Origin of the sequence: Devosia aurantiaca, from assembly GCF_011058215.1 — a bacterium.
Taxonomy (GTDB): domain Bacteria; phylum Pseudomonadota; class Alphaproteobacteria; order Rhizobiales; family Devosiaceae; genus Devosia; species Devosia aurantiaca.
In genome coordinates this window covers 396,093-453,763 of the sequence record NZ_JAALFG010000003.1, presented here as the reverse complement: position 1 = coordinate 453,763, position 57,671 = coordinate 396,093, and the positions used below count along the sequence as shown (strand labels likewise).

Genomic DNA, 57,671 nt, shown 5'->3' with positions numbered 1-57,671 from the left:
TGGCCTTGGCCAAGATGGCATAGGCCTCGCCGAACGGATTGATCCGGTCGATGAGGTCGATGTCGAGGTCCTTGACGCTCATCGCGAACCGGCGGACACCCTGGATGAAGGCGGTGTTGACGCTGTCCGTCGTGCTGGCGGCAGCACCGGTCAGAGCGGCCTTGCTCCCCTGGACGAAGTTGAGCGCAGCAATGGCGTGCTGTCGGATGGCCTCCTGATCCTCCTCGTCGCGCTCGGGGTACATGTCTTTGATGATCTTGCCCATGCGCGCGACTGTCAGCTCTTCGGGCACCATCTCGCTGTCGAACAGGCCGCGTTCCAAACTCCGCTTGTCCTGCACGAAGGTGGCGATGACCTCGTTGAGGTCCTCGCGGCATATGCGCTTGGCCTCTTCGCTCTTCGGCTCTGCCAAGCCCTTGACCTCAATCTGGATACGGCCGGTTGCTTCGTTGAAACCGATATTGGCCTTATCCAGGTCGTAGCCTCCCTCGCCATAGTCAAAACCAGGCGCAGCCTCGTTGTTGGGGTTCTTCGGCCTGAACTCGAAGCGTGGAGTCAGTACCTGCTCCATGAGAAGGCTGGCGGCGATGGCCTTGAGGGTGTCGTTGACCGCTTCGGTTACGGCCTCGCTGGTGGCGTCGGGTTCCGCAATTAGGTTGCTGAAGCGTGCGCGCGTTTTGCCTGGCGCATCGCGGGTGGCGCGGCCGATGATCTGGACGATCTCGGTGAGGCTGGATCGGTAACCGATCGTCAAAGCGTGCTCGCACCAGATCCAGTCAAAGCCCTCTTTGGCCATTCCCAGCGCGATGATGATGTCGACGTGGTCGCGGTTGTTCTTCTGCGCCGGGTCCTTGAGCGCCGAGGAGACGACATCCCGCTTGCCTGGATCGTCGGTGACGAGGTCGGCGATGCGCAGCAGTTTGCCCTCGGCAGTGCGCACGAGCTGGAATCCCGTCTTGTCGTCGACGCCCTCCCAGGCGCCCAGCGCGTCGATGATGTGCTCGACCTCGCGGATCTTGTCCTTGGTGCTCTCGCGCGAATTGACGCTTGGGATATGGATGATGGTCTTTTCGTTGGGGTTCAGCACCTTGAGGATGTCGTCGGCATAGGCGCCCGAATAGAAGAAATAGCCGATGTCGAGGTGCTTGAGATACTCATAGCCGTTGAGCTGCTCGTAATAGGTGTAGGTCACCGTCACGAACTTGTCCTCGTCGGTCGGCGCCATCACCGCCTCTGAATCGCCCCGGAAATAGGAGCCCGTCATCGCCACCAGGTGGACCTTCCCCGGGCGATGAAGGCGCCTAGATGGGCACCCAGCTTGTTGTCTGGGTTGGACGAGACGTGATGGAATTCGTCGACGGCGATTAGCCGGTCGTCGAAGGCCTCTATGCCGAAGCGGTCGACGGCGAACCGAAACGTGGCGTGGGTGCAAACCAGGACGCGGTCATCGCTGTCGAGGAAGGCGCGTACGGAATTGACCTTGCCGCCGTCCTCCCCGGAGCATTGCAGAGGTTCCACTTGGGCACCACGGCCCAGTCGGCCCAGAAGCCGTATTGGCTCAACGTTTCATCATTGAAGCTGGAGCCAATCGACTTTTCCGGCACGACGATGATGGCCTGCTTGAGGCCCTGGTTGTGGAGCTTGTCGAGCGCCACGAACATCAGTGCTCGGCTTTTACCCGAGGCTGGCGGCGATTTGATCAGCAAGTACTGCTCACCGCGATGGTCATAGGCGCGCTCCTGCATAGGACGCATGCCAAGCTCATTGGCCTTAGTCGAAGTGCCGTTGCGGGCATAGGAGACCGAAACGGAAGGAACGGCTTTGGTCTCGATGCTCATGCCTTGTCCTTGCTGAAATGGGCCTCGAAGGCGCGGACGCTGCCGTAGGTTTCGACCACGCGGGTTTGCACCTTGCGCATCATATCGCCGCCGCGTTCGGGCCAGCCGTGGTGTTCGAACATACTGGCATAGTCGCCGTTGAAATGGGACTTGGCGATCTCGGAAATGGCCTTGGCGTCGCCGCCGGGTTGGTACGTGCGATCAGCCATCTGCGCGAACCTTCCGAGTCTTGCCCTTGGGCTTGGCGGCGTCGTTGGCGACCATTTTTGTGTAGAGCTCGAACAGCTTTTCCAGCCGCTCGGTGTCGTTGCGGAAGCGGCGGCCGATATAGATGCGTTCCAGCACCTCGTCATTGCCCTCATGAGCGGCGCGCAGGTCGGCGGGCATGGTTTCGGGGTCATAGAGATCGGCAATGGTGGCAGGGAAATGCGCCTCGCGGGCGAGGAGGATGTCCTCGGCGCAGCGTGTGAGGTCGGCCTTGTTGCGCTCGGTGAGCGGTGGGACTGGGAAGGTGTTCCAGCCGAGGGTGTTGGAGTATCGATAATCAGTTTTAAGTTTGCCGCACACGGTCGCCACCCAGATCATATGAAGTTTAGATGCGATAAGAGACAGGTTCCAGAGAGGTGCGTTGTATAGGGAAAATGCAAGGTTTGAGACGATTGAGCCGGAGGGTAGAAAACCTACCGGCAAAAACTCCCTAGCTTCTGAAGAAACACTTGGAACGATAATCGAAGTTTCGTCACCTACCTGCCTCACTTCGCCAAATCGGTATGGCTTTGCTGCAAGTAGTTTCGTTGTGGGTCTGTTGGACGCTTCTCGTTGTGCTCGGACCTTGTCGAACTGGGAGTTGAGCCAGCCGTTCTGTTGGGCCTCCAGATATTCATTCTCGTTGACCCAAATGCAGCGGCGCTCATACCCGCGTATGAACTCTTGAGAACCGTAGAACGGCCGAAAAAGCCCGGGCTGCACACCATGCTCGCTAACCGTTCTTTTTGCTTCCGAGTAGGGCAAGAGTAAGTAGCCACCATCGTTTGGCATACTGCCAAAACTCATATTGGGTAGCCCGCTCCTCGGGTTCGGCTGGGCCTCAACTAGAACATTCGCGGCCGGAGCCAGGTAGGCGTTTATGTTGGTGGCTTCTCGAAGTACCGTGGAGCCGTCTTCAGCGATGGAATATAGGTACTTAATGCGGTTGGAGTGGGCCGCGATACCGACAATCACGACGGTGACACCAGCGTTGTGGCTCGCCAAGTTTGCCCACCTAAAGCTGGTGTAAGCGAATTGTATGTCGTGCCCAGTGCCGAAGATGAGAGACCATAGCGTTTCCACCTGCCTTCCTTGGCATATCGAATTGGTGGATACGAAAGCTGAAACTGAGTTGGAATGCGAGCCATAGTCGGCGGCCTTCATGAACCATCCCGCTACGTAGTCCAGTGATTTCCAATTCTGTGTGCGAAAGTCGAAAATCCCACGGAGTTCGTCTTTTTGCTCGTCCGTCTGCCATTGGGACCCCAAATATGGCGGGTTGCCGCAGATATACGTCTCCCCACCTTCGTTCTCGAAATCGATCTGCGTCTGATCGAGTGGTGTTTCGAACAGATCATCTGCCCGATGCTTTACGCCCGTCCCCGTTGGCGGGCAGACGCTCAACCAATCCAGCCGCAGCGCATTGCCTTGGACGATCCAGTTTTCCTGATCAAGCGGCAGGAAAGCCGCCAGCGCTTCCTTCTGGCCGCGGTAGACGACGTCGGCTTGGTATTCAGCGATGATCAGCGCCAGCCGGGCGATTTCGGCAGGGAAGTGCCTAAGTTCAATGCCGCGGAAATTGGTCAGCGGGATATCACTCCTACGGCCTGGCTCGCCGCGCCGCTTATTGATCTCCGCCTCGATGCCGCGCATTTCCTTATAGGCAATCACCAGAAAATTGCCGGAGCCGCAGGCCGGATCGAACACCCGGATGCGGGCCATTCGGTTGCGCAGGTTCAATAGCTTGCGGGCATTGTCGCCAGCCTCGTCCAGCTTTTCGCGCAAATCGTTGAGGAACAGCGGATTGAGCACTTTGAGGATATTGGGCACCGAGGTGTAGTGCATGCCCAGCGCACCGCGCTCCTCGTCGTCAGCCACGGCCTGGATCATCGAGCCGAAAATATCGGGATTGATCTTGGTCCAATCGAGGCTGCCGATATTGATGAGATAGGAGCGCGCGATGCGCGAGAAGCGCGGCGCATCTGTGCTGCCGGAAAACAGCCCGCCATTCACATAGGGGAAGACATCGGCCCAGGGCCGCAGGCCCGCGTCCCAGCGATACCTGCCGTCGGGCGCGCCATTGTGCTGGGTGGGCGTGTTCATCGCGGTGAAGATCGCGGAGATCACCTCATGGGTGTCGTTGCCATCGCGCTCGGTCATCTGTTCACCGTGGCGGTGAACAGGCGCTTGCCGTTGAAGATGTCGGTGTCTTCGGCAAAAAAGCAGAAGATCAGCCGGGCCATGAAGTGGTTCATATCCGGTCGCCGCGCCGCCGTACCCCAATCGGGGTTGTCCTTCAGCAGCTCAACATAGAGCCGGTTAAGGCGGCTAGTGGCGCGGATGTCGAACGTGCTTTCGCGCACCTGTTTGACGGTGGAAATGCCCGCCAGCGCCAGGAACGAACCGAAATGGTTTGGGAAATCGGAAAAGGCGCAGATCACCGGTGCCTCATCTGAGGTCAGATCCTCGGCATAAAGCTCGACCCCGTCGGTGGCGAGCACGAAGCGCGCCTTGAACCGCTTGGTCGCCGGACTGGCCTTCAGCGCCTCGAAGGCGGCCGCCACTGCACCGGGCTCGGCGACCTTGATGTGGATATGATTGGTCTGCAGCACCCCGCCCAGGTCGGACTTGTTAGACTCGCCCGAGCGCAGGCGCTTGATCGTGGTGTCCTTGTTGCCAAATGCGCGCAGAAAGGCGAACGGAAATTCCGCAGCGTTAAAAGACTGATCGGCCAGCTCGGATACGGCCTGTTCGATCTCGACCGCGTTCATGCTGCAAGAATCCTCAACTCACTATTGGGACACCGGACCATGGCCCGGCGCCAGAGGCAAACCGATACTCAAATGGCCGTGCCGCCCGATTGGACGAGATACCGAATCCGACTGATCACGGGAACCGCACCTTCACATAGTCCGTCACGGCATTGCCGGACAACTCGGCAGTCGCATTGGCGCCGCGTACGAAAAACCTATGTGCCACCCCATCCTTGATGAAGGCGGCTTTTGGGCCGGCCTCGCAATGAACCACCATCACCCTCTCGCCCTCCTGCTCATCGAAGTGGGGATGGATGTAGGGCAAGAACAGGTCTCCTATCCGGTCACGGATCAGGTTGACCAGATGCAGCGCCATCTTGTCTTCGCTGGCGAAGCCATCGGCACTGAGGCCAACGACCTTGCCGTCGTCAGCCACACCGATCATCAGCGTGCCGCCCTTGGCGTTAAGGAACCCTGCCAGTGTCTTGAGCACCGCCAGGTGCATTTTTTCGTCCACCTCGCCGGTGTGCAGATTGGTGCGCAAGGTGGACTTGTACTCGACGGTGTCGGTTTCGCCTGATGCCAGAAGTTCCTGGACTGACAGCTTTGCTGCTGCCTCTGGTTCCATATCGCCGCACAACTTCCGATAGGCGTCATGGACCAACTTGGCCATGAGGCTGCGCCGCTCGCGCAGGAAATCCTGGTACTCCATGTTCCACCACTCGGCTGGCAATGCATGCCAACGCATCATGTCGGTGCGGTCCTTTGGCGTCAGTGCCGCGTGCCATGTAGGCGCGTAGGTGGATGGCGGCTGGTCGCTGATCTTGCCGTTGTCTGGCCATTCTACTAGCGCGAAGTTGGCGATCTGGTTGACCTGGCGGAGATCCGTGATCCCAATCTTGGACAGATAGCCACGCGGGAACAGGTGGTGTTGCTCAAACGTGGCCTTCGTCCCTTTGACAGACGGGTCGATCATGTCCGAGATTTTGAGCGGGCTGAACAAGGCCCGAGCGCCCAGCAGGATCAGCGAGGCCTGATACGCAAAGCGCGATGGGCTGCGGGATGCCGACGTCGCCAGATCACTGGGCAGGGAAATGGACCAGTAGTCGCTCGTCAGCGTCGTTGCGCAAATTTCTCGGAGCTTGGCCAGATATGCCTTCCCGTCCGGAATGCCGCGCAATTGCGCCAGGTCAAAATCGAATTTGGTCTCCGGGCTGCTGGTGTAGCGGCCGGTCAAGGACGCCATGAAGAAGAACTCGGCAATGGCCTGTCGGAGCTCCTGTTTGTCGATCCCATGGTCGACCAATCCGATCAGGTAGAGGACATAGGCATAGATGATCGACGTTTCAGAGGATATCATCCCTTCGTGCCGGTAGCCGGCGAGATTGAGCGCGCTCAGAAAATGGTGCCAGTTTGAGAGGTTGAGCGAGCGAGCCTGGGCCTGTGTGAGCAGGTCGAACTGGGCGTCACGCTTGGTGATGTCAACCTCGCCTGTCACGGCATCCCTGCCGCGAAGGACGCTGTAAACGTTCTGCAGTCGCGCCCGCTTCAGGCCAAGCCCTACCGTCGCCCGCAGCAACTGGTCCGGCGATGGCTTGAGATAATGATTGAACCCCGATGGCGCCCCTGACCTGCCACGGCTGCTGACTGGGCAAAATCTTCAAGCTCGGCACGGCCTTTGTCCCAAAACACCGACATCAGCGTCATGATGAAATCGGACTGGTTGAGCTTCTTGCCCTCGCCATTAATGCGGACAAAGACCTCTGCGACCTCTTCCGGCTTGACGGACGCGTTGAGCGTTAGGGCGGTGAATGCATACGAGGTCAAAGCATGCAGGCGGCCTATGGCCTCTTGGGCTCGTTCTTTTTCGTCGTCGGTGAGGGCACGTACGTTAGACAGTTCGTTTACGTAGGCGCCCGCGATTTTGAAGAGGCTCGCTCCAGGTGCCCACAAGACTGAAATGTCGGGAATGTAGGCCTTGTCCTTCAAGATGGACGCATCAGTGACTTCGAAGGTTTCCACCAGCGGGTTGAACGCAATGCGAATGCGCTCTCTCTTGAAATCCGCACGCAGGACCTCTCGTCCCTTAACGACGGCAAAAAGCGATGTCAGTCGCTGCTGACCATCGACTATGGCCAGCGATGGCGCTGCGTGGTGGCTACCCTGCCCAATCGTCTTTGCGGTGCTGTCCGCCCCCGTTTCCCAGAAAAGCAGGTAGCCTGCAGGATAGCCGCGATAGAGGGAGTCGAAGAGGTTGCGGACGTTTTTGTTGGGCCAGACAAATGGCCGCTGAATATCAGGCAGACCAATCTTGCCGAGCGCAATGTCCTCAACCAGCGAAATAAGCGGATATGCGGTCGTCGTGAATATAGCCAAGAAACACCCCCTGAAGTGTTGGCACTATGCGCAGGATTCGGATTGGGGTCGAGACAGGCTCCGACAGATTCTCGAGGCCCAACTCGCGGACAGGTCGACAAATTTCGCCTGTTGACCGCTTACAATCTCGTGGAGGAAGCCGCCTGCTGCTTGCGCCTCCCAATCGTAAGGCAATACTAATTCACTGTTGGGTGGGGACATTATTTTGGATTCATTGGTTTCAATCGGGCTGTATGTCCGCGCACTTGTTCTCGGCGTTGCTGGATGGCTCCGGGAGGAATACGCCCCTGGCTTGGTTAGCCTAGCGTTGGTGGCTTTCCTCGCCCTAGCAGTAGGCCTGTTCCTCTTCAGGGTCGGCAGCAAAAGGCGGGCACTGGCCCGCCTTCGGGCGGAAGTGCGCAAATACAAGGACGGAGCCGAGCTGAGCCGAAACATTGCGGAGCTCGACAATCGGATCAAAAGCTTCGGGCGTCGAGGATCGGCAAAGAGCGTCGCTGAACACTGGACGGAGTTCAGGGAAACCTTGGTCGCTTACGAGACCGGGGAAAATGAATACGTCCTGCGCAATGCGGCACGGCCGTCAATCTTTTTCAACGTTGAGGACTTGGGATTTGGCGCCGGATTCTGGCGGATCGTCCCCGGGCTTTTTGTGACCGCGGGGCTCTTCCTTACCTTCCTCGGACTAGTCGCGGCGCTGCAGGGGCTGTCTGACATAAATGAGGAAAGCATGAGCCGGTTGATGAATGTGGCTTCGGCCAAATTCATCATGTCCCTTACCGGCCTGTTTTGCTCCATCATTTTCACGATTGTGCTGCGTGTCGGCATGTCTCGCCTGGAAGATACTGCCCACAGCGTCTCCAACAGCCTGGAGCAGCGGCTTTCGTTCATCAGCCTCGAGTCATTGGCGGTTGAGCAGCTCGCTGCGGTTCGAGAGCAACGGGAGCATTTCCGCGCCATCGGTATGGAACTGGTTGCTGAACTTGGGCGGCCCCTGCGAGAGGATATCCCACTCGCCATTTCTAACAGCATTTCAGCCGCTATGGCTCCGCTTCTTGACCAGGTTGGCAAGGCTGGTGCCGAAGGCGTGGGCAGCATGGTCCAGGACCTGTCTTCTCGATTTTCTGACGACGTCGGGAAAGCGCTTGGCCAAGCCAGCGAGAAACTCGCCCAGGCTGGCGAGCGGATCGGCGAGCTCTCGGAGCGAATGGACGCCAGCTCCGGCCGGATGGGCGGTGAGATGGATGCTGCCGTGGCCCGGGTCGCCCAGGCCGTTGACGATTTGCGGTCCACTATGACGGCAGCCGCCGACGCGACCGGAGGCGCCTTCAGCCAGGGCGCCGATCGCATGCTGTCGATCATGAACGAGACGCTTCAGGGCATCCGGGAAAATACCGGCGAGGGCGCACGAGCCATGAGCGCGGCCGCGGCGGACTTAAAACAGGCCGGCACCGCGTTTAAGGAACAGATGGAAGGCGCTTCGCTGAGTGGAAGCGCAGCTGCGCGCGAGCGGATCGAAGCCTCTGGATCGGAAATAGCCCGGCTGACGGGCGAGCTTACGTCAAAGGCGTCCGAACAATTGCTTGCGCCGCTGGGCGAAATCGCGCGTCAGATGGATGGGCTGGTCGGCCAAGTCGCCGGCGCTAGTTCCGATATGCGCATGCTCTCAGAAGGCGTGCGCTCAGGCGCTGAGGCATCGGTACAGGCCGCCTCCACTTTCCGCACGGCCAGCCAAGACTTGGTAACAGCGACTGCCCCGATACGTGCGACCAGCGAGCGGATCGAAGGCTCAATACGGCAGTTGGCGGACAGCACTCAAAATGTCGCTACGACTGTCTCGCGTTCAGCAGAGGCCACCGCAAGCAGCGCGCTCGATGCGCTTAACGCCGCCAAGCTGATCCTCAACACCGAGGCACGCGCAATCGAAGCTGGACTCGAGGGCGTTTCAGCGATGTTGGAGCGCCTGAGGGGTCAGGGCGAGCGCCTCGACGACATGGATAGCAAGCTCGGGCAGGCCTTCGAGATCTACACCACGCAGGTAGCGAGTGCTGTGGACTCCATGCGCGGCCATGTCAGTGAACTGCAGGGTCGCCTCAATCCGGCGCTTGATGTGATGCAAGCCATTGTTGATCAGGCAGAGCAGTTCGCCCCGCAGTCCAGGAAATCCTGATGCGTAGCGGCGCTCGGCGGCAACACCGCGAAGAGGAAGAAGAATCTGCTTTCGTGTCGATGACCGACATGACGGTGAGCTTCCTCTTTATCATCATGATTTTGCTGGCCTTCTTCGCAAGCCAGTTCAATCCTGAGGAGACCGTTCTCAAGTCAGAATATGATGAGAAACTAGCGACGATTGAATTGCAGAAAAGCTTCATCGCCCAGAAGGATCAAACAATCGCTGATCAGACCAGGCAGATCGAAGAATTGCTTAAGCGCGTCGCCGAGCTGGAGCTGCGGCTGGCGGAGGCGGAGAAAGTCGATCCTCTTGAGGTCTATATCGGCCAGACTGCCAGCGAACGTCGGAGCATTCTTGAGCGCTTGCGTGACCAACTGCTCCAAGAGTTTCCTGACCTCAATGTGGTCATCAGTGCGGAAAATGACGCCCTTCGCTTCCAGGGCGATGGCTTGTTCGCTAGTGGCTCATCGGCATTGCGTGATCAACGAACCGTTATGGTCGTCCAGCGCATTGCTGCTCGCCTGAACGAGATTTTGCCCTGCTACACGCTTGGCCCGCGGTCCGCCTGGGACACCGGCTGCAACCCCAATGGGGTGATTATCGAGGCGGTGCAAATCGAGGGCCATACCGACTCCACCGGTGCTGACATCTCCAATTTGAGGCTCTCCACGGAGCGCGCCAACACCACCTACGCGGAGATGGTGGGAAACCAGCCAGATCTGATTAGCCACCAAAACTATCGCGAACAACCTGTGCTTTCCGTCGCAGGATACGGCAAGATGCGACCGATCGCCGACAACGAGACACCCGGAGGGCGCTCCACCAACCGCCGCATTGATTTGCGTATAATCATGTTCACGCCAGGGAGTTCGGAAGAAATCGAGCGCATTCGTGAGGAGTTGCAGGCCGGCGTCGGATTGGAAAGCCCATGAGCCTGGCGCGGTTTTTGGCTAAGCCGGCAAGCTTTCACCCAATCGCGCTGGCGGCGATCAACAGGTTGGCCTCAACGACTGATAGAATCCTGGCACGTTGGCCAGATGTTGTGGTCGAGCCGCCAGAGCGAGACCGAGAGCGACTGGTTCAGGAGATGCGGGGGCGACTGGAGACGGGCGACTGGAGCGACACAAGGATGTCGCTGGTGACCACGGCTGCCGTCGCCCTGTTTGATCAGGATCGTCGCGACCGTCGCGACCTTGCCGCCCTGCGGAGATTTTACTGCGAGGAGATCGAAAGCAGCGATCGCCGAACGTTCCTCAACACCATGGTTGCCGTGTTTATCGGCAGCTATGAGCCTGGCGCGGCACATACCGCCGCTTTGGCCACTGCGCTTGACCGGTCGCGCTCCAAGATTGGTGCGCGGTGGGCCGCCCTTCTCGAGGGTGTTCCAGAACTCCTGGATGCCACTGCGGCGCCTTCGGCTCTGGCCGGTCGGATGGTAAAAATGGCTGTTCCATGGGACGATCTGCGACAGTTGGGGCTACGCAGCCCGCACGCTCCAGGGTTGATGGACCATGTTCACCTTGCCTTCATCGAGCAACTAGCACCGCAGTTGGACCAGCGTTCGGGTATGGAGCGGTTGATCGGGTGGCTGAAGCCCGAAGGCCAACAGGCTCGAGCGTCTGGCGCTGCCGAGGCGATCAGTGCGCTACTATCTCCATGGCAAAACCGCGCGGCCTCAAGCGACGATGAGCGCTTCCTGACCGAACGGCTGATATCCCTCTATGGTGATCCGCGCATTCGGAGCGAAAATGCAGCATGGTCAGGTGTGCCCCCACATCTGCGTGCCATTATCGACCGCTGGCTAACGGGCGAAAACATTCGCTTCTTCCTGGATGTGGTCTCCGCCGTCGAGGAAAGCCACATGTGGGCGCCGCGGGAGCGCTTCTGGCTTGGCCTCCACAACCAAAAACGTATCGATGCTGCCTGGGTCGCATTCAGCAAGGAGGGCGTCGCTTATGCTCGCCGAAAAGGCGCTGATAACCGCTTCTTACGCTTCGGTCGCCAAGAGGCCGGAGGATCTCGAGCAAACACGTCACTGCTCATCCTGAAGATTGGGAGCAAGATCGTGGTTGAGGGATCCCACAGCTACAAAGTTCATGTGTTCCGCGACGATCATCCCAAGGCGCCGAAGCTCTATGAAAGCTGGTACGACTGCGAGGACATCAGGCTACTCCCTGGCTCTTGGTCTGTTGCCCATAATGGCGATTGGCAAAGCCGCGTGTTGGAACATATCTAGGAAAACCGATGGCTTTTTCTCTGACCTACGATGCACATTTCGTCTCTCTTCATTTGGAAAGTGGTGGCGGGTTGTTGCAGCGGCTGATCGGACGCAAGCCGCAGGACCTGGACCAACTCCCGCCATCTGACCGCGAACTGATTTACGCTATTGCCGACCTTCGGGCGCTTGCCGATGAGGCGGGCGAGCCCCTGGAGATTGCTGGCCAACAGATTCGCATGTCGCACCGCCTCGCTGCTGCCGTAACAAGCCAAACCGCCGAGGCGCTGAACTTCCCGCCAATCATAGACCTGACCTTCCGCACCGATGTTGAAGGGGTAATTGGGTCGCCCTCATTCCGGCTGCGCCATGAGTGGACCAAGGCCGGGCAGCGACAGCTGCCGAAGCGCACTGGCGCTATCATGACCACCTCAGACGGCGACCGACGTGTGCCGCTTTGGTTGCTTGAGGCCGTGGAAGTGGCCGAGCACTTCCAGCCGGGCGGTCAGGACGATGCTGCGCATTGGGAGGCGCTGGCACGCTTTCGCCAGGCGCTCGATCCAGGCGTCCGCGTGGCCGGCGCTGACCATACCGCCAAGGTTTCGATGACTGATTTTCTTTCTGGCCTCTCAGTCAATCTGGCGGATCGGTTTTCCATCTCGCCTAACTCGGATGGCACTGACTTCAATGTCGTTCCCTTCTCAGGCAAGACGCTGGAACGCGGCCGAATGGAGGAAGCGGCTACCCCGTTTGAGGCACAGGGCGAGCTGCAGGATCGCGACCTGCTGACCTTCCAGCAACGTGTGCGAGACCGCGGCGCACTACCTGCTTATCGCGTCGCTCCTGGAAGCTATCTGGTCATAGATCGTTCGGCATCGCCGGTGCTTGAGGTGATGGCCAAGATGCAAAAAGCGATGCCATCCGAACGACAGAATTTCATTCGCAATCCGCGCCCTGCCATTACTGCGGCCGTCGAGGATGCATTGCGGCGCGACGGCAAGCTCGATGGCCTCGACCCTGTTGGCGAAGAGGAGGCCATAGAGGCGATCGCAGGGCCCGCACTTGTCGAAACGCATGAATTTTCAGAGCGTGTGGTTGGCATCAAAATCTTCGAAAAGCGAGCGGCCCCGATCGATTTTGAAGCCAGCACATGGATGCCCGAAGATTTCGGCCGCAAGTTTGCAGAGCTTCTGGCAGATATGCCCAGCTCGGCGCTGGACGATCTTCGTGTCGCGATTGCGTCGGCTATCGAAAGTGGCGTTGCACAAGTGCAGGTTGACGATCTCGCTGTTCCCGCGCGCGCCGAGACCTTGACCACGATCGACAAACATATAGCCGACCGAGCAGACCTCCCAGAACACGACGATCTCCCCGATGCCCAGACCGGACCCATTGTTCTTGAGACCGAAGACAATACGGACGAATTGCACTGGATCGCTAGCCTAACTCCAAGGGCACCGGCGATAGGCACTTCAGTGCCCACAATTGTGAAGACGGCTCTTAAGCCTCACCAAGTTGATAGTCTGGCTTGGCAAATCGACGCATGGACTGCCGGACTCCCAGGCGTGCTCAATGCCGATGAGCAAGGCCTGGGCAAGACGCTACAAACCATTGCCTTCCTCGCTTGGATCCAGGAGCACATGAAGCAGTCTGGCCGCGCGGCCAGTCGACCGATTTTAGTCGTGGCCCCAACGTCGCTGTTGGTAAATTGGGAACAGGAAGTCAGCGGGCACCTTCAAAACCCGGGCCTTGGTAGCGTCATCCGCCTCTATGGCGCGGGAACCGGATCACGCAAGGTGACGGGCGCCAGAGGCATGGACATCGACGACGGCGTTGCCAAACTTGACCTCAGCTCGCTGCATGAAGCAATCGAAGAAGGTCGCGCACATCGACAGTGGATCCTGACCACCTACACGACCTTGACCAACTACCAGCACTCTCTGGCACAAATTCCCTTTGCTGCTGTGGTCTTCGACGAAATTCAGGCCATCAAAAACCCCTTCAGCATGCGTGCCGAGGCTGCCCGCACGATCAATGCAGATTTCAGAATTGGCCTGACTGGAACACCGATCGAGAACAGCGCGCAGGATTTATGGTCGATCATGGATCAGCTGACGCCAGGGAGTCTTGATAGTTTGGGCGAATTCCGCCGAGCGTATTCCGAGACCACTCCGCAAAACATGGCTCAACTTCATTCACGAGTATTCATGCCTAGCGGCAAAGTGCCCCCTCTGGCACTGCGACGACTAAAGCAGGCTGTCGCCAGCGACCTCCCCGAAAAGACGCGCCAATTACATCCGCGCCAAATGCCGCGCCAACAGGCGGAGAGCTATGAGGATGCCAAGCTAAAGCTGGCGCAAGGCGGGTCCGGTGCCGCGCTCAAGATGCTACATCACATTAGAAGCGTCTCGGTCCATCCCGATCCTCAAGTTATAGCTGCCAATGAAGACATGATAGCCGCCTCAGCCCGGCTGGAAGCTACATTTGATATCCTGCGGACAATCAAAAATAAGCAGGAGCGCGCGCTGGTTTTTATTGAAGATCGACAGATGCAGTACCGCTTCATAGAGCTGGTTAAGGCAGAATTCGGGTTCGCGCGGGTGGATCTGATCAACGGCGACACTCCCATTAAGAAGCGCCAGGAGATCGTCAACCGCTTCCAGATGTACCGCGACGCGCCCGGCTTTGATCTCTTGGTCCTTGGCCCCAAGGCTGCTGGCACCGGATTAACGCTCACTGCGGCAACCCATGTCATCCATCTTTCTCGCTGGTGGAACCCAGCCGTGGAAGAGCAGTGTAACGACCGTGTTCATCGCATTGGGCAGACTCGACCAGTCAGCGTGCATGTGCCCATGTCCATTCACCCCGGATTTCGTGAGCACTCTTTCGACTGCCTGTTGCATAGCCTCATGCAGCGCAAGCGACGTTTGGCGACTTCGGCACTTTGGCCCATGGGCGACACCGAGGCCGATGCTGGTGATCTCCAGCGCATGGTGGCGGATGGCGTGACGAGCAGTGGGGGCGATGCAGTCATGTCAGCCATGACCGCGATGTTTCAGAGAGACAATATTCCAGTACCTGCACTTCGAGCCGACGGCTCGCTGCCATTCGATTGAGCCATCCTGTCACGCCCTCTGGGATGCCTGATGCTTGGGCATTGAAGCGGTCACTTGACTACGGTGGCTATTAGGTGGAACTTCCACAAAGACTGCCACTCAACCTTCCACACAAGCGTTTCGGGACTGCCTTTACTTAGCATTTTCAACGACTTGCTAGTGAAACCTGTTCTCACACGGAATCCAGGTTTTTATAGTTCTGCCAATGAAACCACTTTCAATGTTGTGGTATATTCCAGCGTTAATAATTTATCGTCGGCTTGGCATACCGTTGATCTTCAGTCGGTTTGACTTATGCTTGGAAGTACCAGCTTGCTCGGGAATGATTGTCCACCTACTACAGTTTGGCGTGCGGGCCTGAAATCACCCGGCCTGGCTAACACTGGCGAGACACCAGATTGCGGGTTGCGGTCGAAGCGGGGGAAGTTCGACGAAGCTATCTGCAAACGGATGCGGTTACCTTTGGCGAACAGGTGACTGATGTGTCCCAATTCGACCAGTACCTCAGATGGCTCATTGCTGCACTGAAGCTGGCGATAAATACCGTCAACAAGACCAACGCTCTTCCCGTTGCTGTCGACCTCGCACAGCCTTGCAGTCCAGTCTGCAGCGGGCGCATCAGAAGCGGTCCATACGCTGAGCTGAACGAGGCCAGTTATGTCGAGATCTGTGTCCAGTGGCTGTGAAGTAAAGATCAGCACATCGTCGCGGCCTTCGATGTGCTTCTGCTCCTTGGGACCAGAATTACGGCCCAACAAAAGTCCGGGGACGAAGTTGGCGCCGCCGACGGTGGGGACTGGGTTGAGCGTGTCAGAGACATAGGTCCGGGACCAGTCATCCGACGCCTCCATGCCAAGACTGGAATGGCTCAGGAAGAGCTCTCGATTCTGGGTACCCGGAATGGGCCAGTCGTTGGCTGAGTGCCAGGAGTTGGATCCGGAACGGAAGTAGCGCACCATGGGCGTAGATGGTCGGACGTCGGACTTCGCTGCGTCAAAAAAGCCAGCTGCTCGGTAAACAGCGTCGCAGTCGAGGCGGCATAGCCGAGCCAAAAGTCGCCCTGCCAGTCGGATGGATTGCCATGTGACCACGGACCAATAATCAATCGATCGCGCACATCTTCGGCGTGGTTGTGGCGGCTGCGCACCGTTTCAAATAGTTCGATGGCACCTTCAACGAAAAGGTCGTTCCAGCCGGGAGTGATCAGAAAAGGGACATCGCTGGATCTGAGCGCGTCTAGGTGTTCCAGGTCTTGCGCCGCTGATGCTGCGCGAGCAGCGTCGAACCATGTTGCAGCATAGGGCGCCAGCGCGACCAGATCATCATCAAGAATGGGCAAGCGGGAGAATGCCGCTTGGGGGTCTCGCTGCAATTCAGCAAGCGCGCGCGTGGCTCTTTTCGCATCTGCCTCTGGCATGTCCTTCATACGTCGCTGAAGGTCCTCAGGGCCGAGGCTCTCGATGATCCACAGAAGCAAGAAAGCTAGCTCGTGTGTGCCGCCACGATAGGTCCAGCTTTCGCCATGGCGGGCGGTAGTCAGATGCGGGGACACCGCGATAAGACCTTCTGGATGAGCGGAGGCGGCGAGGACCTGGGTGGCTCCGACGTAGGAGCCGCCGAACATCATTACCTGACCATTGCAAAACCTCTGCTGGCGCAGCCACGTGATGGTGTCGACACCATCTTGGGCTTCATTGGCAAAGGGCACGAAGGCGCCATCCGAGGCGTATCGGCCGCGGGTATCCTGGACAACGATTGCATAGCCGCGCCGCAGTGCAGCCATGAACTCGAGGGCCGAGATATATTGCGTTCCGAAGGCATCGTCCTTGCGATAGGCGGTGCGTTGCAACAGCACCGGCCAATTGCCCGCCTCGCCCGGCAGCCAAACATTGGCTCGCAGGATCGTGCCGTCGCGCATAGGAATCTCGACGGAGTCGAGGATGCGAAAAGTGCCGGTTGTCGACATCGGGCGCCGTCCTAGCTGCGGATGAAGCGCTGGCGGATCTGGTCGAAGGACACGGCCAGGATGAGCAAAGTGCCAGCGGCAACCTGCTGCCAGGTCGAGTTAATGTTCATCAGCGTCATGCCGTTGTTGAGCACGCCGACGATGAGCAGGCCCAAAATGGTGCCGAACATAGTGCCCGTGCCCCCTTGAGCGAGGTGCCGCCCAGGATGATTGCCGTAACGACGGCGAGTTCCAGGCCGGTTCCTGTCGTACCAGAGGTCGAGCCGAGCTGGGAGGCGCTGACCAGGCCCGTTACCGCCATGCATAGGCCGGAAATGACAAATCCCATGAACAGCGTGCGCTTGGTGCGAATGCCGACTAGGCGCGCGGCGTTTTCATTGGCGCCGATGGCATAAATGGTGCGCCCAAAAACGGTACGCGCCAGCACAATGGCTACCACGATTGCGATCACGAGGAACAGCACGGCCGAGAGCGGTATGTCAAAGAATGGACGGGCGATGGCCCAATCGAAGCCATTGATGCGCACACTGCTCGCTCCGCCGATCGAAAGGGTTAGGCCGCGGAAGATGGCAAGGGTGCCCAAAGTGGTAATCAGGGCGTTGACACCGACAACGGTGACCAGAAAACCATTGAGGACGCCAATGCCCGCACCAACCAGCAAGGCGACGCCCGTGGCTGGAATAATGCCCATGCTCTGCGCTGCGATCGCAAACATCAGGGCGACGAATGCTGTTCCGCTGCCTACTGAGAGGTCGAACTGCCCCGCGATCAGCAGGATGGTGCCGCCGGCGGCAAGTATGCCGGTGATAGAGAGCGCAGTGATGATGTTGACCCAGTTCGGCCAAGTCAGAAAATATTGCGAGTTGAGGGTGAAAAACACCATCTCGGCGAGGAGGAACAGCAGCAGTGCGCCCCATTCGGGAGCCTTCATGCGGCGGGTTGCACGGGGTGCGGCTGGCACGCCAGCTGTGGTGATTGAAGCCTGATCAGGCATGGACGCCGCCTCCTGCAGCTTCGGTGAGCCGCTCTGTTGTAATTTCATCCTGGGGCAGATGGGCAACCACCCTGCCCCGCACCATGACCATTGCGCGCGTCGCGGCCTCGGTAATGTCTTCGTAGTCGGAGCTGGCGATCAGGATGCCGTGGCCCTGTCGTGCCAACTCTCGCAAGACGCCGTAGATTTCCTGTCGCGCGCCGACATCGACGCCGCGGGTGGGTTCGACCAGCAGCAGGAGTTTGGAGCCAGCTTCCAGCCAGCGGCCAAGCAGGACCTTCTGCTGATTGCCACCAGAAAGGGTGGTGATGGCTTCCGAGCCGTCTTCGCGGGAGCGAACCTTGAGCACCTTGTGCCAATTGGCAAAGGCCCGAGCTTCGGTAGAGCGCGAAATCATGCCGCCGCTGGCCAGCCGCGACCAGCTTGGTGCGGCGAGGTTTTCCGCCACGGAGCGAGGCCGCAACAGGCCCTCGCTGGCGCGGTCGGCGGGCAGGAAACCGACGCCTTGGCGGATCGCCTCGTCGGGATGGGAAAACTTGACCTCGCGGCGCTCGAGCCGCACCGTGCCGGTCTGGTAGTCGCCAGCGCCGAACAGCGCTCCGGCCAATTCGGGCACGCCCGAGCCAATCTTGCCATAAAGGCCCACGATTTCGCCCGGAGCGACGGTGAGATCGACATCGGTGAAGGTGTCGGACGTCAGGTTCTCGACCGCAAGCAGTGGGTTTGCGGTGGAGCCTTCAAAACTGTAGCGCTCGCCGTGAGCTGCGATGGCATGACCGACCATGGCCGTCACCACCTGGGTTTGGTCGACATCGGCAGTGGCGGTATCGAGCGACACGCGGCCGTCGCGTAAAACGCAGACGCGATCAGCGATGGCGAAGACCTCGTCGAGGCGATGGGTAATGTAGAGGATGGCCACGCCAGACTGCTGCATGCGCTTAATCAGCGCAAAAAGACGTTGCGTTTCAGCGTCGGACAGGGCGGCGGTCGGCTCATCAAAAATCAGGCATTGCGAGGCACCAGCGGTAGCGCGGGCAATCTCGACGATCTGACGTTCCCCAGGCGCAGGCTCGATACCGGGGCATCGAGCGGCAGGTCGGCACCAAGTGCGTCGAGCGCCTTTTGCGCCATGTTCCGCATCGCCTTGCGATCGACGAAACCAAGACGGTTCGGGAGCGCGCCCAAGGCAATATTTTCCGCGACGGACAAAGTCGGCGCGTCGGCGATTTCCTGGGCGATCAGGCGAATGCCGGCATTGCGTGATTGGGTAACCGTCCGAAAGCTCGTCGGCGTGCCTTCCACCTCGATAGTGCCGTCATCGGGACGATGGTCCCCGGCCAGGATGCGCACGAAGGTCGATTTGCCGGCCCCGTTTTCCCCGAGGAGCGCCGTAACGCTGCCTCGGGAAAGATCAAGGTCCACACCGTGGAGGACCTTGACCGGGCCGAACGACTTTCTGATTCCGCGGACGGAGAGAAAAGTCGCGCCAGACATCAGCAGTTGGTCTCTGGGTAAATGGTCATCATGTTGTCCTTGCTGATAACCTCGTGGGGGACGAGGATCTGCTTGGCGATGGTTTCACCCTTCACGGCCTTGATGATGTTGGGGATGATCAGTTCTGCGTAACGCTCCGGATAGTAGGCAGCGGTGGCGATGAAGTTCGGTGCCGTCCAGATCTGGCAGTTGCTCGGGTCGAAGTTCTGCGCGCCGAGATATAGGTTTTCGGTGCGGTTCTGCGAGCGGGCAGCGGCCAGTGCGCCGGTGATCACGTCTTCATTGATGCCTACCGTGATGATGCGCTGTGCGCCTGGCAGGGCTGTGAGCGTATCGGTCATCTGGCGCTGGGCGGCATCGGCCTGGCCACCGGCTCCGGTATCGATGACGCGAAGGTTCTGCACCTCGCCGCAGACCTGGGCAAAGCCATCACGCATACCGCCCATACGCTGGTCGTTGACGACGCCAACTGCCAGGGATTCAAGGGATACGAATGCGTCGTATTCGCAATCGAAGTTTTCCTTGAAGTACTGGCCGATGGCATAGCCGACGATCTGGCCGGCATAGGTGTTTGCTGCGCCGACGAAAGCGGTCTGGCAGGGCTGCTGCTCGATGTCGATGGCAATCACAGGGACCTGTGGGCCTTCGGCGCAGATATTAGCAGCGGCGGCGGCGTCGGCCTGGAAGGTCACCAGACCATCAACGTTCTGAGTGCGGAACTGACGGGCGCAATCGAGCGCTGCGGCAGCATCGAACTTGGAGTCGCAGGTCACGAGATTGACGCCTGCGGTTTCAGCGGCGGCAACCATGCCGCGCTGTAGTGCTTCGGTGAATGGAACACCGAGGCCAAGCTGGGTGAAACCGATGGTGAGGCCCTCGCCGCTGCCGGCTTCGATCTCGCCGAACTGGACGACTTCGGGTGGCGGCGTGATGCCGGCATCCTGGGCTACAGCCGGCATGGCCATCGAACCGACAAGCGCGGCAAGGCCGAGCGCCATGCCGAGTGGACGGGATAATCTGGTAAAGTTCATGGTCGTTTCTCCTCCTGGTAAACTTATTCAGACCACGCGGATCAGCTCAAGCTTCAACAGCTTTGCGAGCTTTTCCAGTCTGTTGGCGACATGTCCGACGCCGACTGCGCAATGATGCGCAGGTCCGGCGGCATTCCACGCTTCGGTGAAGGCGCGAGCGCCGTTGGCGAAGCGATAACGGCTGTTGGTATTGCCGATTTCCAGAACCGGCCCGGGGACAGACTCCCTTCGGCAACCAGCAACTGGACCTTGCCCTCGCGCTCGATTACCGAGAGCAGTGTCACGGGACCGTGGCGCACCGACATTTCCACCGAAACGCCTTTGCCCACCTTGCCGTGATAGACTTCGAGGGGCCGTACTTTGGTCTTGCCCTGAGCAATCTTTGTGTGGCCGGGGCCGTCATGGCCCATCAGCACCACGTCGTCGGCGTAGTCGATGGCGTAGTATTCGGTGAAAGAGCCGCCAACGCCAAAGGCGTCCATGATCTTCATGGCCTGGGCATTCTTGATTTCGTATTCGCCCGCGACCGGAACACCACAAGCGGTCAGGAGCGAACAGCCCAAAATAACCGAGGAGATGATGTCCTCGTGTTCATGGCCCGGCACCGAGACGTAGAAATAGGCCATCGAGCCGATGTCATGTCGCTCAACGAGCCTCATCAAAGCGGCGGCCGTAGCAGCGGCGCGGCGCAATTCGGCCTCGTCACAGCCTGCCTCGATATCAAATTCGGCATGGATGCGCGCCAGCATGGCGTCGATCTCAGAGGCTTCCAGCTCGCGCCGGATCTGGGCGAGCTCATCCATTTCCATGAATTCAATGGCAGTGCCGAATGCCGCGCTCTGGGCGGTGAGGTCGGAATAAATGTCGAGCATGCCATTGTAGTAGTGGCCCATGACGCCGAGGCGGTTGTGGGCCATGACGTGGGCAACTCGGGCAGCCTCGATCCAATCTTCGATCTGAGCGTCGACATGACTGTCACCTTCGAGAACGCCAGTGATCTGGTGCGTGGCAATGCCCGCGCGCGTGAAGACATTGGCGATTTCAGGCACCGGACATGCGGCGCAATAGGCCAGCCATTCGCCGGTCATCCTGGTGCGATTGCCCAGCTTGTTGAAAGCTGCGTAGTCGATGGCTTTTTCAGGCTGCAGATTAAGAATTATCACCGGCACGCCGGCACGGCGAACGACCGGCAGGACGGTGGAAGAGAGGGCGTAAGTCGTGCCATAAAGGAAGATCAGGTCGACATCGGCCACGCGGAAATCGTGCCCTGCTTCCAGCGCTTTGGCGGGGTTATCGATGAGGCCGAGGTTGACGATTTCAACGCCGGGGCGGGCCAGCTTGGCCGCCACAACCTCGACATAACCTTCAAGCCGCGCCTTAAGGCCTTCGAACTGAGGCCAATAGGCATCGAGGCCGATGCCGAACAGGCCGACCTTAAGCGGTCGACGTGCAGCAGTCGTCTCGAAACCGAGCTCCATGCCATTCCTCCCAATTGCCGCGGCATTTTCCGCAGACATGCCGGTCATTCAAAAACTGACCTTGAGGCAGACCTTAACACTCGCACTGCAACCGGAAAGCCGGTACCACTTTCGCTTATTGATCTAAAACATACAAAAACTGACCAATGCACGGATCGGATTATTTCACCTATCTGCCCGACAGTGGACTGTGCGAAGCCCTTGGCTGCACTGCACTTTCCACTGGCCACACGCGCATCGAGGCCGGCGCCATCTATCCGCCGATGCGCCACCCCGATGATCATCATTTTGTCTGGGAGAAGGGGCGCACGCTGCAGGCCTATCAGTTCGCCCTGATCAGTGAGGGCGCAGGCCGCATGCAATCTGCGCCCTGGCCGGAGGAAGTGCATCCGATCGAGGCGGGCGACGTCATCCTGCTGTTTCCAGGCGTGTGGCATCGCTTTTCTCCCCACCCCGAAACAGGTTGGGTGGAAAGCTGGATTGAGTGCCGCGGCGCTGCCTTTGATCGGGTGATGGACCTTGGGCTGGTGTCGCCCGAACGCCCGGTCTGGCACGGCGGTGCCGAAGCGGAGGCCGTGTTCGCCCAAATCGGTGCGCTGGCCCGCCAGGATGCCCTGCGGCACCAGCCGACGCTTTCGGCGCTGAGCCTGCAACTGTTGGCGCAGTTGTGCCAGTCGCTCGAACCCACCGAGCAGGGGCAGGTGCGCATGGTCGAGCGGGCGCGGCGGATATTGATGGAGAAAAGCGGCGAACCGCCTTCGCTTGAAGCGGTGGCGCGCGACCTGGGGGTCAGCTATTCGACGCTGCGACGGCTCTTTCGCCAGCATGCGGGAATGTCGCTCAAGCAATACCAGACTGACGTCCGCATCCGCCGGGCCTGCGAACTGCTGCGCAATTCCGACAAGTCGGTCAAAGCCATTGCCGCCTATCTTGGCTACAACTCCGCCTTCCACTTCTCCTCGCAGTTCCGCAAGGCCACAGGCTTGGCGCCGTCGGAGTGGCGAGAGAAGAACCGCATCGCGCTGGTTTGAAATAAAGCGTCTTTCGACCAACCCAATCCTGATCGGGCTGGTCGCAGCGGCTCTGCCGCGCATCTTCTCGTGTCTGACTCGGTCGACCATAACGTCCTCCCTCCTCCCTGGTCTTGGCAAGCAGAGACCCAGGTTGACTAACAAGCGCCTCGTCGTTAGTCAATAAGTGGACAGGCCACTTGGTCACTTTGAGTTTTGGTTTGGAGCGCCTTGATCGTCAGACATGAGGCTGCAAGGTTTGCAGAGCAGATCGAAGCACTGACGTCGACGCGATGGCTAACTGAAGTGGCAGCTCGAACACCAGGGGAGGAACATGCCGTGAAGCAAGTCGAGATCGGTGTCATCGGTGCCGGATGGTGGGCCTGTGCGGCTCATATTCCCACCCTGGTGGCCCATGAGGCGGTCAAATCGGTTGCCGTGGTTCGCCCCGATCAGGAAGGGCTCGACAAGGTGCTCAGCCATTTCAAGCTCGAGCATGGCTATCTCGATGCAAAGCAGATGCTGGCCGAACGGCCGCTGGCCGGGGCGGTGATCGCTTCGCCGCATGTGCTGCATGCCGAGCATGCGCTGCTCGCGATTAATGCCGGCCTTCATGTCATGGTGGAAAAACCGTTTGGCACCAGCATTGCCGAGGCGCGGTCGATCGCCGACGCTGCCAAGGCCAAGGGCGTATCGGTGATGATGCCCTATGGCTGGAATTATCGCCCGATGACCGAGGCCGCCCATCGGCTAATCCGAGATGGCTATATCGGGGAGGTGCGCCATGTGGTGGCGCAAATGGCCTCGGCATTGGCAGATCTGTTTGCCGGCGAAGGCTTAGTCGAAGCCAAGGGCGCGTTGTTCGAGCCGCCGGCCTCCACCTGGGCTGACCCGAAACGCGCGGGCGGCTATGGCTGGGGTCAGTTGACCCACGGGCTGGGCGCGCTGTTCCGGCTGATCGATCTCGATCCGGTCGAAGTCTACGCCAAGATGGGCAATTCGGACGCCGGGGTCGACTATTATGACGCTGCCGTGGTCAGCTTTGCCAATGGAGCGACCATGTCGCTATCGGGTTCGGGCACCATTCCCAAAGTGCGGGGCGGCTATCAGATCGATATCCGTATCTTCGGGACCGAGGGCATGCTGGTTTATGACATCGAGCGCGCCCGCGTCGAAGCCTATCGTCATGATGGCAAGAGCCATATCGAGCAGCTGCCCACCGATGCCGGCGATTATGATAGCGCTTCTCCAGCCGCATTATTCGCCTCGCTTTGCGCTGGCGAAAGCATCATCAATCCTGCCAATGCTACGGTAGGCCGCCGCGCCACCGAAGTGCTGGATGGAATGTATCGCTCGGCCCGAAGCGGCAGACCTGAGGAGATCGCGCCATGAAACTAAGCGTCACCAGCTGGTCGTTTCCGGTCCTGAATTTTGGGGAAGTGGGCGGTATCGCCAAGGTGCTTGGCATAGACGCGGTCGATGTCAGTTTCTTTTACGCCTCGGCGCTCGACCGGGCGCGTGTCCTGGGCGATGGCGAGCGCTACGGCGCAGAACTGCGCGAGAAACTGCCGGTCGCCATCGCCAATTTTTATTACCTGTTCGGCAACGGGCTGGACGAACGCAACCTGTCACTAGGTCACAACAGCGACAATGTCGCCGATCTCGAGAAGGTGTTTGCCTTCACCAAGGCTGCAGGGGAGACAGCGTTTTCATCCTGCCCGGACTGATCAATCCCGGCCAGAGCCGTAAGCAGGCGATTGCCAATTCGGCAGAGGCCTTGAAGCCTCTGGTCGAGGCCAGCCAGCGCAGCGGTATTGGGCTGTCGATCGAGCCGCATGTGCATGGCGTTCTCGAATCCGTCGATGCGGTGCACGAGCTGGTCAGCAAGGTGCCGGGTTTGAGGATTACTCTTGACCTCGCCCACTTCACCGCGCTCGGCTATCGGCAGGACGAGATCGAAACCCTCGTGCCTCATGCCGGGCATGTACATTTGCGCCAGGCTCGGCAGGGCGCGCTGCAGGCCAAGATGGAACAGGGCACGATCAACTTCCCATCGCTGTTCTCGGCATTACGCGACGTCGGCTACGACGACTGGCTGTCGATCGAGGTCGTCCATCAGGCTTATATGGACACACTTTACGACGACGTGCTGACCGAGACGGTCAAGATGCGTGACGCATTCCGCGCCTGGTCGCGCTAACAGGAGAAAATGGCCATGGCCAATTACGCATGGGTGCTCGAAGTTCGCCCAGGTTACGAGGACGAATACAAAAAGCGGCACGACGAGATCTGGCCTGAACTGGTCGAAGATATCCGTGCCGCCGGGCTTCGCAATTACAACATCTTCCGCTACGGGCTGACGCTGTTCGGCTATTTCGAATGTGACGATCTGGACCGCGCCATCGTCGAACTCGGCAAGAGCGACGCCAATCGGCGCTGGGGTGAATTTATGGGCCCCATCATGAAGATCGAAACTGATACGCTACGCAATTTCTCGTTCCTGCTTCCGCTGCAGTTCCACATGGATTGAGCGCCGACGAGACTTATTTAGAAAGCCCCCGGAGATGATCCGGGGCTTTCTTGCTTCAGGCGCTGTAGGCCTTGACGTTCTGCTGTTGCTCGCCCAGGCCCTCGATGCCGAGACGCATGACGTTGCCGGGCTGGAGCCATACCGGATTGGGCTTGATGCCCATGCCCACGCCCGGTGGGGTGCCGGTGGAGATGATGTCACCGGGCTGCAGGCTCATGAAGTGGCTGACATAAGAGACGATTTTGGCCACGCCGAAGATCATGGTGGTGGTCGAACCGTCTTGATAGCGGTGACCGTCGATTTCGAGCCACATCTTCAAATTCTGCGGGTCGGCGACTTCGTCGCGGGTGACCATCCAGGGACCGATCGGGCCAAAGGTATCGCTGCCCTTTCCCTTGTCCCAGGTACCGCCGCGCTCAGTCTGAAAATGGCGTTCGGACACGTCATTTATCAGGCAATAGCCAGCGACATGTTCGAGAGCATCTGCCTCCTCGACATAGCGGGTTTCCTTGCCGATGACGATGCCGAGTTCGACTTCCCAATCGGGCTTAAGGGCGTTCTTTGGGATGATGACGTCGTCATTGGGACCAATGATGGCGCTGGTAGCCTTCATGAAGATGATCGGTTCTTCAGGGATGGCAGCGCCAGTTTCGGCGGCATGGTCGGCATAGTTGAGGCCGATGCAGATGAACTTGCCGACATTGGCGACGCAGGGGCCGATGCGCTGGCCGGAATCAAGCTGCGGCAAGGTTGAAACGTCGGCGGCGCGGATCTTGGCTAAGCCTTCGGGTGTCAAAGTCTGCCCGCCAATGTCGGAGACGACGCCGGAGAGGTCGCGGATTGAACCGTCTTCGGCCAATATTGCAGGCTTTTCGGCGCCCTTGGCGCCAACGCGAAGCAGTTTCATGACGATTTCCTTAGTAGGTGGCGCGGCCGCCGGAGAGATCGAAGACGGAAGCGGTGGTAAAGCTGTTCTCGCGGCTGACCAGCCAGGCGATCATGCTTGCAGCCTCCTCGACTTCAAGGAAGCGACCGCGGGGGATGCGGCTGAGCATGTAGTTGATAAATTCTGGCTTGAGTTCGTCGAGGATGCGAGTTTTGGCGGTGGCTGGCGTCACCGCATTGATGGCGATGTCATATTTCGCGCATTCCTTGCCCACCGCCTTGGTCATGGCGATGACCCCACCCTTGGCGGCAGCATAGGCGGCTGCATTGGGATTGCCTTCCTTGCCGGCGATCGAAGCGATATTGACAATCCGGCCGTAATTGCGCGCCTTCATCCCGGGCAGCACGGCGCGATTGACGTAGAAGGCGCCATTTAGGTCGATGTCGATCACGCGTCGCCATTCATCCAGTTCATATTCGTCGAGCGGCGCGTTTTTGCCGGCGATACCGGCCGAATGAACGAGGATATCGATACGGCCCAATTGGCGCTCGGTTTTAGCCACCGCAGCTTCAACCGAAGGGAAGTCAGCGACGTCGGCCTGGATGATCACTGCGTCGGGCAGATGATCCTTGGCCATTTCCAGGGTTGGTTGGCTCAGGTCCCACAAAACGATGCGGGCGCCGGAGGCCTGGAGCCGGCGCGCTACGGCCAGGCCGATGCCCTGCGCTCCTCCGGTAATGACAGCGACATTTCCGTTCAGATCGATCTGGTTCATGTGCTCCCCCAATGCTCCCCTGCAAGTCGCGAAACCACGGCTTCATTCACCTCAACTCCCAGCCCTGGCCGGTCCGAGGGTTGTGCCATGCCGTTGCGCTGCACGATGGGCCTGTCGACCAGATCACGCAGCAGCGCGTTGGGGAACGGCTTAAATTCGAGCAGCCGCGTATTGGGCGAAGCGACTGACAGGTGCAGGCTCGCGGCGCTCAGAATGGCGCTGCTCCAAGCATGGGCGTTCATGGTGATGCCTGCCGCGCCGCAAAGGGCGTCAATCTTGCGGAAGCCGGTGATGCCCTCGGCCCGTGCCGGATCGCAACCGATCACATCGACGGTTCCGGTATCGATCAACCGGCTATAGCCGGTGACGGTCCATTCGCGCTCGCCAGAAGCGATGGGCACAGAAACTGCGGCTTTCAGGAACCGATAATCGTCAAGCTGGGTTGGATAGAACGGCTCCTCGATCCAGCCGATGTCATATTCGGACATGGCGCGGACAGTGCGGATGGCTGTGTCGCGATCCCAGACAACGCCATTGCCCACATCGACGATAATTTCGAATTCGGGACCTAGCGCTTCTCGCAGGGCGCGGACAAACCGCACATCGCCTTCGGGGTTGCGACCTACATCGGACAGACCACGCTTGCCGAAGCCGAGTTTGACGCCGCGATAGCCTTGGCCCTGGAAATCGACTACCTCGGCGACATTTTCTTCCAACGTTGCCTTGTTGACGTGGTTGGCGGCATAGGCAGGCAGGCTCTCGTGGTGCTTGCCGCCAAAGAGCTCATAAAGCGGCTTGTTCTGAATTTTGCCTTCGATGTCCCACAAGGCCATGTCGATGGCCGAATAGGCAAAGCAGGCGAGGCCGCCCTCGCCATACCACCAGCAATGCTTGCGCATGGCGGTCCAGGCCTGTTCCACCGTAAGCTCGCCAGCGCCCACAAGCAGCGGCCTCAAACCGTCGTCGATGATGGTGCAAACTGCCCTGCAAGCCTCGGGCCACATAGCAATGCCTTCGCCCCAGCCCACCACGCCATCCACCGTTTCGACGCGAACGAGCACCGTCTCCCGGCGATTGGAAAAGTCGTTAGTGTCGGTGTAACGGAGATGGAAGCTCTCGATCCTGCCGATCTTCATGCGATACCCCTCCCTGGCAGGCTTGACCATTGCCGCCCTTGGCGTCCTATCTCGTTGACTAACACCGGGTCGGTTGGTAGTCAACAAAGTGGACAGGCCACTTACACGGAGAATGACATGTCGGAACGGCGTTGGGGTTTGGACAAGGTCACCGAGCAGGACATTCTCTCAGGCGGATTTTCGACCCCTTGGGACGCTCCGTTCATCCCGCCTTTCCCGTTCAATTTCCGCAACGCCGAGGTGATGACGACCTTCTGGCGCACCGATCCGGAAGCGATGAAGTTTCTAGCGCCACCCCGGTCGAGCCGATCGGGGACGTGGTGTGCGTCCATATCTACAAGATGAACGATACAAGCTGGATCGGGCCTTACCACGAAGCCAACATCATGTTTGGCGCCAAGCTGCCCAATGGCCGGTCTGGCGCCTACTCGCCCTATCTGTTTCTGCATTCCGATGGGGGCGTGGCGCATGGTCGTGAAGTGCATGGACAGCCCAAGAAATTCGCCAGCCCGGCGCTCGAGTTTCGCGGCGACCTGATGGTGGGCCTGGTTGAGCGCAATGGCATCGACGTCATCACCACCACGACGCCCTACAAGCAACAGCCTGTCGACCCGGCAGAAATGCGCCGCCACTTCGATTTTGGCACCAACCTCAATCTCAAGGCGATCAACCATATCGATGGCCGGCCCGCCATTCGCCAGATCACCTCGCGTAGCCTCACCGACGTGGTGGTGCACGAATGCTGGCGTGGTCCGGCGACTGTCGAGCTGCGGCCCAACGCGCAGGCGCCGGTGTTCCGCCTGCCAGTGCTGGAGCCGCTGGAATCATTTTACTGGCGCGCCGATTTTACCTTGGTGACCGGCGAGATCCTTTACGACTATCTCGCCGAATAGGCTGGATCAGGGCAGGTATTGCCCACCATTTACATGCAGCGTGCTGCCGGTGATATAGCCGGACCAATCACTGAGCAGGAACGCGCAGACGCCGCCCAGTTCGTTTGGCGCGGCAAAGCGGTTCATGGGGATGCGCTGGCGGAAGGAATCAAGATCCGCCTCGCTCATGCCGCCCCGCAGCATCGGCGTATCGACGCCGCCCGGCGCGACGGCATTGACGGTGATGGCATCGGGCGCGCCCATGCGGGCCAGCGACTTGATCAGTGCGCCAACGGCGGCCTTGGTCATGGCATAGGTGGTGGAGCCGAAAAAGCCGCCGGTGAAAGCGCCTTGGCTGGTGAACAGCACGATGCGTCCCCCTGCCCCGCCAGCCTGGATTTCGGCCAAGGCAGCGCGGGTGAGATAGAAGACCCCAGTCTGGTTGACGGCGATCTCGCGCTGCATCATGGCCTCGTCGACTTCCTCGAAGGGCGTGCGCAGCAGCAGACCTGCGCAATTGACCAGACCAAAGAGTTTCCCGCGTGACCTGGCGTGACCGATCAGGGCCTCGATGGTCTCGGGCTTGGTCACGTCGACCTGAAACGCGGAAGCGCTGGGGCCGCATTGGGCGGCGACCTCGGCGCAATCCTGGCGGTCGGCACAAATGACCTCCATGCCCAGTTTCGAAAGCCGCTGTGCGACTGCGGCGCCGATACCTTGCGCAGCACCGACGACAATCACCAATCGGCCTGAGAGGCCCAAACCTGCAGCATCATCTACCATGTGTCACGCTCTCCCAGGCCCACACGCTTGCGCAATTCGGGATCGCGGATGGACAATTCCTCGCCGCCCTTGTCACTCACTCCCTTCTGCGACGATCCAGCCGATGCACCGCCCCGGGAGATCGGGCGTCAACAGATCGTCGGCATCGATGCGCGCGATGGCGTTGTCGTAGGAAGCGCGCGCGCCCATCAGCATATCGGTCTTGACCGCGCCAGGTACGAAGCCATGGACGCGAATGCCGCGGCTTCCATATTCGATATGAAGGCTCTGCGTGAACATCAGTACCGCAGCCTTGGAGGCGCAATAGGCGCTCCAGCCCGGAACGGCGCGATGCGCGGCGCCGGATGACATATTGAGAATGACGCCCTCGCCGCGCGCCACCATGCCCGGCAGCACGGCGTGACAGGCGTTGAAAATCCCGCCGACATTTACGCCAAGTAGATCGGTCCAGGCTTTTGGATCGGCATCAGCGATCTCGGCGACGGGATCGATGATGCCCGCATTGTTGACCAATGCCGCCACCGGGCCGAACGCAGTTTCCGCGGTAGCAACAGCCCTGGCGATCGAAGCCGGGTCGGCAACATCGCAGGTCGTAACCATCAGATCAGGTGAATTGAGTTCGCGCTCCGCCTCGGCCAACGTCCCGGCAGAGCGGGCGGAAATGGCGACGGACCAGCCGCGGCCGAGCAGGTCACGGGCGGTTTCCAGCCCGATCCCGCGCGATCCGCCCGTGATGAAGGCAAGAGGTTTAGTCATGAGCTACAATCCTTGATGGGAGCTTGGCGAGGCGGGAAACCCAGGTGACCGCCTCAGCCAGGTGGCCGGCGCTAAGCGCCCCGTGATGAGTTGCGCCGGCGCCGATCCAGTTTTCCATGGCGAGGGTCGAGGGGCGTTTGGATGTCTGAAACCAAGCCTGCGTGATCTTGAGAGACGTTTGCGGCATGTCACCGACGCTGCCTTCCATCGCCAGAAGCGTCAAACGCTCCGAGTTGGTTCGGTCCAGCGTCACGGCCAGCATGGTGGCTGGGCCCTGACGCAGTTCATGCTGGAGCACGACACCAGGCACTTCGCGACCGGAATGATCGCGTGCTGGCCGGATGATCGACCGTCCACCCGGTGGCACCCAGCCCCAGTCGCCCTCTCCGGTATTGGCAATCAAAAAGCATCGCGCTGCCGGTCGATGGCATCGAGTTCGCAGTAAAGCGTCGCGCCACCCAGACTTCGCCCGATGAACATGGCGACAGCGGTGACCAGATCGCCCGTGGCACTGAAGGGCGTACCTGCGCTGGTCATCATGGTTGTCGCGAGGCAGCCGATTGCGCCCTGGCCTAGCCCGACGCCAAATGGGCCGCGGCAGGTCAGCGAGCCGCAGTCGACGTTCTGCTCGTCTGAAAGTTTCTGGAGTGCAATGGCAAGCCCGGCTGCGCGATCATGGTCCGGCGTGCGCTGCCACTCGGTGCCTTGCGGCATGATAGTGGGCAGGCGCTCAAAGAGCTGATCAATCTGCTGCGCCGTGACGCCTGCAACCCGCTCCGCCCAGTCCTCGAGCGGAATATCCACCAGCGTCATGTCACTGGCTTCCGCTTCTTGGGCATCGAGTCCGACATGATCGTAACCGCTCATTGGCAGGCCGAGCCTAGCGATGCGCAGACCTTTGAGCCGACGGGCGGTCGCGGCGGCGCGGACGGCCATAAGCAGGCGGGCGTGGAATTCGTCGTCGCTCAAAAACCCGACCAGCGTTACCGGCTCACGGCCTCGGCGGCGCATCAGGCTTTCCACCATGCTGGCACCGACATTGGCCGAATGCCGGCAAAGCTCGGCCATGGCGTACTCGGCGCTAATGCTTTCGAGCCCGTGGCTGCAGGCGATGATCACCGGTGCATCGGGCGCTGCCCCGATGACGCGCAACATGGGCCCGGGCGGCGTTGCCATGGTGGGAACAATCAGCAGCACGTCAGGTGCGAGCTGGCGAACTGCCTCGACCAGCCGCGCTTCGTCGGTTTCGTCGACGAGCAGGCCCAGATTGTGGATTTCTGCCTCGGCGTTCAGACCTGCAATGGTGTGATCGAGATGCGCTGTGCGGTCCCGCCGGCTGTCGGGACCCATAATGGGTTCGAAATATTGCATGAAGCCACCGATGGCGGCGATCCTTGGGCTCCGAGGGCTCATAGATGCAGGTCCCCGCGTTCGGCGGCATGTGCGGAGCCAAGGGGCACCGACGCATCGGGCTTGCGTGCACCCACCCGTCGATAGGCTTCCTCGGGAATATTGCGCGGGTCCTTGTAGACCGTCCAACTGCAGCGGCTTTCCCCTGTCAGCGGAAAGGTCGGCGGCTCCGTAACACGCACTGGATAGCCGAACTTCGCGATCGGCAGCGTCTCGTGGAGAATGCAGCAGTGGGCGCAGTAGCCGCAGACGCCCTGCTTGTTCCAGGTGAAATCGTGCGCTTCGGCAAGAACCGGAAAACCGATCGGCTCCTGCATGAGGGCGGGCAAGGCATCGCGGCTTTCGCCTTCGACCGAGCGTCCGCCGCTGCCGCAGGGAGCAAAGCTGATTGTGACAGCTTCATCGGTTTCAAGCCAATCGATGCTTCCGTCGCGTGCCGTGCCGCTCAGGTGCCCGTGGTGACCTTCAAAGCCCAGATAAGTCAGCAGCCAAGAGGCATCTTTCCAGTCCATCTCGCTGACATCGAAGCGACGGTAACGCTTGGTGAACCAGTCGCCGATAACCCAGCCTTCGTACATTTCTCGCAGGGCGATTTCGCCGAACGTGGTGACGATATGGCTGAAAAGTCCAGCCAGCTGGTCGACCTCGCAGTCATGCAACCGCCGCCAAAGCTCGTGTGTGCGGTCGAGCGCGTCGAGCCGCTGCTGGCTTGAACCGGAAACGGCGATCGCCTGAACATTGGCCTCGATATCCGACCACACCGCAGCGCGGTCACTGTTGACCAGCCGATGATAGGGCGCCAGACGTTCGCGGATATCGGCATGCGTGGCGTCGATATCTCCGTCTGTCTGGCCCTGATCACCCAGGTAGCGTTTGATGTCGAAAAACCACTGCGCATAGATATCGTAGATGACCCGCATTTCCGTGCGCAACATGCCGGTATGAGCAGCTATGGCGGCCTCATCGCCCTCGGCGATCAGGCGGCGTAGCAAGGGCACGGTGCCTTCGGAAAGACTTTGCCAGCCACCATCGCGGATCATCCGATCAAGGATCGGATGATGAACCAGTTCGGTCATTTTAAGCAGCTCGCTGCGGGATGCCCGGCACGGGGCGCCGCAATGGTCCGCCGGACAGCCAAGCGGCGATGTCGCCGGCGACGAGACCCTGCAACCGCCCGATGGCGCTTTCTGAATACCAAGCGACGTGCGGGGTAAGGAGCAGATTGGGGGCGGCGCGCAGAGGCGTGTCTGCCTGCAAGGGCTCGGTGTTGAACACATCGAGCGCGGCGCCACCAATGGTGCCACTGCTCAGCGCTGCGGCGAGCGCGGCCTCATCGATCAAGGCGCCGCGGGCGGTGTTGACGATAACAGCTTGGTTCTGCATGGACGAGAGGCGTTCGGCATTTACGAAAAACCGGGTCTGCTCATTGGCAGGTGCATGGAGGCAGATAGCGTCTGCGCTGCGGAACAAAGTCTGTGCATCCATGAGTTCGATCCCGAGGTCACGCGCCTGCTCCTGGGTGACCATAGGATCGGCGACGGCGAAGCGGAAGCCAAAGGCCTTAAGACGCGCATGAGTGAGCCGGCCGATATGGCCAAAGCCGAAAAACCCCACCAGCGCATCCTTGAAGGCCTTCATCGGCTTGGCGACACCGACTGCCTTCCACTCCCCTGCCCGCACCGAAGCGTCGAGCGCCGGCAATTTTCGCATCATGGCCAGGAGGCTTGCTGCAGTGTGATCGGCAACTTCGTCGGCGCAATAGTCGGGGACGTAGCTCACGGAAATGCCGAGTGCGCTGCAAGCGGCGACGTCGATATTGTCGTATCCAACGCCATAGCGAATAACGGCAGCGCCCGGCGCGAGGCGCGCGGCGGCTTCTGCGGTAAAGGGGGCGAACTGGACGACGGCTACCTTTGCGCCAGCCACGGCGTCAGCAACCTCATCGGCGGTGCGGCACTGGAAGGCGGCAAATTCGGCGCCAGCGCCTCGCGCAGCATCCTGCTCCTGATCGAGTGCGGGAAAGGTGTAGTCAGTGACGACGACCTTATCTGCTGTCGCCATGACAGGTCTCCTCCATGTAAAGTGGCCTAGCCACTTAATGGCTAGGCCACCACGGGGAGTGCGTCAAGCGCGATTTAGGTTGAACGCGTCGCCTTGGTGGTCTTGAGCACGTTGGCCATATGAGCCTGCATCGCCTTGCGCGCGGCTTCGGCGTTTTTGGCGCGCATGGCCGTGCAGATGTGCTGGTGATCTTCGATACTGCCGGCGATTACCGTCTCGCTTTCCGACGCGGTCTTGCGAAACTCCATGCCCAGCACGTTCATGCTGGTCGCTGCGCGCGCGAGGAACGGGTTGCCGCTCAATTCCGACAGCAGCCGGTGAAACTCGGTGTCGACAAGACGATATTCGGCGGGCCGGTTTATAGTGTTTTTCTGGTCCTCGATCAGGGCCTCGAGCCGGTCGATGTCTTCGGGCTTGGCGAGCACGGCGGCCAAGGCGGCGATCTCGCCTTCGATCACCGCGCGGGCCTGATAGAGTCCATCGACCTCTACTTCTTTGAGGGTCAGGAAAAACGACAGCGGCCCCAGAAGGTCAGCGGCTTCGAGTGCTGACACAAAGATTCCACCGCCATGGCGCGGATTGACCACGCCCAGGACCGCGAGGGCACGGATCGACTCTCGCATTGTAGGGCGGCTAACCTGAAACATTTCGGCCAGATCGCGCTCGCTGGGCAAGCGATCGCCGGGCTTGAGATCCCCAGTCTTGACCAGGGCAAGGAGGCGGTGAACGACTTTTTCGGACGCTCCTTCGCGCAAGATTGGTTCGATGTTGAGCCGCACGCCGGGCTCTACATCATCCCCCGATGCGCCTGCGGCCTTTAACGTCGACTGTTTTGCCCGTGCCATTTCGGCCCCTGGAAATTAGGTAATGCGGAATTGCGAAGCTAAGTCGGGCTTGATGGTCAACCCAAGTCCCGACCTGTTTTCCGGCAAGCTGACATAGCCATTTTCGGCTACCGGTTCGCCATCAAAAATATACCAGAAAAGCTCATTTCCCACTTCTACCGGTACTTTGGGGAAATATTCGGCCATGGGACAGGCGATGTTGGCCATGACCACGTGATAATTGTGCATCTGCCCGGCATGGGGAATGACGGCGATGTTGAACGCTTCGGCAAGCGCCACGATCTTTTGCGCCTGGCTGATGCCGCCGACGCGGTTGATATCGAATTGAATGATGTCCATAGCGTGATGTTCGATCACGTCGCGGAAGCCGCGCAGGGTGAACTCGTGTTCGCCCCCGCTGATTGGGATGATGTTTAGGGCGCGCAGTTCGGCATAACCGGTGACATCGTCGGCGATTAGCGGCTCTTCGAGCCAGCGCAAGTTGTATGGCGCGAGCAGCGGCAGCATCCGCTTGGCGTAATCGAGCGTCCAGCCCATATAGGCATCGGCCATGATCTCGACACTGTCACCGACCGTTTCGCGAACCGTCCGAACCAGATCGAGATTGCGCTTAATGCCTTCCAGCCCATCCTTGGGGCCCCAGCCGAAGCGCAGCTTCATCATCGAAAAGCCCTGTTGGCGATATGCGTCCGCCTCGGCGGCGAGGGTATCGAGCGGCTGCGCATAGAGACGGCTGGCATAGACGGGGATTTTGTCGCGGAGCGCACCGCCGAGCAGGCGAAAAACCGGCAGGTTGGCTTGTTTGCCCAGAATGTCCCAAAGCGCCAGATCGATCGCCGAAATGGCCGCCATGCCCGAGCCCTTGCGCCCGAAAGGCATGGTTTGCCGATACATGCGTTCCCACAAATAGGCGATATCGAGCGGGTTTTCGCCGATCAGGATGGGCGCCAGATGATGGTCGATGACGGCCTTGGTGACATGGGGCGACAGCGCGGCATTGCCGATGCCGAAGAGGCCGGTATCGGTCTCGATCTCCACCACGAGCCAGCCGAGAAAACTATAAGCGCCGATCGAGCTTGGTGTGCGGGTGAGGATGTCACCCGCTGTGGTGCAGAAATTGGCGTGAATGGGCACGACCGGGCCTGTCCACTCGTAAACCCGCGCTGAAACCTTCGTGATCTTCATGCTCGGCTCCGATCAAAAATAGGGTGGCAGGTCCGCCGACAACCGATCGGCGATGGCAAGGCCAAAAGGGTCGGGCGGGAGTGCCGGCTGCCGGTCATATACTGGGCCAAGACCCAGCCGCCTGGCAGCGACGCGTTTGCCGTAGCAGATGAAGGTCGAAAGGTTCTGCATGATGAAGACGATGAGCGGCAGCAACGAGCGATAAACCCGCTCGGCTTCCTCGGTGTCGCCCGTCTGCATCAGGCTAAATATGCGCGCCTGCACATCGAAACTGTCCATGCCCGGGATCACGCCGGCGCAGCCCGCTCGAAGATTGTCCGTCAGTTCGAGCCCGCCCCTGCCGTTGAAGACCGCAAGCTGGCCGCCGGCGGCGGCTTGGATCAGTTGGTGCACATAAAGCGCCGAACCCTCGGCCTTGATCATCCGCACATTGGGATGGGCTTCATTGAGGCGGAGGATGCCATCGAGCTCAAGGCTGGTCGGCAGATATTCTGGGGCGTTCTGGATGGCGACCGGCAGACCGACATTGTCGGCAACCGTGCCGTAGAAGGCGATCTGCTGACGCTCGTCCAGCACGGCGCCGGGTGGCGGCTGCAGGATGACCCAACTCGCTCCCGCCGATCGGGCGCGTTCGACGGCAGCGATTGCAGTGGGAACATCGGGCTCCACTATGGTCACCACCAGCGGCAGCTGGCCGCCCAGTTCGTCGGATGCCCAGCCTAACAGATCAATGCGCTCTTTGGCCGAAAGCTTGCCAACCTCGGTACCCAGTCCCAGCGCAGCGAGACCATGCGCGCCGTGAGCCATTGCCGCCTGCACCTGCAGGCGGATGGCCCTCTCGTTGAGACGGCCATCCTCTCTGAAGAAGGCATAGAGCATGGGAAAGATGCCTGAGGATGCGGATTGCATTACTCAATCCATCAAAGACGGCAGCCACAGCGACAGCGCCGGAATATAGGCCACAAGGAATGTTACGACGAGCCACCACGCCATGAAGGGCACCAGCATCGCGATGGACTTGCCGTATTCCAGATTCGCCATTCGGGCTGCGATCATCGCCAGCACGCCTATAGGAGGCGTCAGTGAGCCGAGCACCAACATCATGATTGCGGACATGCCGAATTGGATTTCGTCGATCCCGTAATGGGCCAGAGCCGGGCTGATCACGGGGACGATCATGATCAGGGCCGGAATTGGCTCCATGGGCAGGCCAAGGATGAAGAGGCCCACCATGATCAGAAACATCGCCATGTTTGGATCGTCGGTCAGGCTTAACAGGGTAGACAGCGTTGCCTGGGCAAAGCCGCCGCTGATCAGCACGTAGCTGAACACCGAGGCGCCTCCGAGGGTGATCAACGCCGTTGCCGTTGTGAGCGAGGCCGATTGCAGCAGGGTGTAGGTGCCGCCTGCAGACAAGCGCCGGCCAACCACGCCATAGATCAGGGCATAGAGCGCAGCGATGGCGCCGGCTTCGGTGGGTGTGAAGACGCCGCCTAGAATACCGCCAAGGATGATCACTGGGACCATCAATGCCGGTGCGGCCTTTATCCCGGCCTTTCGGACTTCGGCAGGAGAGGCCTTGGGTTGTGGCTTGGCGCCCGCTTTGTCAGCCAATACGCGGGCAAGCACCATGATGCCAAGGCCGGCGATAATACCCGGAATAATGCCGGCCACAAACAGCTTGCCGATCGAGACACCAGTCAGTGAGCCATAGATGACGGCAACGATGCTGGGCGGAAGGATAGGACCGAGCAAGGCGGCGCTCGACAGCACAGCGACTGAATAATCCTTGCGGTAGCCCTCCTTTTCCATCGAGGGCAACATGATGCTGCCCACCGCCACCAGATCGGCGACGGCTGAGCCGGACAGCGCCGACATGAACATGTTGGAGACGACGCTGGCCTGGGCGAGGCCACCCTTGAGATGGCCGACACCGGCGCGGCTGAACGCCACGATCCGCTCGGTAATGCCGCCCTGGCTCATCAGTTCGCCGGCCAACACGAAAAGCGGCACGGCGAGTAGCGTAAAACTGTCGAGCGAAGAAAACATGCGCTGCGGCAGGACGAGCAGCGAAATATCGCTGGCGGCCGCGAGCGCAATGACGCCGGAAAGGCCCATAGCGAAGGCAATAGGAATGCCCAGAACCAGAAACAGCGTGAAGGTGATAAGAAGCGTAGCGATCATCATCGGCGTCAGCTCCTATCGTCCATGGGATCGAGACGGAGGTCGGTGCCGTCGATAAAGTGCACGAGTGCAAAAAGGCGATGAGCACCGCGCCGACGGGCATGGCGCTATAGACGGCCCACATGGGGATATCGGCGGCGGGTGAGGTCATGCGCGTGGTCCGGAGCACCAGCTGCAATCCATACCAGGCAAGATATCCGCAAAATACGATCGTACCGGCCAAGGACACGCGCGATAGCACACGACGGCCACGATCCCCCACATGATTGTCGAGTGGGTTGAGCGTGATGTGAAGTCCGCGATCGGTGGCGACGGCAGAGCCGAGCATAACGGTCCAGAGCAGCATGAACTGCACCAGCTCTTCGGACCAGGTCAGCGAAGAATTGAGGAAGTACCGAAAAAACACCTGGACACAGATCAGGATCGAATAGCCGGCAACGCCCAGCGCGCACACCAATTCCACGAACAGGCGCAGCCCCACCACGGGTAGGCTGAGGCCGACCATGCGCCGCTCAACCTTGGGAAGAATTGGAGTCGGTTCAAATGTCATGCGGGGCTCCCTTGCATGAAGTCGGTGCTGATCCCGGCGCCTGGGCGCCGGGAGGCGTTGGGAGTTAGCTGACCGCCTGGACGCGGTCGATCCAGGCGCGCATGTCACCATCGGCAGCGGCGTCCATTTCTTCCCAGACCGGCACAAGCGCTTCGCGGAAAGCGTCGCGGTCGGGTTCGGCATTGGCTTGAAGCGCAGCTGCAAGCTCATCCCAGAACTTGCCGCCATTTTCGATGGAGCCCGTATTGAACTCGTCGACAGCGATCGTCGCTGCTTCGCGCACGGCCGCCTGCTCTTCGGCGCTCAGTCCATCCATTGCCATGGCGCTGGCAACCAGGTTCACGTCCGTCATGATGTGGTTGGTGCGCGAGGCGTGGCCGGTTACTTCCTGGATCTTGCCCACGAACAGACCTTCGGAGGGGTTTTCGACCCCGTCGATGACGCCGGTCTGCAGCGCGGTATAGACTTCGCCCCAGGCCATTGGTGTCGGATTGGCGCCGAGCTTGTTGAAGGCCGAGATATAGACTGGGACTTCGGGAACGCGCACCTTTAAGCCGGCCAGATCGGCCGGCTCGTTGATGGCGCGCTCGCGCGTGGCCATGACGCGGAAGCCGGCGATGCCATAGCCAAGCGCTTCAAGGCTTAGCGTGTCGCGCATCTCGGTGCCCAAGTCCGCGCCAATCTCGCTCTTGAACACGGCGAGCGCATGAGCTTCGTCGCGGAACAGGAATGGCAGGCTGATAAAGCCCATCGGCTTGATCCAGTTGGCGAGCGTACCGAAATCGGTCCAGACGAAATCGACAGTGCCGATCTGGGCGGCTTCCGCCCCCTGGCGCAAGCCAGCGAGCTGGCCTGCTGGAAACACTTCCACTGACAGCGCGCCGCCGGTCTTTTCAGCAACCAGCGCACCGAAGCGCTTGGAGGCGACGTCGACCAGATGGTCGGGCGCCAGATGGTGCGACAAGCGAAGGGTGCGGCCCTGGGCACGGGCGATATGGGGCATGCCAAGCATGGTCATGCCTGCAATCCCGGCTGCGCCGGCCTTGATGAATGTGCGGCGTGAAAAGGTGTTCATTTGGTTCCTCCCTTTAAACATGGCGATATTTCGTGCAGGCCAGCTCTAGTCGAACTGCACGAGATGGGTTGCGTCGCGATCCAGCTCGAGACCGAAACCGGGCTCATCGCTTAGGGTTATGCGACCGTTTTCTGGAATGACTTCGTTGGTGAACATCGTGCCGAAAACCGGCGTCACTGAGCGGCCATCTGGGCTGATATTGATGTATTCGCAGAAGATGGCCTGAGGCTGGGTTATCGAGAAATGGTAGCTGTAGGCACCTGATCCGTGTGGCACGACGGGGATGTCATAAGCATTGGCGAGAGCTGCAACACGGATCAGTTCGGTCAGCCCGCCTAGCCACATGAGGTCGGGCTGGATGATGTCGACAGCGCGATTGACCACCAGATTGCGGAAGCCGTAGCGGGTATATTCGTGCTCGCCCGTGGTCCAGCGCATCCAGGGACAGGCAGCCTTGAGCAGCTTGTGGCCGTCGAAATCATCGGGGTGGAGCGCTTCTTCGATCCAGTAAACATCGAAGCGGCGCGTTTTCTCGGCCAGTTCGATGGCGTAGGGCACGTCGAGTGACATATAGCAGTCGATCATGATCGGAAAATCGGGACCAACAGCATCACGCACTGCGGCGACACGCTCGACGTTGCGGCGCATGCCGGCGGGGCCATCCATCGGACCTTCGGGCAGCGGGATCTTGCCGCCGAAAAAGCCCAACTCCTGGTAAACGGTCGGCTCCGGGCCGGTGCAGTATAGTGTCAACTCATCGCGCACCGCCCCACCGATCATTTTGTAGACCGGCTCACCGCGCAGCTTGCCCAATAGGTCCCAAAGCGCCAGGTCCACTACGCTGATTGCCGTCATGGTCAGGCCCTTACGGCCATAAAACATCGAGGCGCGAAACATCTGATCCCAGATGCGTGCCGTATCGCGCGGATCGCTGCCGATCAGAAACCGTTCGAAATGCCGCTTGATCAGGAAGCAGGCTGGCTCGCCGCCCATGCCGGTGGCGACGCCAATGGTGCCGTCAGCCGCCTCGATCTCAACTACCAAACTGCCAAGAACCCCGATGCCCCAACTGGTGCGGCTTTCGCGATACTTTGCGTGGCCGGACATCGGGTTCGAAATGAGGGTGTCTGAGATCCAGTGGCCCTCTTGACGCCTGTGGTAGTCACCGCCGGTGTCCCCCGCTTCGACAAGGTACGCACGAACAGCGGCAACGACAAAAGCACCCGACATAGACCAAGCCTCCAAGTGGCCTGTCCACTTTCATTCCTGCATTGAGTAATGTCAAGTTTCGTTGTTTGGGGTGACTTCGACTGGCGAAAAGAGCGGCTTTCTGATGCCGAAGCGAGGAGTCTCGCGTGCTGGCATAGTGCCTTAAAGAACGGCGACGCGCTTTTCGCGTGCTGCAAATTTGAGAACTGGATGGCGTTTAGGGCAGCGGTTGACGGTGGGAGCTTTGTGTGGAAACTTCCACACAGTCTTACACACAACCTTCCACACGAGCGTCTGCGGGTCGAATTTTCTTAAGCAAAATCAGTGACTTACAACGGCGTCCTATTCCTACATGGAATCCAGGTTCCCCAGCCAAAATCTTCAAGGCTAAGATGAGAGTTGGGCGCGACAACTTCTTTCGAAAGAAGTTCCTGTCGCTTCGATGCCTGGCAGAAACTTAGACGCAATGTAGCGGACTCACTCATCCGTTGATCTATCCCTCTGATTGTTCGAGGGCGTCAGCTAGAAAAATTGCATAAGCCTAGAAGCGTACCGAGCGAAGCTCGAAGGGGCGTATATCAGCGTTAGGGATGCCGTCGACAACCGTTTCGAGACCGTTGACGCACACGCCTGCATCCGGAAGCTGCAGGTCGAACTTTCCACGTCGGCCCGCCGCTTCCGAAAACCGCAGCACATGCCCGCTGCCATCCTCGGCACGTTTAAGGGCATGGACGCGCAGTTGCTGGCCGTTCCAGCTCAGAGGCTGGATGCTATAGGCGCGGTCGGCGGTGGCGGGCACAAAGCGCAGGGGATCGGTGACGAGATCAGCCTCCGACTGAACCGCTTCGCTCCACCAGCGCCCGTCATGCGGAAGGATCGAATAGGTGAAGTGCTGGTGACCTTCGTCGGCCAGCATGTCGGGATAAAGGGGACCGCGTACCAGGCTTAGGGTCAGGCGGTTGCGCTTGGCCGAAAAGCCATACTTGTCCGAAGACAGCAGCGCCACGCCGCGGTCGGTTTCCGCCAGCGACACGAACCGGTGCCCGCATGCTTCGAATTGCGCCTTCTGCCAGGACGTATTGTCATGCGTGGACCGACTGGTGATGCCGATCGCCTGATCGAATTGCGCGTCGTTGGCAAGAATATCGAGATCGAAGTCGGCGCGGAGATAGGTTCGGCGGTCGTGCCAATCGAGATCGGTAACGATGTCGAGCCGCGGGCTATTGCTCCACAGCCGCAGCTTCTGTGCGATCCTGCTGGCACCAAATCGGCGCACCACCGTGATCTCAGCCAGATGCGGGCCTTCCGCGGTGACCTCCATCCGATCCAAAGCCGTTATCTCTTCCTCGCCCAGCTCAAATCCCGGTTCGATATCCCAGGCGTCGAAGCGACGCGGCAAATCGTTGCGGTAGGCGAGTAGACGATTGCCCGGTCCGCGCAGCATCTCGCTGCCGCTGCGCTTGTCGAAAAGGCTGGCGATACGTCCGGCGTCATCAAGGGCTATGCGCACCAGCGCGTTTTCCAGGGTCCGATCGCTGACGCGGACTCCGGCTGGCGCGGCCGCTTCGACAAAGCTGACCGAGAGCGGCGGCAAGGGCTGATCAATCGTGACGACAAAACCGCCATCGATCGCTTGCGGCTGAAGCGCTTCGGGCAAGGGTTCGACGGACTGGATTTGCCAGTGCGTTTTTGCCGAGCCCGAAATGTTGGCGACGGCGAGCCCGCTTCTTCCCCCTGCCCCTTGCTGGGCACTGGCAATTGCCAGGAGGTTAGCCTGCGCGGCGCCTTCGGCCAGGCGGCAAACACCCGCAAGCTCGGCTTCGGTCTGCTCCGACACTTCGCGCACCGAGCTGCCGGGCAGGATGTCATGGAACTGGTTGCGCAAGGTCAGCACCCAGGCCTCGGAGAGATCGGTCTTGATGGCTGCTGCACCCGACAATTGAGCCAGGCTCTCGAGTGCTTCGGCGGCGACAAGGGCAAACTCGGACCGGCGATTGAGTTGCTTGATCCGACCCTGCGACGTGAGGGTCGCCCGGTGATATTCGAGATACATTTCCCCGCTCCAGCGCGGCAGATTTGTGCCTTCCAGATCGGCGCGAAGCGCATCGAGATGCTGCTGAATATTGCCGTGCCGGACCGTCGGGATCTGGGGAAGAAGATTTATCAGCGGGACATTTTCGATCTGATCCGGGTCGGGCCCACCGCCACCATCTCCCCAGCCATAGGTCGCGATAACAGTATCGGTGAGGTCCTTGGTCGTGTGCTTGCCCCATACTTCGGCCAGAGCGCCAGGGGTCATCCACATGTTGTAGCCGTCGCTGTCGAAGGCATCATAGGTGTGGGTCAGAACTTCCGAGCCGTCATTGCCGGACCAGATGAAGAGATTGTCCGGCAAGGGATTGGTCTCGTTCCATGTGACCTTGATCGTGACCAAGGCGTCGATGCCGGCATGGCGCATGATTTGCGGCATCGCGCCGGTAAAGCCGAAGGTATCAGGCAGCCAGGCGGTGCGGCTAGGCTGGCCGAAATAGCGCACGAAGTCCTGTTGCCCGAGCAGGAACTGCCGCAGAAAGGCTTCTGCCGAGGGCATATTGGTATCGCATTCGATCAGCATACCGCCGATCGGCTCCCACCGCCCCTTCTTGGCCCAGGCCTGGATTTGAGCGAGCAAGGCCGGATCGTCTTCTTCGATATGGCGGTAGAACAGCGAAGACGATTGGAGAAAGGTAAAATCCTTTTGCCCCTTTAGCAGCGCATTGACGTTGCTGAAGGTGCGGTGAATCTTGCGCACCGTTTCCGGCTGGGGCCAGAGCCAGGCATAGTCGATATGGGCATGGCCAGTGATCAGCACATTGCCCTGCTTGGGATAAGCCTGGCGCAGAACTGCCAGTTCCCCATCAATCGTCGCCACGGCATCATCGACCGAGCGCAGCGCTTGGTGCGGGATTTCGGCCGGTTCGTTCGTGGGCTCGAAACTACGTTCCCAGATAGTGTTTGCCCATGATGTATCGGCAAGGCGCGGCCCGACATCGCTGGTCGCGGTGGGAAGGCGCAATCGGGCCAGCCCAATTTCAGCCGCTTCGCACAGCGCGCGGGCCAATTCAGGCGACTTCACGGCGTTGGTGGCGTCGAGCAGCACGGCGATCCGGCGCTGCAGGGCACGCACCTGCGGGTAGAAGGAAATCAGCTCGGCGCGATGCAGCCGCGGGTCGCGCTGCGGAATGCCAAAGAGGCTTCGTGCCGCAACTTCCGCATAGATTGTGAAAGCGCGTTCAGGTACCGGTTGAAAGCGGGGATGGCGCGGATTGGCGCCGAATGCTTCGATCGGTTCGCCATTTTTGTCGAGCAGTCGAACCAGCGCTTCGCCGCCAAAGTCAAGACGCAGTTCGACGTCGAATCCGCGGGCATTATCGAGAAGAGCGCTACGGAAATGATGGATGCCGATGCGATCGTCCCAAGCGCCGCCGATCTCGATCGGACGCCATTCCCCTTGCGGCGAGCGCGTCTGCCAACCGCCGATCGGATAACGGCGCCGGATTTCCCAGGCGAGCAATTCCTCACTCCAGGCCGCGAGGTGCGCCTGCAATTCTTTTATAGGACGCTGGCGGTCGCGATAGGAACGCATGGCTGATATCCTTCAGTGCTCGTCACGGATCAACGCTGACGACCCGATTAACGAAGGCGGTTGTCACCATCGATGATGGCCTGGACCTCGCGTTCGACCACATCGATGATGCGGCCGATGGCGTCGGCGGCGCCGTGCGGGCTTTCCGCCAAAATCGCGTCTGCCAGGTCGCGGTGGAACGGAAAGGAGTCGAGGCCGAAGACGTCGGCGGAGAATGGCGAGGTACCGCCCCGTTCGAGGGCATGGTCGAGATTGACGAGCAACTGCCCGTACATTGGATTGCCCGAAGCATCGTAGATGGCGCCATGGAAGGCGTGGTCGGCCTTGCGCCAGGGGCGGCCGGAATCGACCTCGACGAGGAGCACGTCGCAGAGCCGAGAGATTTCCTGACGCTGCTCGCGGGTCGCCTTGATCGTAGCCTTGCGCACCACGTCGTTTTCGAGCGTGCGGCGGATCTCGAGGAGACGCAGCAGCGCCTCGCCCTCGAGCCGCACCATGGTTGGCACAAGGCCCCGGGAGGTCTGGACGCGCGCCGAAAGATAGGTGCCGTCGCCACGGCGGCGGCGGATGATGCCGAGCCCTTCCCAGCGATTGAGCGCCTCGCGAATGGTGGAACGGCCGACGCCGAGGGTTGCGGCAAGGGAGACTTCGGGCGGCAGGCGATCACCGATCTTGAGGCCGGAGCGTTCGACCATGTCGGCCAGCGCATCGAGCACCGCCACGCCACGCGTGCGGGTTTCGAGCGGCTCGAGATAATCGAGGGCAGCCTGGCTCACAGTGTCATGTCTCCAGTGTGGTGCCGCCACCTTTCACCACAGTTTGCACTCGTTGTCAGCCTAGGCGTGCCGCAAGCCCCTGCGACGATCCGAGGCCGAGAAGTTTGGAGAGAGCGTCGATCAGCTTGTCCATCTGTGGGCGGGAATTGTAGCCCTGAACCGACAGGCGGGCGATATGATGGTCCTGCCATTTGAACACCGGAATCTCGACGCGATAGCGGTCGAACAGCAGCTTGTGGATCTCGGCCGTGTCGCATTCCGGGATCGGCATGGCGACCATTTGCGGCGCAGAAAACTCTGGGCTGCTGAGGGGTGCAAGGCCTGTAAGCTCGCCGAGGCGGCGGGCCGTATCCTGTGCCAATTGGCGGCAGTGATCCTGTATGGCAGGCCAGTCGTTGTCGCGGCGATATTGGATGGCGGCCGGAACGGTCAGCCAGGCCGAGGGGTCGCGCGTGCCCTGCACTTCAATGCCGTCGATAAAGGGGGAATTGCCAAAGGCGCCGAGCGCGTCTGGCTCTTTGGATTTCTTGGTCCATCCATGGCTGATGACGAGCGGGTCGAGCAGCCCCTGCACCTCTGGACGCGCGTAAAGAAAGGCGGAGCCCTTGGGGGTCATCATCCACTTGTGGCAATTGCCGGAATAAAAATCGGCACCGAATGCATCGAGCGAGAGCGGGATATGTCCGGGCGTATGGGCGCCATCGATGACCGACCAGATCCCGCGCTTGCGCGCTTCCGAAATCGACCGCTCGATGGGAAAGACCAGCGCGGTCGGCGAGGTGATGTGGCTGAGGAACAGAACCTTGGTGCGATCGGTCATGCCGGCGACGATGGCTTCGGTGAAGGCTTCCTCGGACACCAGCGGCATCGGCACCTTGACGACGACCACTTCGGCACCGGTCTTGCGGCAGACGTAGGCCCAGGTCTTTTCGAGCGCTGAATATTCGTGGTCGGTGGTGAGGATCTGGTCACCGGGTTTGAGCGGCAGGGATTGGGCGACGATGTTGAGGCCGCTCGTGGCGTTGATGACGGCAGCGATATTGGTCGGCGCTGCCCCAAGTTCGGCGGCGACGGCTTCGCGGGGAACACGCATGAGATCATTAAGGCGGCGGCCGAGGAACTCGACCGGTTCGCTTTCCAGTTCGAGCTGAAAGGCCTGGTAGGTTTCAAAGACCGGACGTGGACAGGCGCCGAACGAGCCGTGATTGAGAAAAGTCACGTCCTCGCGGAGGAGAAACTGACGGGCGAGATTGTCGGACACGTTTAGCGGCCTTTCAGGGTCGGATCGAGCGCATCGCGCAGGCCATCGCCGAACAGCGAGGTCGCGAGCACTGTGATGGCGAGCGCGGCAGTGGGGAAGACGGCCAGATGCCAATAGAAGAACATGAAGTCGATGCCCTCGTTGATCATCTGTCCCCAGGTCGGTGTCGGCGGGGGAACGCCGACGCCGAGAAAGCTGAGCGAGGCTTCAAGCATCATGGCGAGCGGAATGGCGAGCACGAAGCCGATGATGATCGGGCTGATCGAATTGGGGATCAGGTGGCGTCGGATAATGTACCAGGGCGAAGCGCCGAGCGCCTGGGCGGCGCGCACGAATTCCTTTTCGCGGAAGGATTTCACCTGCGCCCGCACGAGGAGACAGACCTGTACCCAGCCGAATAGCGCCGCGATGAAGACGATGGTACCATAGCCGCCGCGGGTGATTGCACCGAGAAGCAATGCGGCGAGAAGCGGAGGAACAACCGAGAAAATCTCGATGATCCGCATGATCACCCAATCGGTCCGGCCACCGAAATAGCCCGCCAGCGCCCCGAGCGGAATGCCGACAAGCAGGCTGAAGAGCGCCGCGGTAAAGCCGATGGTCAGCGAGACGCGCGAGCCATAGACGATGCGCGAATAAAAATCGCGGCCGAGATTGTCGACGCCGAACCAATGCTGCGCCGAGGGGAAGGCCAGGGCCTCCGTGAGGAAGCTTTGAGCCTCAGGGTTATAGGGCGTGATGATCGGCGCGAAGATCGCCATCAGGATAAGCACGGCCAGTGTCGCGCCGCCCACAACTGCCGCCTTGTTGGAAAGGAACCGGCGCCAGGCGAACCAGAGCGGGCTGCGTATGCGGGCAATGGGTGCCGGTGCGGTAAGGTTGGTCATTCGGCGCCTCCTACACGGATGCGCGGGTTCAGCAACGCATAGGCAATGTCGGAGAGGAGGTAGGCGAGGCAATACATGAAGGTGATCAGCAGCATCAGCGCCATTTGCAGCGTATAATCGCGCACCTCGATGGAGGAAACGAAGTAGGCACCCAGCCCCGGCACGCGGAACATGGCTTCGACGAAGATCGAGCCAGTGGCAGTGCCGATGAACATAGGCAGGAACACCGTCACCAGCGGAATCGCCGAATTGCGCATTACGTGCTGAAAGATGATGCGGCGCTCGCTCAGACCCTTGGCGCGGAGCACGGTGACGAAAGGCCGGTTAAGCGTATCGAGCACGGCCGAGCGCGTATAGCGCGCATAGGTCGCGAGCGGGATTGCGGCATAACAGGCGATGGGCAGGATCCAGCGGTTTGGCTGCGGCCAGCCGCTTGCCGGCAACCAGTTGAGCCAGACGGCGAAGATCAGGATCAGCAGCATCGAGGTGACGAAGACCGGGATGGTGAGCCCGAGCGTCGCCACGGTCGACGCAACATAATCGATCCACGAATTGCGATTGAGCGCGGCTGCCATGCCGAGCAGGATGCCGAGCGGTGCGCCGATCAAGACGCCGGAGCCACCGAGGATAAGGCTCGGCACCCAGGCGCGGGAAATCAGCTGCACCACCGTCTCGCCCGGGCTTTGGAACGGTACGCCGAAATCAAGATGCAGCACGCCCCACATGTAGTTGAGATATTGAACATGCAGTGGCTGATCGAGGCCCCACTGCGCCATCATCCTGGCGCGGACGGCCTCAGACACTGGCATGTCATTGGCATCGAACGGACCGCCGGGGACGGAATGCATCATCAAGAAGATGATGATCGACACAACGATGAAGGTGAAGGCGACCGAGAGAATGCGGCGGAGGATATGGGCAAGCATTGCTGGTCTCCTCAGGTCGTCACGATCGCTTCGACCCGGTGACCCGGGGCGACGGTGACGAGTTGCGGATGGGCACTTGGAGCGCTGCCGGTCTGGATGACGGTATAACGCGGAGTCCGGGCGCCGATTTCTTCCGACGACAGGAAGGTGCGCAAACGCTTTTCGCGCGGATTGGTCGCCGGGATCGCATCGAGGAGCGCGCGGGTATAGGGGTGCCGCGGATCGGCAAAAAGCCGCTCGGTCGGAGCTTCTTCCACGACGCGGCCGCGATACATGACCACGACGCTGTCGGTCAGGGATTTGACCGTGGACAGATCGTGGCTGATGAACAGGATCGAAAGCCCGAGTTCGGCCTGCAGGTCCTTAAGCAGATTGATGATCTGCGCCTTTACCGTGACGTCCAGCGCCGAGGTCGGCTCATCTGCTACAAGCACCGTCGGCTCAAGAATCAGCGCTCGGGCGATGGCAACACGCTGGCGCTGGCCGCCGGAGAGTTCATGCGGATAACGGCCCGCAAACGAGCGATTGAGACCCACGCGCTCGAGCCATTTAAGGGCCTTCTCCCTCTGCTCGCGCTGCGTACCCATGCCATGAATATGCAGCGGCTCGGCGATGATCTGGGTCAGTGTCATCATCGGATCGAGCGCGGAATAGCTGTCCTGAAAGACGATCTGCATGCGCTTGCGGAAGGGGATCAGCGCTGCAGCGTCCAGCGCTGAAATATCGGTACCATCGACAAGGATCTGACCCTTGCTCGGCTCGGTCAGCCGCATGGCCATGAGCCCGGTCGTGGTCTTGCCGGAACCGGATTCCCCGACAATCGCCACGATGCGATTGCGCGGCAGGACCACGTCGACCGCCTGCACCGCCTGGAATTCGCCTTGGATGACGCGAAAGCCGCTGCGACGCCGCGTGTGATAGGATTTCGCCAAGCCGCGCAGTTCGAGTGCCGGCGCCACCGCATCCGGATCGCCCTTGGACGGCTCAAAGCGCGAATGAAGGCTCGCGAGCAGCGCCTTGGTATAGGTGTGCTTGGGCGCCTCGAAAATATCTGTGACCGGCCCCTCCTCCATGATCTCGCCGCCATACATGACGACGACGCGATCGACCGTTTCGGCAATGACGCCGAGGTCATGGGTGATCATGATCAGGGCCATGCCGAATTCGGCCTGCACCTTCTTGATGAGCTGGAGGATCTGCGCCTGGATGGTGACGTCGAGCGCCGTCGTCGGCTCGTCGGCAATCAGGATCTTGGGGCGGCAAGAAAGCGCCATGGCGATCATGGCGCGCTGCAGCATGCCGCCGGAAAGCTGGTGCGGATAGTAGCCGAGCACATCGGCGGCGTTCTTGATTTCGACGCGAAGCAGCAATTGCTCGGCTTCGGCCAGCGCTTCGCGCTTGCCGATCTTGCGATGCGCCTCGATCGTTTCCGCAATCTGATGGCCGATGGTGAAGACCGGGTCAAACGCCGTCATCGGGTCCTGGAAGATCATCGCCGCCGAACGGCCGCGCAGCCGCGCAAGATCTTCCTTGTTGGCCTTGAGGACATCGACGCCGTCGAGCCGGAGTTTTGTCGCTGCCACTTCGGCCGTTGCCGGCAGGAGGCGCAATAGCGCCGCGCAACTGACGGACTTGCCGGAGCCGGATTCCCCGACGATGCCGACGCTTTCGCCCTCGTTGACGCTGAAGCTGACATGGCGGACGGCGTCTACCGTGCCGCCATATTGGCGAAAGCTGACGCGCAGGCCTTCGATTTCGACGAGAGGCATATACTGGCCCTTGTTGGATGGCGCTCCCCGGTGAAACCGGGAAGCGCGTCGAACGAGACTACTGCTTCGTAATATGCGTGAAGAAGTAGTGGCCGAGACGATCCAGCTGGGTGAAGCCGAGCGAATTGGGCGAAACGCCATCGCCGGTCAACTGGTCCGACACCACGGCGATGGTCACCGGATGCACCAGGGGCACGATCAGGCCCTGATCGATCATCAGCTGTTCGGCATCAGCATAAAGCTGGTAGCGCGTGTCCCAATCGCTGTCGCTGTCGGCCTTGGCGACGATTTCGTCGAATTCGGGAATGAAATAGCCGTGGCGGCCGCCATTGTAGAAGATGCCGTAGAAGTTGGACGGATCGAGATAGTCGTATTCGTAGGGCGCAATGAAGATATTGTTCTTCTTGCCGCGAAGGCCATCCATCCATTCCGGTCCCGGAAGGGAACGGATGTTGAGGGTGATGCCCAGGACTTCCTTGAACTCGGCCTGAAGGTATTGTGCCATGGCCGGGATGATGGCGCCGTTATATCCGCCTTCTTCGCGATACCAGATCTCGACATCCGGAAAACCTTCGCCATTGGGGAAGCCGGCGTCGGCAAGGAACTGCTTGGCCTTTTCCGGGTCGAACACGGCTTCGGCAGCAATGTCTGGATTGTAGCCAGGATAGCCGGGCGGCAGGATCGAGCCGGCCGGGATGGCGATGTCCTTGAGCACGGTCGATGTCAGCTCGTCGCGATCGACCGCATAATAGAAGGCGCGGCGGACATTAACGTCGTTGAAGGGCTCCGCATCGAGATCATAGGAAATATACGAGGTCGCAAAAACGGCGTTCTTGCGGATGCCGTCAGGATAGCGCTGGGTCGCCACCGGCACCTGTCCGGTGTTGAGGAATGAGTAATCTGCATCCCCGGCGAGGAAAGCGGGAAGGCCGACTTCGGGCGCATTCAGCGTCGGGTCAAGTTCGAGCCGGTCGATCAGCGGCGACCAGGGGCCGGTATAGGTATCGGACTTGGTGAGGACCACCGAGTTGTTCGACTTTTCCCAACTCTCGATTTCGAACGGGCCGGACGAAACGATGGTCGAGACGTCGAGCGACCAGTCATCGCCCAGTTCGTCGACCTTGTGCTTGGGCACGGGGTACCAGAGACTGGTGACGGAGGGCAGATAGGGCTTGGGGGCGACGGTCGTCACCTCGATTGTGAGATCATCGACGGCCTTGAGGCCAAGCGTCGAGACGTCCGCAGTGCTTTCGGTGACTTCCTTCCAGCCCTTGATGCCGCCGGCAAAATCCCAATACCAGGCAAAGTCATAGCCCGAGGTTGCGGCATGCTGGAGAGCAAAGACGAAGTCTTCGGCCGTCAGCGGCTCGCCATCGGACCAGACAAGGCCCGAGCGGAGCTTGAAGGTCCAGGTAAGGCCGTCTTCCGACTGGGTCCAGCTTTCCGCCGCCATCGGGGTCAGTTCGAATTCCTTGTTGAAGGTGGCGATCGGGATCTGCAGCAGTTCCGAACCGGTACCGCGGTCATAGACCGTCTTCATATAGTCCATATAGGTGCCGGCGGTGTTGCCACTCGGCGCCACCACAGTCGTTTGTGCCAGTACCGGCGCCGACAGCGCAGTTGCTGTCACCATGATGCCGGCCAGTCTCACAAAAGCATTCATAGAGCTCCCTCCTTGATAAGAGCCAAATGGACGTTCCCTCATGCGCCATCGCGTGCAGAACCAGGCCTGCCGCAATGATCACTCTCATTGCCACCGAGACGGCTGGCCCGGCGCTGAGACGGTTCTTCTTTTCCCTCAAGAACCGCCTAATGACATATGTCTGACAAATCCACTTGAGCTTGGCAAGCGGACTCGTCTGGCCTGATCATCGAGGTTCATATCGAGCGTGCTGATTGCCCGTCGCTATAGTTAGTGTTGGTACTGGCGCCGCCACGGCCACGTAAAACGATTGGCCGAAGTTATTTCGGCCTCCAACAACTCGCCGACCAGAACGACCTAGCCCGCCCTGCCCCCGAGCGCCTCGCGCAGGGGTAGACTGCCTTTCGTCCGAAGGTCGAGATCGGCCTCGATATGGTCGAGGTGGCTGACCAGCAATTGCGATGCCCGCTCGGCATCACGCTGCTCCAGGGCAGCCAGGATATTGGCGTGGTCTCCATGCCCGCAGCTCGAAGCGCCCGAGCGCCCATAAAGCGCGATGACAAGCGACGAGCGCGCCAACAGCTCTTCCATGAAACGCTGAATGATGGCGTTGCCCGCTACCCGCGCCAACAGCAGGTGAAAATCGCCCGATGCGTTGATCTCTGCCCGTCGCGCCATTGGCCCGGTTTGATGCAGCACATGATCTTCCTCTTCGAGCCGGGCACGGAAGGCTGCAATCTCGGAGGGCCCTAGCCGCTTGATCGCCGCTGCCACCAGTCCCGGCTCGATCAGCCGCCGTGCATCGAAGACATGACGCGCTTCGTCAGGCGTGGGCGAGGCTACAAATGCGCCCCGGTTGCGCTCAGAAGTCAGCAGTCCTTCATAGGTCAGCGCCTGCAGCGCCGCACGCACCACAGTGCGGCTGACGTCGAACAGCGCACCGACCTCGGTCTCGTTGAGCTTAGTCCCCGGGGCCAGTCGCCGATCGACGATCGCGTCGCGCAGCCGATCGCGAATGGCAGCCGCTCGGTCCTCCCCTCCACGGGTGATCCAATGGCACCTGCTCCGAAATCCATCCGTACACCTCGTTTGCAAGACCCTCATAGGCGGCAAAGCTTTTGAAGTGAAGAGAGAACGTGAATACAACCCGGGCTTAGATTGCATACAATCTAGGCAAAAGTTTCGAATCTGCTCACGGTTTGATCAAAACCTAGCGATGAACATTTCTTCATCAATTCTTGTCCTGAAGCTTTTGTTAATCGCGTCAGTACGTTGCGCTCTCACCCACGAACTGGCACGCGCCCTGCATTGCACTTCTCGACCAACGGGGAATGCTGATGACCAAGGCTGCAGAAATCGACATCGCCTCGGTTTCCAAAATCTACGGCAAGACCACTGCCGTCGATGCGATCAGCCTCAAAATTCCTGCCGGTAGTTACTGCTGCCTGCTCGGCCCCTCGGGCTGTGGCAAAACTTCGACCCTGCGCATGATCGCCGGACACGAAAGTGTCTCCAAGGGCGACATCGTCCTCGGCCGCGATGTCGTAACTAACCTGCCGCCCGCGAGGCGCGGTACAGCCATGATGTTTCAATCCTATGCGCTCTTTCCCCATCTCGATCTCGTCGACAATGTCGCCTTCAGCCTCAAGATGGCCGGCGTCGACAAGCCCACGCGTCGCGCTCGTGCCCTCGACATGCTCAAGCTCATGCAGATGGACGGCTACGCCGACCGGCGCCCTGCCCAACTTTCTGGCGGTCAGCAGCAGCGCGTTGCGCTGGCCCGCGCGCTGATCACCGACCCCGAAGCCCTGCTGCTCGACGAGCCGCTTTCGGCGCTCGATCCTTTTCTTAAGATCCGCATGCGCGCCGAGCTCAAAAAGCTGCAGCAGCAGCTCGGCATCACCTTCGTGCACGTGACCCACAGCCAGGAAGAGGCCATGGCGCTCGCCGATCTGATCGTCGTCATGAGCGACGGCCGCATCGAGCAGGCCGCCAGCCCGCGCGAGGTCTTCGAGCGGCCCGCGACCGCATTCGTCGCTCGCTTCATGGGCGATCACAACGTCATCTCCGGTCACGTCACCGGCTCCGCCGACGGCGTGGTGAGCTTCGACGTGCCCGGCGGCACGACGCTTTCGGCCTATGGGGAAACCCGGCCGGTGGGCGCGCCGATCGACATCGCCATCCGCACCGACCACGTCCGGATCGGAGAGAGCACAGACCGAGGTCTGGGCTTCACCGGGCTTGTGACCAACCTCGAATATCGAGGCGGTACCAGCAAGCTCACCATCGAAGGGGGCGGTATTTCCGAGTTCACCGCCATCGTTACCGACAAGGCGCTCCAGGCGACACCCGTCGCCATCGGGGATGCCGTGCCGCTCTGCTGGGATGCCGGGGACGCCATCGTTCTCGGCAGCCCGACTGCCTGAAATCAAAACCAGCACACAGGGAAATCTGGCTATGACAGACTTGAACAAGAAGACCGAAATTTCGCGTCGCAACGTGCTCAAGGGCGGCCTTGCCGCCGCGGCGGGCGCGGCCATCGGCTCGGGCGCCATCACAGGCTTCCCCACCATCTGGGCCCAAAACCCCATCACCTTGCGCCAGTTCGGCACCGGTGTGTCCAACCTCAATGCCATTGCCGAAAAGTGCAAGGAAGACCTCGGCATCACGCTCGAAATGACGGCCACCGACTCCGATGCCGCCGCCCAGCGCGCCGTGACCCAGCCCGATAGCTACGACATCGCCGATATCGAATACTGGATCCTCAAAAGGTCTTCCCCACCGGCGTCATCCAGCCGATGGAAATCTCGCGCCTGACCTATTACGACAAGATCGTGCCGCTCTTTAAGACCGGCAAGCTCACCCCCGACAGCGTCATTGCTCAAGGCACCGCGCCACACACGGTGGGCTATGTCGAGGCCATGGACAGCAAGACCTTCGCTTCTGGCGAGACCGACCTCTTCACCATGGTCCCCACCATCTACAATGCCGACACCCTCGGCATCCGCCCAGACCTCGTCGGCCGCGAAATCACCACCTGGGCCGACATCATGGACCCGGCCTTCAAGGGCAAGACGTCGATCCTCAACATCCCATCCATCGGCATCATGGACGCTGCCATGATCATGGAGGCGATGGGCAACATCACCTATGCCGACAAGGGCAACATGACCCAGGCCGAAATCGATGCGACCATCGATTTCCTGATCAAACCAAGCAGGATGGCCAGTTCCGCGCCTTCTGGAAGAGCTTCGATGAATCAGTGAACCTGATGAGCTCGGGCGAAGTGGTCATCCAGTCGATGTGGTCGCCGGCTGTCGCTGCCGTGCGCTCCAAGGGCATCGCCTGCAAGTACCAGCCCCTCAAGGAAGGCTATCGCAGCTGGGGCGGCGGTCTAGGCCTCGCCGCGCACCTCCAGGGCGCCCAACTCGACGCCGCCTACGAATACATCAACTGGTACACCTCCGGCTGGGTCGGCGGCTATCTCAACCGCCAAGGCTACTACTCGGCTGCCATGGACACCGCCAAGGAATACATGACCGAAGACGAGTGGGGTTACTGGATCGACGGCAAGCCGGCGCAGGGCGAAATCAAGGCCCCCGACGGCACCGTCATGGAACAGGCCGGCGCCGTTCGCGATGGCGGCTCATTCCTCGAGCGCATGGGCAATGTCGCCTGCTGGAACTCGGTGATGGACGAGGACCGCTACATGGTCCGCCGCTGGAACGAATTTATCGCTTCCTGAGGCAACGACGGGCGCGATCCGGCGCCCCCATTTCGAAGCATAAGGTTGTCTAACCTTTCCACACGCACCACTGCTCTCGGGTCCACCCGAGGGCACGTCCCTAAGCGGCACAAGCAGGAGAAAATGGTCGGATGAACGCCTTACTCGCCCGCGCAACGCCCTACCTCCAGGCGACGCCGCTGCTGCTCATCCTTGGATTTTTTCTCGCCATCCCGATCCTGCTGCTGCTGGTCGTCAGCTTCTGGGATTACGATTTCGCCGGCATGTATCCCGGCTTTTTCACCTTTAATTACGCTGAAACGCTCGGCTCCTGGGTTACCTGGAAGACTTACGGAAACACGCTGAAATTTGCCGCCATCGTCTGGGCAGCAACCGCTTTCATCGGTTTCTGGGTCGCTTACTTCCTTGCCTTCCACGTGCGCACCGCCGCCATGCAGATGGTGCTTTTCTTGGTCTGCACGGTGCCGTTCCTCACGTCCAACATCATCCGCATGATTTCCTGGATTCCGGTGCTCGGCCGGAATGGCATCATCAATTCGGGTCTTGTCGGCGCCGGCGTCATCGAACAGCCCATCGAGTGGCTGCTCTATTCCGATTTCGCAGTGATTCTCGCCATGGTTCACCTCTACACCCTCTTCATGGTGACCCCGATCTTCAACACCATGATGCGCATCGACAAATCACTGGTAGAAGCGGCCCGCGATGGTGGCGCCAGGGACTGGCAGATCATCTGGAACGTTATCCTGCCGCTGGCCAAGCCCGGCATCGCCATCGGAACCATCTTCGTCGTGACGCTGGTCATGGCCGATTTTTCCACCGTACAGGTGATGAGCGGCGGCCAATCCGCTTCGGTAGCGCTGATGATGCGCAACCAGATGAGCCTGCTGCAATACCCGGCCGCCGCCGCCAACGCCATTGTCCTCCTGGTGCTGGTGCTGCTGATGGTCGCCGGCATCCTCCGCATCGTCGATATCCGAAAGGAGCTCTAGGATGGGCAGCGACAAGCGCAGCGCCGGCTTCTACGTCCTCGCCGTTTTCTTCGGTCTCTTCGTCCTGTTCCTTTATGGACCGCTATCGGCCGTGTTCATACTGAGCTTCCAGGGCCCCCAGGGCGGCCTGACCTTCCCACTAAACGGCGTCTCGACCCGCTGGTTTCAGAACCTCTTCGAAACCCAGGCGGTCGGCAATTTTGGCGCCAGCTTCACCCGCTCCCTGATCCTCGGCCTCATGGTTATGGCGGCCACGGTGCTCGTCTCGTTGCTGGCCGGCCTAGCCTTTCGGCACCGCTTCCTCTGCGCCTCGCCGCTGTTTTATCTCACCGTCGCCAGTCTCGTGGTGCCCTCCATCATCGTCTCGCTGGGCATCGGCGTGCTGTTCCAGCAGATCGGGGTGCAGCCCAACTGGTTCAGTTCCGGCTTCGGCGCCCACCTCACCTGGACCTTGCCGTTCGGCGTCCTCATCATGTTCGCCGTATTCAACCGATTCTCACCCGCCTATGAAGAGGCCGCACGCGATCTTGGCGCCAGTCCCTGGCAGACCTTTGCCCATGTGGTCCTGCCCATGATCGCGCCGAGCTTGATCGGCGTTGGGCTCTTCGGCTTCTCGCTGAGCTACGATGAATTTGCCCGCACGCTTCTGACTTCTGGCAGCTCCAACACCCTGCCGCTCGAAATCTACGGCATGACGACTAATGTCACGACGCCGGTGCTTTACGCCTTGGGCACGGTCACCACTGCCTTCTCCTTTCTTGTTATCCTCGCCACGCTCGGCACCATCCTTCTGGTCAACCGTCGCCGAGCCCGGGCATGACCACCATCGCCGTCATCAATCCCAACACCACCGCCAGCATGACCGCGACCATCGCCCATGCCGCGCGCCTCGTGGCCGGCGCCGATACCGAGATCGTGCCTATCACCTCCAGCATGGGTCCGGCCTCAATCGAAGGCTATTACGACGAGGCTTTCGCGGTCCCGGGCCTGCTGTATGAACTGACTTTGGCGGAGCGTGACGGCGCTCAGGCCGCCATTATCGCCTGCTTCGACGATACCGGTCTCGACGCAGCGCGCGCCATGCTTTCCATCCCGGTGATCGGCATC

49 protein-coding genes and 4 pseudogenes (2 of these 53 cut by a window edge) are annotated in these 57,671 nt (G+C 60.3%); 15 read left to right on the top strand and 38 right to left on the bottom strand.

Translation table 11 applies throughout. From position 1 onward, the window contains the following. The 6 genes and pseudogenes from G5575_RS15490 to G5575_RS19550 all read right to left on the bottom strand — a co-directional run. Positions 1 to 1,838 (bottom strand): annotated as a pseudogene (locus tag G5575_RS15490) (DEAD/DEAH box helicase); it reaches 218 nt to the left of the window's first position. Next, positions 1,835 to 2,047, bottom strand: coding sequence for a hypothetical protein (locus G5575_RS15485; RefSeq protein WP_164535107.1), 213 nt, complete (start codon positions 2,045 to 2,047; stop codon positions 1,835 to 1,837). Before G5575_RS15485 ends, G5575_RS15490 begins: the two are co-directional and overlap by 4 nt. Beyond that, on the bottom strand, positions 2,040 to 2,405 hold the full coding sequence (locus G5575_RS22340; RefSeq protein WP_407924870.1) for a type IIL restriction-modification enzyme MmeI: 366 nt from the start codon (positions 2,403 to 2,405) through the stop codon (positions 2,040 to 2,042). Before G5575_RS22340 ends, G5575_RS15485 begins: the two co-directional genes overlap by 8 nt. Next, positions 2,391 to 4,795, bottom strand: a pseudogene (locus G5575_RS22335) (type IIL restriction-modification enzyme MmeI); the annotation flags it as partial. The gene G5575_RS22340 and the pseudogene G5575_RS22335, both read right to left, overlap by 15 nt. A 175-nt stretch (positions 4,796 to 4,970) precedes the next feature. Continuing rightward, a complete protein-coding gene (locus G5575_RS19555; protein ID WP_207633180.1) occupies positions 4,971 to 6,416 on the bottom strand; it encodes an RNA-binding domain-containing protein in 1,446 nt (481 codons plus the stop codon). After that, entirely contained in the window at positions 6,398 to 7,213 is an 816-nt protein-coding gene (locus G5575_RS19550) for a DUF262 domain-containing protein (RefSeq protein WP_207633179.1), read from the bottom strand. Before G5575_RS19550 ends, G5575_RS19555 begins: the two co-directional genes overlap by 19 nt. A gap of 205 nt (positions 7,214 to 7,418) precedes the next feature. On the opposite strand from G5575_RS19550, the gene G5575_RS15470 reads away from it, so the two are divergent. From G5575_RS15470 to G5575_RS15455, 4 genes are read left to right on the top strand one after another with little or no spacing between them, the layout of a single operon-like run. Further along, a complete protein-coding gene (locus G5575_RS15470) occupies positions 7,419 to 9,380 on the top strand; it encodes a MotA/TolQ/ExbB proton channel family protein (protein WP_207633178.1) in 1,962 nt (653 codons plus the stop codon). Beyond that, positions 9,380 to 10,315 (top strand): OmpA/MotB family protein, encoded by a 936-nt coding sequence (locus G5575_RS15465; protein ID WP_207633177.1) that lies wholly within the window; start codon positions 9,380 to 9,382, stop codon positions 10,313 to 10,315. The genes G5575_RS15470 and G5575_RS15465 overlap by 1 nt, the downstream gene beginning before the upstream one ends. Continuing rightward, positions 10,312 to 11,619 (top strand): EH signature domain-containing protein, encoded by a 1,308-nt coding sequence (locus G5575_RS15460; protein WP_235936052.1) that lies wholly within the window; start codon positions 10,312 to 10,314, stop codon positions 11,617 to 11,619. The genes G5575_RS15465 and G5575_RS15460 overlap by 4 nt, the downstream gene beginning before the upstream one ends. An 8-nt stretch (positions 11,620 to 11,627) precedes the next feature. Then, a complete protein-coding gene (locus tag G5575_RS15455; protein WP_164535106.1) occupies positions 11,628 to 14,714 on the top strand; it encodes a DEAD/DEAH box helicase in 3,087 nt (1,028 codons plus the stop codon). A 278-nt stretch (positions 14,715 to 14,992) separates the two neighbouring features. On the opposite strand, the gene G5575_RS21255 is transcribed toward G5575_RS15455, so the two are convergent. The 8 genes from G5575_RS21255 to G5575_RS15430 form a co-directional block, all read right to left on the bottom strand. Further along, entirely contained in the window at positions 14,993 to 15,673 is a 681-nt protein-coding gene (locus G5575_RS21255; RefSeq protein WP_268904439.1) for a CocE/NonD family hydrolase, read from the bottom strand. After that, positions 15,583 to 16,680, bottom strand: a complete 1,098-nt coding sequence (locus G5575_RS21250) for a CocE/NonD family hydrolase (RefSeq protein WP_268904438.1) — start codon at positions 16,678 to 16,680, stop codon at positions 15,583 to 15,585. Before G5575_RS21250 ends, G5575_RS21255 begins: the two co-directional genes overlap by 91 nt. Before the next feature lie 11 nt (positions 16,681 to 16,691). Continuing rightward, positions 16,692 to 16,850, bottom strand: coding sequence for a hypothetical protein (locus G5575_RS20695; RefSeq protein ID WP_235936051.1), 159 nt, complete (start codon positions 16,848 to 16,850; stop codon positions 16,692 to 16,694). Further along, positions 16,796 to 17,674, bottom strand: coding sequence for an ABC transporter permease (locus tag G5575_RS15445; protein WP_235936050.1), 879 nt, complete (start codon positions 17,672 to 17,674; stop codon positions 16,796 to 16,798). Before G5575_RS15445 ends, G5575_RS20695 begins: the two co-directional genes overlap by 55 nt. Continuing rightward, positions 17,667 to 18,608: an ATP-binding cassette domain-containing protein gene (locus G5575_RS20690; RefSeq protein WP_235936049.1), complete on the bottom strand. Its 942-nt coding sequence runs from the start codon at positions 18,606 to 18,608 to the stop codon at positions 17,667 to 17,669. The genes G5575_RS15445 and G5575_RS20690 overlap by 8 nt, the downstream gene beginning before the upstream one ends. Positions 18,609 to 18,676: 68 nt before the next feature. Further along, complete coding sequence (locus tag G5575_RS20685) at positions 18,677 to 19,168, bottom strand: ATP-binding cassette domain-containing protein (RefSeq protein WP_235936048.1); 492 nt, start codon at positions 19,166 to 19,168, stop codon at positions 18,677 to 18,679. Continuing rightward, on the bottom strand, positions 19,168 to 20,199 hold the full coding sequence (locus tag G5575_RS15435) for a sugar ABC transporter substrate-binding protein (protein WP_164535105.1): 1,032 nt from the start codon (positions 20,197 to 20,199) through the stop codon (positions 19,168 to 19,170). Before G5575_RS15435 ends, G5575_RS20685 begins: the two co-directional genes overlap by 1 nt. Positions 20,200 to 20,252: 53 nt before the next feature. Next, positions 20,253 to 21,677, bottom strand: coding sequence for an arabinose isomerase (locus G5575_RS15430; RefSeq protein ID WP_235936047.1), 1,425 nt, complete (start codon positions 21,675 to 21,677; stop codon positions 20,253 to 20,255). A gap of 263 nt (positions 21,678 to 21,940) precedes the next feature. On the opposite strand from G5575_RS15430, the gene G5575_RS15425 reads away from it, so the two are divergent. From G5575_RS15425 to G5575_RS15410, 5 genes are all read left to right on the top strand, one after another. Then, positions 21,941 to 22,708, top strand: coding sequence for a helix-turn-helix transcriptional regulator (locus tag G5575_RS15425; RefSeq protein WP_235936046.1), 768 nt, complete (start codon positions 21,941 to 21,943; stop codon positions 22,706 to 22,708). Positions 22,709 to 23,026: 318 nt separating this feature from the next. Beyond that, complete coding sequence (locus G5575_RS15420) at positions 23,027 to 24,079, top strand: Gfo/Idh/MocA family protein (RefSeq protein WP_164535103.1); 1,053 nt, start codon at positions 23,027 to 23,029, stop codon at positions 24,077 to 24,079. Further along, positions 24,076 to 24,414, top strand: a complete 339-nt coding sequence (locus tag G5575_RS20680) for a hypothetical protein (RefSeq protein WP_235936084.1) — start codon at positions 24,076 to 24,078, stop codon at positions 24,412 to 24,414. The genes G5575_RS15420 and G5575_RS20680 overlap by 4 nt, the downstream gene beginning before the upstream one ends. Beyond that, positions 24,399 to 24,887 carry a sugar phosphate isomerase/epimerase family protein gene (locus G5575_RS20675; RefSeq protein WP_328766320.1) on the top strand — a complete coding sequence of 163 codons (489 nt, stop codon included), beginning with the start codon at positions 24,399 to 24,401 and terminating at the stop codon, positions 24,885 to 24,887. The genes G5575_RS20680 and G5575_RS20675 overlap by 16 nt, the downstream gene beginning before the upstream one ends. Before the next feature lie 15 nt (positions 24,888 to 24,902). Further along, positions 24,903 to 25,217 carry an L-rhamnose mutarotase gene (locus G5575_RS15410; RefSeq protein WP_164535101.1) on the top strand — a complete coding sequence of 105 codons (315 nt, stop codon included), beginning with the start codon at positions 24,903 to 24,905 and terminating at the stop codon, positions 25,215 to 25,217. A 55-nt stretch (positions 25,218 to 25,272) separates the two neighbouring features. Here G5575_RS15410 and G5575_RS15405 read toward each other — a convergent pair whose 3' ends face one another. From G5575_RS15405 to G5575_RS15395, 3 genes are read right to left on the bottom strand one after another with little or no spacing between them, the layout of a single operon-like run. Continuing rightward, positions 25,273 to 26,124, bottom strand: a complete 852-nt coding sequence (locus G5575_RS15405) for a fumarylacetoacetate hydrolase family protein (RefSeq protein WP_164535100.1) — start codon at positions 26,122 to 26,124, stop codon at positions 25,273 to 25,275. A 10-nt stretch (positions 26,125 to 26,134) separates the two neighbouring features. Further along, the gene (locus G5575_RS15400) at positions 26,135 to 26,878 is read right to left on the bottom strand and encodes an SDR family NAD(P)-dependent oxidoreductase (protein ID WP_164535099.1); all 744 of its coding nucleotides are present in this window, start codon (positions 26,876 to 26,878) and stop codon (positions 26,135 to 26,137) included. Continuing rightward, entirely contained in the window at positions 26,875 to 28,014 is a 1,140-nt protein-coding gene (locus G5575_RS15395) for a mandelate racemase/muconate lactonizing enzyme family protein (protein WP_164535098.1), read from the bottom strand. The genes G5575_RS15400 and G5575_RS15395 overlap by 4 nt, the downstream gene beginning before the upstream one ends. A gap of 131 nt (positions 28,015 to 28,145) precedes the next feature. Between G5575_RS15395 and G5575_RS15390 the strand changes: the two genes are divergently transcribed. Then, a complete protein-coding gene (locus G5575_RS15390; protein WP_328766293.1) occupies positions 28,146 to 28,907 on the top strand; it encodes an acetoacetate decarboxylase family protein in 762 nt (253 codons plus the stop codon). Between the two features lie 6 nt (positions 28,908 to 28,913). On the opposite strand, the gene G5575_RS15385 is transcribed toward G5575_RS15390, so the two are convergent. From G5575_RS15385 to G5575_RS15285, 21 genes and pseudogenes are all read right to left on the bottom strand, one after another. Further along, on the bottom strand, positions 28,914 to 29,669 hold the full coding sequence (locus G5575_RS15385) for an SDR family NAD(P)-dependent oxidoreductase (protein WP_164535097.1): 756 nt from the start codon (positions 29,667 to 29,669) through the stop codon (positions 28,914 to 28,916). A 72-nt stretch (positions 29,670 to 29,741) separates the two neighbouring features. Continuing rightward, on the bottom strand, positions 29,742 to 30,425 hold the full coding sequence (locus tag G5575_RS15380; protein WP_164535096.1) for an SDR family oxidoreductase: 684 nt from the start codon (positions 30,423 to 30,425) through the stop codon (positions 29,742 to 29,744). After that, positions 30,418 to 30,828 (bottom strand): hypothetical protein, encoded by a 411-nt coding sequence (locus tag G5575_RS15375; RefSeq protein WP_164535095.1) that lies wholly within the window; start codon positions 30,826 to 30,828, stop codon positions 30,418 to 30,420. The genes G5575_RS15380 and G5575_RS15375 overlap by 8 nt, the downstream gene beginning before the upstream one ends. Then, complete coding sequence (locus G5575_RS15370) at positions 30,825 to 31,838, bottom strand: hypothetical protein (RefSeq protein WP_164535094.1); 1,014 nt, start codon at positions 31,836 to 31,838, stop codon at positions 30,825 to 30,827. Before G5575_RS15370 ends, G5575_RS15375 begins: the two co-directional genes overlap by 4 nt. After that, positions 31,835 to 32,911: a hypothetical protein gene (locus tag G5575_RS15365; protein ID WP_164535093.1), complete on the bottom strand. Its 1,077-nt coding sequence runs from the start codon at positions 32,909 to 32,911 to the stop codon at positions 31,835 to 31,837. Before G5575_RS15365 ends, G5575_RS15370 begins: the two co-directional genes overlap by 4 nt. Position 32,912: 1 nt before the next feature. Continuing rightward, complete coding sequence (locus tag G5575_RS15360; protein WP_164535092.1) at positions 32,913 to 33,896, bottom strand: C-terminal binding protein; 984 nt, start codon at positions 33,894 to 33,896, stop codon at positions 32,913 to 32,915. 74 nt (positions 33,897 to 33,970) lie between these two features. Then, entirely contained in the window at positions 33,971 to 34,741 is a 771-nt protein-coding gene (locus G5575_RS15355) for a FadR/GntR family transcriptional regulator (protein ID WP_164535091.1), read from the bottom strand. Between the two features lie 15 nt (positions 34,742 to 34,756). Continuing rightward, entirely contained in the window at positions 34,757 to 35,926 is a 1,170-nt protein-coding gene (locus tag G5575_RS15350) for an L-rhamnonate dehydratase (protein WP_164535090.1), read from the bottom strand. 12 nt (positions 35,927 to 35,938) lie between these two features. Beyond that, positions 35,939 to 36,835, bottom strand: a complete 897-nt coding sequence (locus G5575_RS15345) for a dihydrodipicolinate synthase family protein (protein WP_164535089.1) — start codon at positions 36,833 to 36,835, stop codon at positions 35,939 to 35,941. Positions 36,836 to 36,838: 3 nt separating this feature from the next. After that, a complete protein-coding gene (locus G5575_RS15340) occupies positions 36,839 to 38,113 on the bottom strand; it encodes a TRAP transporter large permease (protein WP_164535088.1) in 1,275 nt (424 codons plus the stop codon). Between the two features lie 76 nt (positions 38,114 to 38,189). Beyond that, positions 38,190 to 38,615: pseudogene (locus tag G5575_RS22330) on the bottom strand (TRAP transporter small permease); the annotation flags it as partial. 109 nt (positions 38,616 to 38,724) lie between these two features. Then, complete coding sequence (locus G5575_RS15330; RefSeq protein ID WP_164535087.1) at positions 38,725 to 39,735, bottom strand: TRAP transporter substrate-binding protein; 1,011 nt, start codon at positions 39,733 to 39,735, stop codon at positions 38,725 to 38,727. 45 nt (positions 39,736 to 39,780) lie between these two features. Continuing rightward, the gene (gene rhmD, locus G5575_RS15325) at positions 39,781 to 40,965 is read right to left on the bottom strand and encodes an L-rhamnonate dehydratase (RefSeq protein ID WP_164535086.1); all 1,185 of its coding nucleotides are present in this window, start codon (positions 40,963 to 40,965) and stop codon (positions 39,781 to 39,783) included. Between the two features lie 520 nt (positions 40,966 to 41,485). After that, complete coding sequence (locus G5575_RS15320; RefSeq protein ID WP_164535085.1) at positions 41,486 to 44,569, bottom strand: alpha-mannosidase; 3,084 nt, start codon at positions 44,567 to 44,569, stop codon at positions 41,486 to 41,488. A gap of 47 nt (positions 44,570 to 44,616) precedes the next feature. Continuing rightward, positions 44,617 to 45,345, bottom strand: coding sequence for a FadR/GntR family transcriptional regulator (locus G5575_RS15315; RefSeq protein ID WP_164535084.1), 729 nt, complete (start codon positions 45,343 to 45,345; stop codon positions 44,617 to 44,619). A gap of 55 nt (positions 45,346 to 45,400) precedes the next feature. Continuing rightward, on the bottom strand, positions 45,401 to 46,606 hold the full coding sequence (locus G5575_RS15310) for an aminotransferase class V-fold PLP-dependent enzyme (RefSeq protein WP_164535083.1): 1,206 nt from the start codon (positions 46,604 to 46,606) through the stop codon (positions 45,401 to 45,403). Between the two features lie 2 nt (positions 46,607 to 46,608). Then, positions 46,609 to 47,493, bottom strand: coding sequence for an ABC transporter permease (locus G5575_RS15305; RefSeq protein ID WP_164535082.1), 885 nt, complete (start codon positions 47,491 to 47,493; stop codon positions 46,609 to 46,611). Continuing rightward, positions 47,490 to 48,419, bottom strand: coding sequence for an ABC transporter permease (locus G5575_RS15300; protein WP_164535081.1), 930 nt, complete (start codon positions 48,417 to 48,419; stop codon positions 47,490 to 47,492). The genes G5575_RS15305 and G5575_RS15300 overlap by 4 nt, the downstream gene beginning before the upstream one ends. A gap of 11 nt (positions 48,420 to 48,430) precedes the next feature. After that, entirely contained in the window at positions 48,431 to 50,188 is a 1,758-nt protein-coding gene (locus G5575_RS15295; protein ID WP_164535080.1) for an ABC transporter ATP-binding protein, read from the bottom strand. A 58-nt stretch (positions 50,189 to 50,246) separates the two neighbouring features. Beyond that, entirely contained in the window at positions 50,247 to 51,851 is a 1,605-nt protein-coding gene (locus G5575_RS15290; RefSeq protein WP_164535079.1) for a peptide ABC transporter substrate-binding protein, read from the bottom strand. A 336-nt stretch (positions 51,852 to 52,187) separates the two neighbouring features. After that, the gene (locus G5575_RS15285; protein WP_164535078.1) at positions 52,188 to 52,934 is read right to left on the bottom strand and encodes a GntR family transcriptional regulator; all 747 of its coding nucleotides are present in this window, start codon (positions 52,932 to 52,934) and stop codon (positions 52,188 to 52,190) included. A 233-nt stretch (positions 52,935 to 53,167) separates the two neighbouring features. On the opposite strand from G5575_RS15285, the gene G5575_RS15280 reads away from it, so the two are divergent. The 5 genes and pseudogenes from G5575_RS15280 to G5575_RS15260 form a co-directional block, all read left to right on the top strand. Next, complete coding sequence (locus G5575_RS15280; protein WP_164535077.1) at positions 53,168 to 54,256, top strand: ABC transporter ATP-binding protein; 1,089 nt, start codon at positions 53,168 to 53,170, stop codon at positions 54,254 to 54,256. A gap of 31 nt (positions 54,257 to 54,287) precedes the next feature. Beyond that, positions 54,288 to 55,575: pseudogene (locus tag G5575_RS15275) on the top strand (ABC transporter substrate-binding protein). A 131-nt stretch (positions 55,576 to 55,706) separates the two neighbouring features. Beyond that, positions 55,707 to 56,564 carry an ABC transporter permease gene (locus G5575_RS15270; protein ID WP_164535076.1) on the top strand — a complete coding sequence of 286 codons (858 nt, stop codon included), beginning with the start codon at positions 55,707 to 55,709 and terminating at the stop codon, positions 56,562 to 56,564. A gap of 1 nt (position 56,565) precedes the next feature. Further along, positions 56,566 to 57,384 carry an ABC transporter permease gene (locus G5575_RS15265; protein WP_164535075.1) on the top strand — a complete coding sequence of 273 codons (819 nt, stop codon included), beginning with the start codon at positions 56,566 to 56,568 and terminating at the stop codon, positions 57,382 to 57,384. After that, positions 57,381 to 57,671: the 5' end (the start) of an aspartate/glutamate racemase family protein gene (locus G5575_RS15260; protein ID WP_164535074.1), read on the top strand. It continues 444 nt past the right edge of the window; only the first 291 of its 735 coding nucleotides appear in the window; its start codon is at positions 57,381 to 57,383; its stop codon lies off the right edge, out of view. Before G5575_RS15265 ends, G5575_RS15260 begins: the two co-directional genes overlap by 4 nt.

Excerpts from the sequence above, each read along its gene's own strand:
- G5575_RS15485 (WP_164535107.1), bottom strand. The coding sequence starts at position 2,047 with ATGGCTGATCGCACGTACCAACCCGGCGGCGACGCCAAGGCCATTTCC.
- G5575_RS15465 (WP_207633177.1), top strand. The coding sequence starts at position 9,380 with ATGCGTAGCGGCGCTCGGCGGCAACACCGCGAAGAGGAAGAAGAATCT.
- G5575_RS15460 (WP_235936052.1), top strand. The coding sequence starts at position 10,312 with ATGAGCCTGGCGCGGTTTTTGGCTAAGCCGGCAAGCTTTCACCCAATC.
- G5575_RS15455 (WP_164535106.1), top strand. The coding sequence starts at position 11,628 with ATGGCTTTTTCTCTGACCTACGATGCACATTTCGTCTCTCTTCATTTG.
- G5575_RS21255 (WP_268904439.1), bottom strand. The coding sequence starts at position 15,673 with ATGGTGCGCTACTTCCGTTCCGGATCCAACTCCTGGCACTCAGCCAAC.
- G5575_RS21250 (WP_268904438.1), bottom strand. The coding sequence starts at position 16,680 with ATGTCGACAACCGGCACTTTTCGCATCCTCGACTCCGTCGAGATTCCT.
- G5575_RS20695 (WP_235936051.1), bottom strand. The coding sequence starts at position 16,850 with ATGTTCGGCACCATTTTGGGCCTGCTCATCGTCGGCGTGCTCAACAAC.
- G5575_RS15445 (WP_235936050.1), bottom strand. The coding sequence starts at position 17,674 with ATGCCTGATCAGGCTTCAATCACCACAGCTGGCGTGCCAGCCGCACCC.
- G5575_RS20690 (WP_235936049.1), bottom strand. The coding sequence starts at position 18,608 with ATGCAGCAGTCTGGCGTGGCCATCCTCTACATTACCCATCGCCTCGAC.
- G5575_RS20685 (WP_235936048.1), bottom strand. The coding sequence starts at position 19,168 with ATGTCTGGCGCGACTTTTCTCTCCGTCCGCGGAATCAGAAAGTCGTTC.
- G5575_RS15435 (WP_164535105.1), bottom strand. The coding sequence starts at position 20,199 with ATGAACTTTACCAGATTATCCCGTCCACTCGGCATGGCGCTCGGCCTT.
- G5575_RS15430 (WP_235936047.1), bottom strand. The coding sequence starts at position 21,677 with ATGGAGCTCGGTTTCGAGACGACTGCTGCACGTCGACCGCTTAAGGTC.
- G5575_RS15425 (WP_235936046.1), top strand. The coding sequence starts at position 21,941 with ATGCGCCACCCCGATGATCATCATTTTGTCTGGGAGAAGGGGCGCACG.
- G5575_RS20680 (WP_235936084.1), top strand. The coding sequence starts at position 24,076 with ATGAAACTAAGCGTCACCAGCTGGTCGTTTCCGGTCCTGAATTTTGGG.
- G5575_RS15410 (WP_164535101.1), top strand. The coding sequence starts at position 24,903 with ATGGCCAATTACGCATGGGTGCTCGAAGTTCGCCCAGGTTACGAGGAC.
- G5575_RS15405 (WP_164535100.1), bottom strand. The coding sequence starts at position 26,124 with ATGAAACTGCTTCGCGTTGGCGCCAAGGGCGCCGAAAAGCCTGCAATA.
- G5575_RS15400 (WP_164535099.1), bottom strand. The coding sequence starts at position 26,878 with ATGAACCAGATCGATCTGAACGGAAATGTCGCTGTCATTACCGGAGGA.
- G5575_RS15395 (WP_164535098.1), bottom strand. The coding sequence starts at position 28,014 with ATGAAGATCGGCAGGATCGAGAGCTTCCATCTCCGTTACACCGACACT.
- G5575_RS15385 (WP_164535097.1), bottom strand. The coding sequence starts at position 29,669 with ATGGTAGATGATGCTGCAGGTTTGGGCCTCTCAGGCCGATTGGTGATT.
- G5575_RS15380 (WP_164535096.1), bottom strand. The coding sequence starts at position 30,425 with ATGACTAAACCTCTTGCCTTCATCACGGGCGGATCGCGCGGGATCGGG.
- G5575_RS15370 (WP_164535094.1), bottom strand. The coding sequence starts at position 31,838 with ATGAGCCCTCGGAGCCCAAGGATCGCCGCCATCGGTGGCTTCATGCAA.
- G5575_RS15365 (WP_164535093.1), bottom strand. The coding sequence starts at position 32,911 with ATGACCGAACTGGTTCATCATCCGATCCTTGATCGGATGATCCGCGAT.
- G5575_RS15360 (WP_164535092.1), bottom strand. The coding sequence starts at position 33,896 with ATGGCGACAGCAGATAAGGTCGTCGTCACTGACTACACCTTTCCCGCA.
- G5575_RS15355 (WP_164535091.1), bottom strand. The coding sequence starts at position 34,741 with ATGGCACGGGCAAAACAGTCGACGTTAAAGGCCGCAGGCGCATCGGGG.
- G5575_RS15350 (WP_164535090.1), bottom strand. The coding sequence starts at position 35,926 with ATGAAGATCACGAAGGTTTCAGCGCGGGTTTACGAGTGGACAGGCCCG.
- G5575_RS15345 (WP_164535089.1), bottom strand. The coding sequence starts at position 36,835 with ATGCAATCCGCATCCTCAGGCATCTTTCCCATGCTCTATGCCTTCTTC.
- G5575_RS15340 (WP_164535088.1), bottom strand. The coding sequence starts at position 38,113 with ATGATGATCGCTACGCTTCTTATCACCTTCACGCTGTTTCTGGTTCTG.
- G5575_RS15330 (WP_164535087.1), bottom strand. The coding sequence starts at position 39,735 with ATGAACACCTTTTCACGCCGCACATTCATCAAGGCCGGCGCAGCCGGG.
- rhmD (WP_164535086.1), bottom strand. The coding sequence starts at position 40,965 with ATGTCGGGTGCTTTTGTCGTTGCCGCTGTTCGTGCGTACCTTGTCGAA.
- G5575_RS15320 (WP_164535085.1), bottom strand. The coding sequence starts at position 44,569 with ATGCGTTCCTATCGCGACCGCCAGCGTCCTATAAAAGAATTGCAGGCG.
- G5575_RS15305 (WP_164535082.1), bottom strand. The coding sequence starts at position 47,493 with ATGACCAACCTTACCGCACCGGCACCCATTGCCCGCATACGCAGCCCG.
- G5575_RS15300 (WP_164535081.1), bottom strand. The coding sequence starts at position 48,419 with ATGCTTGCCCATATCCTCCGCCGCATTCTCTCGGTCGCCTTCACCTTC.
- G5575_RS15295 (WP_164535080.1), bottom strand. The coding sequence starts at position 50,188 with ATGCCTCTCGTCGAAATCGAAGGCCTGCGCGTCAGCTTTCGCCAATAT.
- G5575_RS15290 (WP_164535079.1), bottom strand. The coding sequence starts at position 51,851 with ATGAATGCTTTTGTGAGACTGGCCGGCATCATGGTGACAGCAACTGCG.
- G5575_RS15285 (WP_164535078.1), bottom strand. The coding sequence starts at position 52,934 with ATGAGGGTCTTGCAAACGAGGTGTACGGATGGATTTCGGAGCAGGTGC.
- G5575_RS15280 (WP_164535077.1), top strand. The coding sequence starts at position 53,168 with ATGACCAAGGCTGCAGAAATCGACATCGCCTCGGTTTCCAAAATCTAC.
- G5575_RS15270 (WP_164535076.1), top strand. The coding sequence starts at position 55,707 with ATGAACGCCTTACTCGCCCGCGCAACGCCCTACCTCCAGGCGACGCCG.
- G5575_RS15265 (WP_164535075.1), top strand. The coding sequence starts at position 56,566 with ATGGGCAGCGACAAGCGCAGCGCCGGCTTCTACGTCCTCGCCGTTTTC.